At 59.8% G+C, this 56,171-nt stretch carries 51 protein-coding genes, 4 tRNA genes and 1 pseudogene; 28 read left to right on the top strand and 28 right to left on the bottom strand.

The genetic code is table 11. The annotated features are described in order from the left end of the window. The first annotated feature begins 47 nt into the window (after nt 1-47). The 3 genes from FBY01_RS22235 to FBY01_RS22225 all read left to right on the top strand — a co-directional run bounded on the left by FBY01_RS22235 (nt 48) and on the right by FBY01_RS22225 (nt 4,548). Entirely contained in the window at nt 48-1,652 is a 1,605-nt protein-coding gene (locus FBY01_RS22235) for a carboxyl transferase domain-containing protein (RefSeq protein ID WP_010458780.1), read from the top strand. A gap of 125 nt (nt 1,653-1,777) precedes the next feature. Then, nucleotides 1,778-2,593 (top strand): gamma-carboxygeranoyl-CoA hydratase, encoded by an 816-nt coding sequence (locus tag FBY01_RS22230; RefSeq protein WP_145309569.1) that lies wholly within the window; start codon nt 1,778-1,780, stop codon nt 2,591-2,593. After that, a complete protein-coding gene (locus FBY01_RS22225; RefSeq protein ID WP_145309566.1) occupies nt 2,593-4,548 on the top strand; it encodes an acetyl/propionyl/methylcrotonyl-CoA carboxylase subunit alpha in 1,956 nt (651 codons plus the stop codon). Before FBY01_RS22230 ends, FBY01_RS22225 begins: the two co-directional genes overlap by 1 nt. 39 nt (nt 4,549-4,587) lie before the next feature. On the opposite strand, the gene FBY01_RS22220 is transcribed toward FBY01_RS22225, so the two are convergent. After that, nucleotides 4,588-5,235 (bottom strand): LexA family transcriptional regulator, encoded by a 648-nt coding sequence (locus FBY01_RS22220; RefSeq protein ID WP_077749758.1) that lies wholly within the window; start codon nt 5,233-5,235, stop codon nt 4,588-4,590. A gap of 129 nt (nt 5,236-5,364) precedes the next feature. Between FBY01_RS22220 and FBY01_RS22215 the strand changes: the two genes are divergently transcribed. Together FBY01_RS22215 and FBY01_RS22210 are read left to right on the top strand one after the other, a co-directional pair. Next, nucleotides 5,365-5,703 carry a DUF6124 family protein gene (locus FBY01_RS22215; protein WP_010458773.1) on the top strand — a complete coding sequence of 113 codons (339 nt, stop codon included), beginning with the start codon at nt 5,365-5,367 and terminating at the stop codon, nt 5,701-5,703. Nucleotides 5,704-6,186: 483 nt separating this feature from the next. Continuing rightward, complete coding sequence (locus tag FBY01_RS22210) at nt 6,187-7,338, top strand: M14-type cytosolic carboxypeptidase (protein ID WP_010458771.1); 1,152 nt, start codon at nt 6,187-6,189, stop codon at nt 7,336-7,338. Nucleotides 7,339-7,381: 43 nt separating this feature from the next. On the opposite strand, the gene FBY01_RS22205 is transcribed toward FBY01_RS22210, so the two are convergent. Both FBY01_RS22205 and FBY01_RS22200 read right to left on the bottom strand, forming a co-directional pair. Beyond that, on the bottom strand, nt 7,382-7,927 hold the full coding sequence (locus FBY01_RS22205; protein WP_010458769.1) for a cytochrome b: 546 nt from the start codon (nt 7,925-7,927) through the stop codon (nt 7,382-7,384). Then, the gene (locus FBY01_RS22200; RefSeq protein ID WP_077749755.1) at nt 7,924-9,015 is read right to left on the bottom strand and encodes a catalase family peroxidase; all 1,092 of its coding nucleotides are present in this window, start codon (nt 9,013-9,015) and stop codon (nt 7,924-7,926) included. The genes FBY01_RS22205 and FBY01_RS22200 overlap by 4 nt, the downstream gene beginning before the upstream one ends. A gap of 158 nt (nt 9,016-9,173) precedes the next feature. On the opposite strand from FBY01_RS22200, the gene FBY01_RS22195 reads away from it, so the two are divergent. Together FBY01_RS22195 and FBY01_RS22190 are read left to right on the top strand one after the other, a co-directional pair. Continuing rightward, the gene (locus tag FBY01_RS22195; RefSeq protein WP_010458766.1) at nt 9,174-9,680 is read left to right on the top strand and encodes an RNA polymerase sigma factor; all 507 of its coding nucleotides are present in this window, start codon (nt 9,174-9,176) and stop codon (nt 9,678-9,680) included. Next, on the top strand, nt 9,677-10,429 hold the full coding sequence (locus FBY01_RS22190) for an anti-sigma factor (protein ID WP_010458764.1): 753 nt from the start codon (nt 9,677-9,679) through the stop codon (nt 10,427-10,429). Before FBY01_RS22195 ends, FBY01_RS22190 begins: the two co-directional genes overlap by 4 nt. A gap of 65 nt (nt 10,430-10,494) precedes the next feature. Here the strand turns inward: FBY01_RS22190 and FBY01_RS22185 are convergent, their stop codons facing one another. Next, nucleotides 10,495-11,331 (bottom strand): IclR family transcriptional regulator, encoded by an 837-nt coding sequence (locus FBY01_RS22185; RefSeq protein WP_077749754.1) that lies wholly within the window; start codon nt 11,329-11,331, stop codon nt 10,495-10,497. Nucleotides 11,332-11,575: 244 nt separating this feature from the next. Here FBY01_RS22185 and FBY01_RS22180 point away from each other — a divergent pair, with 244 nt between their 5' ends. The 8 genes from FBY01_RS22180 (at nt 11,576) to FBY01_RS22145 (ending at nt 19,787) form a co-directional block, all read left to right on the top strand. Further along, the gene (locus FBY01_RS22180; RefSeq protein WP_010458760.1) at nt 11,576-12,595 is read left to right on the top strand and encodes an ABC transporter ATP-binding protein; all 1,020 of its coding nucleotides are present in this window, start codon (nt 11,576-11,578) and stop codon (nt 12,593-12,595) included. After that, nucleotides 12,592-13,461: an ABC transporter permease gene (locus FBY01_RS22175; protein ID WP_010458758.1), complete on the top strand. Its 870-nt coding sequence runs from the start codon at nt 12,592-12,594 to the stop codon at nt 13,459-13,461. Before FBY01_RS22180 ends, FBY01_RS22175 begins: the two co-directional genes overlap by 4 nt. Before the next feature lie 6 nt (nt 13,462-13,467). Continuing rightward, a complete protein-coding gene (locus FBY01_RS22170) occupies nt 13,468-14,262 on the top strand; it encodes an ABC transporter permease (RefSeq protein ID WP_077749753.1) in 795 nt (264 codons plus the stop codon). 7 nt (nt 14,263-14,269) lie between these two features. Then, nucleotides 14,270-14,560, top strand: a complete 291-nt coding sequence (locus FBY01_RS22165) for a (2Fe-2S)-binding protein (RefSeq protein WP_010458754.1) — start codon at nt 14,270-14,272, stop codon at nt 14,558-14,560. Nucleotides 14,561-14,714: 154 nt separating this feature from the next. Then, complete coding sequence (locus FBY01_RS22160) at nt 14,715-16,070, top strand: NAD(P)/FAD-dependent oxidoreductase (protein ID WP_145309564.1); 1,356 nt, start codon at nt 14,715-14,717, stop codon at nt 16,068-16,070. After that, entirely contained in the window at nt 16,067-17,182 is a 1,116-nt protein-coding gene (locus tag FBY01_RS22155) for an FAD-binding oxidoreductase (protein WP_145309562.1), read from the top strand. The genes FBY01_RS22160 and FBY01_RS22155 overlap by 4 nt, the downstream gene beginning before the upstream one ends. Nucleotides 17,183-17,200: 18 nt before the next feature. Then, complete coding sequence (locus FBY01_RS22150) at nt 17,201-18,247, top strand: ABC transporter substrate-binding protein (RefSeq protein WP_010458748.1); 1,047 nt, start codon at nt 17,201-17,203, stop codon at nt 18,245-18,247. Between the two features lie 223 nt (nt 18,248-18,470). Next, a complete protein-coding gene (locus FBY01_RS22145; protein ID WP_145309560.1) occupies nt 18,471-19,787 on the top strand; it encodes a leucine-rich repeat-containing protein kinase family protein in 1,317 nt (438 codons plus the stop codon). 137 nt (nt 19,788-19,924) lie between these two features. Here the strand turns inward: FBY01_RS22145 and FBY01_RS22140 are convergent, their stop codons facing one another. Beyond that, nucleotides 19,925-20,632, bottom strand: a complete 708-nt coding sequence (locus tag FBY01_RS22140; RefSeq protein WP_010458744.1) for a YebC/PmpR family DNA-binding transcriptional regulator — start codon at nt 20,630-20,632, stop codon at nt 19,925-19,927. A gap of 232 nt (nt 20,633-20,864) precedes the next feature. On the opposite strand from FBY01_RS22140, the gene FBY01_RS22135 reads away from it, so the two are divergent. After that, nucleotides 20,865-22,175: a type VI secretion system Vgr family protein gene (locus FBY01_RS22135; protein WP_145309558.1), complete on the top strand. Its 1,311-nt coding sequence runs from the start codon at nt 20,865-20,867 to the stop codon at nt 22,173-22,175. 165 nt (nt 22,176-22,340) lie between these two features. On the opposite strand, the gene FBY01_RS22130 is transcribed toward FBY01_RS22135, so the two are convergent. Continuing rightward, nucleotides 22,341-23,660, bottom strand: coding sequence for an MFS transporter (locus FBY01_RS22130; RefSeq protein ID WP_077749748.1), 1,320 nt, complete (start codon nt 23,658-23,660; stop codon nt 22,341-22,343). Between the two features lie 269 nt (nt 23,661-23,929). On the opposite strand from FBY01_RS22130, the gene FBY01_RS22125 reads away from it, so the two are divergent. Further along, nucleotides 23,930-24,802 (top strand): LysR family transcriptional regulator, encoded by an 873-nt coding sequence (locus FBY01_RS22125; protein ID WP_145309556.1) that lies wholly within the window; start codon nt 23,930-23,932, stop codon nt 24,800-24,802. Between the two features lie 120 nt (nt 24,803-24,922). Here the strand turns inward: FBY01_RS22125 and FBY01_RS22120 are convergent, their stop codons facing one another. Continuing rightward, nucleotides 24,923-25,786: a LysR substrate-binding domain-containing protein gene (locus FBY01_RS22120; RefSeq protein WP_010458735.1), complete on the bottom strand. Its 864-nt coding sequence runs from the start codon at nt 25,784-25,786 to the stop codon at nt 24,923-24,925. Between the two features lie 115 nt (nt 25,787-25,901). Between FBY01_RS22120 and FBY01_RS22115 the strand changes: the two genes are divergently transcribed. The 3 genes from FBY01_RS22115 to FBY01_RS22105 all read left to right on the top strand — a co-directional run bounded on the left by FBY01_RS22115 (nt 25,902) and on the right by FBY01_RS22105 (nt 28,701). Then, nucleotides 25,902-27,011 carry a 2-aminoethylphosphonate--pyruvate transaminase gene (locus tag FBY01_RS22115; RefSeq protein WP_145309554.1) on the top strand — a complete coding sequence of 370 codons (1,110 nt, stop codon included), beginning with the start codon at nt 25,902-25,904 and terminating at the stop codon, nt 27,009-27,011. Nucleotides 27,012-27,136: 125 nt separating this feature from the next. After that, entirely contained in the window at nt 27,137-27,964 is an 828-nt protein-coding gene (phnX, locus tag FBY01_RS22110) for a phosphonoacetaldehyde hydrolase (RefSeq protein WP_145309552.1), read from the top strand. Nucleotides 27,965-28,152: 188 nt separating this feature from the next. Further along, on the top strand, nt 28,153-28,701 hold the full coding sequence (locus tag FBY01_RS22105; RefSeq protein ID WP_010458728.1) for a cytochrome b: 549 nt from the start codon (nt 28,153-28,155) through the stop codon (nt 28,699-28,701). 29 nt (nt 28,702-28,730) lie between these two features. On the opposite strand, the gene FBY01_RS22100 is transcribed toward FBY01_RS22105, so the two are convergent. After that, nucleotides 28,731-29,657, bottom strand: coding sequence for a 1-aminocyclopropane-1-carboxylate deaminase/D-cysteine desulfhydrase (locus tag FBY01_RS22100; RefSeq protein WP_010458726.1), 927 nt, complete (start codon nt 29,655-29,657; stop codon nt 28,731-28,733). A 190-nt stretch (nt 29,658-29,847) separates the two neighbouring features. Then, a complete protein-coding gene (locus FBY01_RS22095) occupies nt 29,848-31,887 on the bottom strand; it encodes an FAD-dependent oxidoreductase (RefSeq protein ID WP_077749744.1) in 2,040 nt (679 codons plus the stop codon). A gap of 208 nt (nt 31,888-32,095) precedes the next feature. Here FBY01_RS22095 and FBY01_RS22090 point away from each other — a divergent pair, with 208 nt between their 5' ends. Next, nucleotides 32,096-33,226, top strand: coding sequence for a carbon-nitrogen hydrolase family protein (locus FBY01_RS22090; RefSeq protein WP_083377195.1), 1,131 nt, complete (start codon nt 32,096-32,098; stop codon nt 33,224-33,226). Between the two features lie 3 nt (nt 33,227-33,229). Continuing rightward, nucleotides 33,230-34,270, top strand: a complete 1,041-nt coding sequence (locus FBY01_RS22085; protein ID WP_010458719.1) for an AraC family transcriptional regulator — start codon at nt 33,230-33,232, stop codon at nt 34,268-34,270. Between the two features lie 345 nt (nt 34,271-34,615). On the opposite strand, the gene FBY01_RS22080 is transcribed toward FBY01_RS22085, so the two are convergent. The 11 genes from FBY01_RS22080 to FBY01_RS22030 form a co-directional block, all read right to left on the bottom strand. Further along, nucleotides 34,616-35,452 (bottom strand): DUF2242 domain-containing protein, encoded by an 837-nt coding sequence (locus FBY01_RS22080; RefSeq protein WP_145309551.1) that lies wholly within the window; start codon nt 35,450-35,452, stop codon nt 34,616-34,618. Between the two features lie 229 nt (nt 35,453-35,681). After that, a complete protein-coding gene (locus tag FBY01_RS22075; RefSeq protein WP_083377196.1) occupies nt 35,682-37,553 on the bottom strand; it encodes a SurA N-terminal domain-containing protein in 1,872 nt (623 codons plus the stop codon). Between the two features lie 233 nt (nt 37,554-37,786). Next, nucleotides 37,787-38,059: an HU family DNA-binding protein gene (locus FBY01_RS22070; protein ID WP_002552737.1), complete on the bottom strand. Its 273-nt coding sequence runs from the start codon at nt 38,057-38,059 to the stop codon at nt 37,787-37,789. Between the two features lie 147 nt (nt 38,060-38,206). Next, a complete protein-coding gene (lon, locus tag FBY01_RS22065) occupies nt 38,207-40,603 on the bottom strand; it encodes an endopeptidase La (protein WP_010458711.1) in 2,397 nt (798 codons plus the stop codon). Nucleotides 40,604-40,765: 162 nt separating this feature from the next. Beyond that, nucleotides 40,766-42,049, bottom strand: coding sequence for an ATP-dependent Clp protease ATP-binding subunit ClpX (gene clpX / locus FBY01_RS22060; protein WP_007946893.1), 1,284 nt, complete (start codon nt 42,047-42,049; stop codon nt 40,766-40,768). A 112-nt stretch (nt 42,050-42,161) separates the two neighbouring features. Continuing rightward, complete coding sequence (clpP, locus tag FBY01_RS22055) at nt 42,162-42,797, bottom strand: ATP-dependent Clp endopeptidase proteolytic subunit ClpP (protein ID WP_010458706.1); 636 nt, start codon at nt 42,795-42,797, stop codon at nt 42,162-42,164. Nucleotides 42,798-42,890: 93 nt separating this feature from the next. Next, nucleotides 42,891-44,201 carry a trigger factor gene (gene tig, locus FBY01_RS22050; RefSeq protein WP_010458704.1) on the bottom strand — a complete coding sequence of 437 codons (1,311 nt, stop codon included), beginning with the start codon at nt 44,199-44,201 and terminating at the stop codon, nt 42,891-42,893. 400 nt (nt 44,202-44,601) lie between these two features. Further along, nucleotides 44,602-44,677 (bottom strand) — tRNA-His (locus tag FBY01_RS22045). A 78-nt stretch (nt 44,678-44,755) separates the two neighbouring features. Further along, nucleotides 44,756-44,840, bottom strand: a tRNA-Leu gene (locus FBY01_RS22040). 56 nt (nt 44,841-44,896) lie between these two features. Next, nucleotides 44,897-44,972: transfer RNA gene (locus FBY01_RS22035), tRNA-His, on the bottom strand. A gap of 32 nt (nt 44,973-45,004) precedes the next feature. Further along, a tRNA-Arg gene (locus tag FBY01_RS22030) sits at nt 45,005-45,081 on the bottom strand. A 275-nt stretch (nt 45,082-45,356) separates the two neighbouring features. Here FBY01_RS22030 and folD point away from each other — a divergent pair. Both folD and pbpG read left to right on the top strand, forming a co-directional pair. Continuing rightward, nucleotides 45,357-46,211 carry a bifunctional methylenetetrahydrofolate dehydrogenase/methenyltetrahydrofolate cyclohydrolase FolD gene (gene folD, locus FBY01_RS22025; protein ID WP_145309549.1) on the top strand — a complete coding sequence of 285 codons (855 nt, stop codon included), beginning with the start codon at nt 45,357-45,359 and terminating at the stop codon, nt 46,209-46,211. A 237-nt stretch (nt 46,212-46,448) separates the two neighbouring features. Then, nucleotides 46,449-47,387, top strand: a complete 939-nt coding sequence (gene pbpG, locus FBY01_RS22020) for a D-alanyl-D-alanine endopeptidase (protein ID WP_010458699.1) — start codon at nt 46,449-46,451, stop codon at nt 47,385-47,387. A gap of 55 nt (nt 47,388-47,442) precedes the next feature. Here the strand turns inward: pbpG and FBY01_RS22015 are convergent, their stop codons facing one another. The 3 genes and pseudogenes from FBY01_RS22015 to FBY01_RS22005 form a co-directional block, all read right to left on the bottom strand. Beyond that, nucleotides 47,443-47,658 (bottom strand): hypothetical protein, encoded by a 216-nt coding sequence (locus FBY01_RS22015; RefSeq protein WP_010458697.1) that lies wholly within the window; start codon nt 47,656-47,658, stop codon nt 47,443-47,445. 17 nt (nt 47,659-47,675) lie between these two features. After that, nucleotides 47,676-47,882, bottom strand: a complete 207-nt coding sequence (locus FBY01_RS22010) for a DUF6021 family protein (RefSeq protein ID WP_010458694.1) — start codon at nt 47,880-47,882, stop codon at nt 47,676-47,678. Nucleotides 47,883-47,976: 94 nt separating this feature from the next. Further along, a pseudogene (locus FBY01_RS22005) lies at nt 47,977-48,704 on the bottom strand (peptidase C39 family protein). 167 nt (nt 48,705-48,871) lie between these two features. Between FBY01_RS22005 and FBY01_RS22000 the strand changes: the two are divergent. Next, on the top strand, nt 48,872-49,042 hold the full coding sequence (locus tag FBY01_RS22000; protein WP_178082292.1) for a hypothetical protein: 171 nt from the start codon (nt 48,872-48,874) through the stop codon (nt 49,040-49,042). 74 nt (nt 49,043-49,116) lie between these two features. Here the strand turns inward: FBY01_RS22000 and FBY01_RS21995 are convergent, their stop codons facing one another. Beyond that, complete coding sequence (locus FBY01_RS21995) at nt 49,117-49,866, bottom strand: TerC family protein (protein ID WP_010458689.1); 750 nt, start codon at nt 49,864-49,866, stop codon at nt 49,117-49,119. 28 nt (nt 49,867-49,894) lie between these two features. After that, nucleotides 49,895-50,137: a hypothetical protein gene (locus FBY01_RS21990; protein WP_102593405.1), complete on the bottom strand. Its 243-nt coding sequence runs from the start codon at nt 50,135-50,137 to the stop codon at nt 49,895-49,897. 135 nt (nt 50,138-50,272) lie between these two features. Between FBY01_RS21990 and nhaR the strand changes: the two genes are divergently transcribed. After that, complete coding sequence (gene nhaR / locus FBY01_RS21985) at nt 50,273-51,172, top strand: transcriptional activator NhaR (protein ID WP_010458685.1); 900 nt, start codon at nt 50,273-50,275, stop codon at nt 51,170-51,172. Between the two features lie 3 nt (nt 51,173-51,175). Here the strand turns inward: nhaR and FBY01_RS21980 are convergent, their stop codons facing one another. Then, nucleotides 51,176-52,330: an MFS transporter gene (locus FBY01_RS21980; RefSeq protein WP_145309545.1), complete on the bottom strand. Its 1,155-nt coding sequence runs from the start codon at nt 52,328-52,330 to the stop codon at nt 51,176-51,178. 279 nt (nt 52,331-52,609) lie between these two features. Here FBY01_RS21980 and sstT point away from each other — a divergent pair, with 279 nt between their 5' ends. Further along, nucleotides 52,610-53,842 (top strand): serine/threonine transporter SstT, encoded by a 1,233-nt coding sequence (gene sstT, locus FBY01_RS21975; RefSeq protein ID WP_145309543.1) that lies wholly within the window; start codon nt 52,610-52,612, stop codon nt 53,840-53,842. A 154-nt stretch (nt 53,843-53,996) separates the two neighbouring features. Here the strand turns inward: sstT and FBY01_RS21970 are convergent, their stop codons facing one another. Next, complete coding sequence (locus FBY01_RS21970) at nt 53,997-54,506, bottom strand: DUF1993 family protein (RefSeq protein ID WP_010458678.1); 510 nt, start codon at nt 54,504-54,506, stop codon at nt 53,997-53,999. A gap of 139 nt (nt 54,507-54,645) precedes the next feature. On the opposite strand from FBY01_RS21970, the gene FBY01_RS21965 reads away from it, so the two are divergent. Then, nucleotides 54,646-55,293, top strand: a complete 648-nt coding sequence (locus tag FBY01_RS21965; protein ID WP_010458677.1) for a YceH family protein — start codon at nt 54,646-54,648, stop codon at nt 55,291-55,293. A gap of 104 nt (nt 55,294-55,397) precedes the next feature. On the opposite strand, the gene FBY01_RS21960 is transcribed toward FBY01_RS21965, so the two are convergent. Then, nucleotides 55,398-55,916: a cupin domain-containing protein gene (locus FBY01_RS21960; RefSeq protein ID WP_145309541.1), complete on the bottom strand. Its 519-nt coding sequence runs from the start codon at nt 55,914-55,916 to the stop codon at nt 55,398-55,400. Nucleotides 55,917-56,171: the final 255 nt, after the last annotated feature.

The following is a 56,171-nucleotide window of genomic DNA, read 5'->3' as shown; positions in this document are numbered from 1 at the left end:
ACTTGTAGCTTGTCGCTTGCAACTCGAAGCTGCTACGGAGTAGCCCCATGATTCTGCATACCCAGCTCAACCCCCGTTCGGCGGAGTTCGCGGCCAACAGCGCGGCGATGCTCAAACAGGTCGACGCCCTGCACACCCTGCTCGCCCAAGTGCAGCAAGGTGGCGGTCCGAAGGCGCAAGAACGTCACACCTCGCGGGGCAAATTGCTGCCGCGTGAACGGATCAATCGCCTGCTCGATCCGGGCTCACCGTTTTTAGAGATCAGCCAACTGGCGGCCTACGCGGTCTACGGCGAAGACGTTCCGGCGGCGGGCGTGATTGCCGGGATCGGCCGTGTCGAAGGCGTCGAGTGCATGATCGTCGCCAACGACGCCACAGTGAAAGGTGGCTCGTATTACCCGCTGACGGTGAAAAAACACCTGCGTGCCCAGACCATCGCCCAGCAGAATCGCCTGCCGTGCATCTATCTGGTGGATTCGGGCGGTGCCAACCTGCCCCGTCAGGATGAAGTGTTTCCAGACCGCGAGCACTTCGGACGGATCTTCTTCAACCAGGCCAACATGAGCGCCATGGGCATCCCGCAAATTGCCGTGGTCATGGGCTCTTGCACGGCGGGTGGTGCTTATGTGCCAGCGATGGCTGACGAAGCGATCATGGTGCGCCAGCAGGCCACCATTTTCCTCGCCGGTCCGCCGTTGGTGAAAGCCGCGACCGGCGAAGTGGTCAGCGCCGAAGACCTCGGCGGGGCTGATGTGCATTGCAAGATTTCCGGTGTCGCCGACCACTACGCCGAGAGCGATGAACACGCGCTGGCCATTGCGCGGCGCAGCGTCGCCAACCTCAACTGGCGCAAGCTCGGCGAACTGCAGCAGCGCACACCCATCGCCCCGCTCTACGCCAGCGATGAGCTGTACGGCGTGGTGTCGGCCGACGCCAAGCAACCGTTCGATGTGCGCGAGGTGATCTCGCGACTGGTCGACGGTTCGGTGTTCGACGAATTCAAGGCGCTGTTCGGGACCACGCTGGTGTGCGGCTTCGCGCATCTGCACGGTTACCCTATCGCGATCCTCGCCAACAACGGCATCCTGTTCGCCGAAGCCGCGCAGAAAGGCGCGCACTTTATCGAACTGGCTTGCCAGCGCGGCATTCCTTTGCTGTTCCTGCAAAACATCACCGGCTTCATGGTTGGCCAGAAATACGAGGCCGGCGGCATCGCCAAGCACGGCGCAAAACTGGTGACCGCCGTGGCGTGTGCCAAGGTGCCGAAATTCACCGTGATCATCGGCGGCAGTTTTGGCGCCGGTAACTACGGCATGTGCGGACGCGCCTACGATCCGCGCTTCCTGTGGATGTGGCCGAACGCGCGCATCGGCGTGATGGGCGCCGAGCAAGCGGCTGGCGTATTGGTGCAGGTCAAGCGCGAGCAAGCCGAGCGCAGTGGCCAGGGTTTCAGCGCCGAGCAGGAAGCCGAGATCAAGCAACCGATCCTCGATCAATACGAAGAACAGGGCCACCCTTATTACTCCAGCGCACGGCTGTGGGACGACGGCGTCATCGACCCGGCGCAGACCCGCGACGTGCTGGCCCTGGCCTTGTCCGCGTCGCTGAACGCGCCAATCGAACCGAGCCGCTTCGGCGTGTTCCGGATGTGATCCGACCCTGTAGGGGCGAGGCTTTTCCGCGAAGGCATTGGCACATCCAGCATCGATGTGACTGACAAACCACCTTCGCGGGCAAGCCTCGCTCCCACAGAATAGAGTTGTGGAGACGGACAAACATGAGCGACTTCAACACCCTCGAACTGCTGACCGACCCACGAGGTTTCGCGACCCTGTGGCTCAGCCGTGAAGAAAAGAACAACGCATTCAACGCCGAGATGATCCGCGAACTGATCCTCGCACTGGACAAAGTATCAACCGATGCCAGCCTGCGGTTTCTGCTGGTGCGCGGTCGCGGCAAGCATTTCAGCGCCGGTGCCGACCTGGCCTGGATGCAGCAATCGGCCGAGCTCGATTACCACACCAACCTCGACGACGCCCGGGAACTGGCGGAATTGATGTACAACCTTGCCAAGCTGAAAATCCCGACCCTGTCCGTGGTGCAAGGCGCGGCCTACGGCGGCGCGCTGGGCCTGATCAGTTGCTGCGACATGGCGATTGGCACCGATGACGCGCAGTTCTGTCTGTCAGAAGTGCGCATCGGCCTGGCGCCGGCGGTGATCAGCCCGTTCGTGGTGCAAGCCATCGGCGAGCGCGCAGCACGCCGTTATGCCCTGACGGCTGAACGTTTCGGCGGGCAACGGGCGCGGGAAATCGGCCTGTTGTCGGAGAGCTATCCGGTCGCTGAGCTGGAGCAGAACGTGGAGAAGTGGATCGACAACCTGCTGCTCAACAGCCCGGCCGCCATGCGCGTCAGCAAGGACTTGCTGCGTGAAGTCGGCAACGGCGCGCTGACCCCGGCGCTGCGCCGTTACACCGAGAATGCCATCGCCCGCATCCGCGTCAGCCCCGAAGGCCAGGAAGGTCTTCGGGCTTTTCTGCAAAAACGTCCGCCGAGCTGGCAAGCACCGACCACCCCCAAGGAGCCGCGTTGATGAGCGCACCTGTGATTACCTCTCTGCTGGTGGCCAACCGTGGCGAAATCGCCTGCCGGGTGATGCGCACCGCCAAGGCGTTGGGCCTGACCACCGTGGCCGTGCACAGCGCCACTGACCGCGACGCCCGGCACAGCCGCGAAGCGGATATCCGCGTCGACCTCGGCGGCAGCAAAGCCGCTGACAGCTATCTGCAAATCGATAAAATGATCGCTGCGGCCAAGGCCAGCGGCGCTCAGGCGATTCACCCCGGTTATGGCTTTTTGTCCGAGAACGCCGGGTTCGCCCGCGCCATTGAAGACGCTGGCCTGATCTTCCTCGGCCCGCCCGCCTCGGCCATTGACGCGATGGGCAGCAAGTCGGCCGCCAAAGCCTTGATGGAAACCGCCGGTGTGCCCCTGGTGCCCGGCTACCACGGCGAAGCCCAGGACTTCGATACCTTCCGCGATGCCTGCGAACGCATCGGTTATCCGGTGTTGCTCAAGGCGACAGCGGGTGGCGGCGGCAAAGGCATGAAAGTGGTTGAGGACGTCAGCCAGCTGGCCGAAGCCCTCGCCTCGGCGCAGCGTGAAGCAAAATCCTCGTTTGGCGATTCGCGGATGCTGGTGGAGAAATACCTGCTCAAGCCGCGTCATGTGGAAATCCAGGTGTTCGCCGATCAGCACGGTAACTGCCTGTACCTCAATGAACGTGACTGCTCGATTCAGCGTCGCCATCAGAAAGTCGTCGAAGAAGCGCCTGCTCCTGGCTTGAGTCCGGAACTGCGTCGCGCCATGGGCGAAGCTGCCGTGCGTTCGGCACAGGCCATCGGCTATGTCGGCGCCGGCACCGTGGAGTTTTTGCTGGATTCGCGCGGCGAGTTTTTCTTCATGGAGATGAACACGCGTCTGCAGGTCGAGCACCCGGTCACCGAAGCGATCACCGGCCTCGACCTGGTGGCGTGGCAGATTCGTGTGGCGCGCGGTGAAGCGTTGCCGATGACTCAAGAGCAGGTTCCGTTGATCGGCCATGCGATTGAAGTGCGGTTGTACGCCGAAGACCCGAGCCATGATTTCCTGCCGGCCACCGGGCGCCTGGCGTTGTATCGCGAATCGGCCGAAGGTCCGGGACGTCGGGTCGACAGCGGTGTGGAAGAAGGCGACGAGATCTCGCCGTTCTACGACCCGATGCTCGGCAAGCTGATTGCCTGGGGCGAGGACCGTGAGCAGGCGCGGCTGCGATTGTTGAGCATGCTCGATGAGTTTGCGATCGGCGGGCTGAAGACCAACATCAACTTCCTGCGCCGGATCATCGCTCACCCGGCATTCGCTGCGGCAGAACTGGATACGGGGTTTATTCCGCGTTATCAGGAGCAATTGTTGCCAGAGCCTGCGGACCTCAGTGATGCGTTCTGGCAAGCCGCCGCTCAGGCGTTTGCCCAGAGCCAGCCAGGTTCTCCGCGCGCTGATGACCCGAGCTCGCCTTGGGCTGTGGGCAATGGTTTTCGTGCTGGACTGCCGAGGGAAATCACCCTCCACCTCAGTTGTGAAGGACAAGACCGGGCGCTGACGCTGGGTAACGTTGATGCCCACACCGCACAGCTCAAGGGCGAACAGCTGCTGACCGAGCACAACGGCGTGCGCCGCCAGCACCGGGTCATTCGCCGTGGCGAGGTTGTGTATCTGCAGTGGGAAGGGGAATTGCGCCGCATCGAGGCTTACGACCCGATCAGCGCCGTTGAAGCCAGTCACAGTCATCAGGGTGGGCTCACCGCGCCCATGAACGGCAGCATCGTGCGCGTGCTGGTCGAGGCTGGGCAAACGGTTGAGGCCGGTGCGCAACTGGTGGTGCTGGAAGCGATGAAGATGGAGCACAGCATTCGCGCGCCCCATGCCGGGGTGATCAAGGCGCTGTACTGCCAGGAAGGCGAGATGGTCAGCGAAGGCAGTGCGTTGGTCGAACTGGAAGAAGCGTGAAATGAAGATCGGTCCTACGCATTGCGAGGACCGATCTGATTAGAATTTGGCCGTTGCCTGAACTACCACGCCGAGGATTCGACACTCTTCGGTGAAAAGGGCTTTCGGATATGTCGGATTGAGCGGGACCAGGTAACGCTGCCCGCCCTCTTCGATCAGCTTGCGAAAGATCGCTTCAACACTGCCCGCCCATTGCGCGATCACCAGCTTTCCGGGTTCCGGCACAATGGCCGGGTCCACCAGGATCATCATGCCTTCGGCAATGCTGATTCCGCTGGGCGCGGTCATCGCGTCGCCGACCACCTCGAGCCAGAAGGCCGCGCCCTGAGCGTGGTAATCGGTCAGTTCGAAACGCGGCTTGCCGTAGACCGATAGCTCACCGTCACGCAGCTGCGCAGGCTCGCGCCAGTCACTGACCGGGTAACGGAAGTACGGGTTGTACTTTTGCGTCAGGGGCATCTCGTCGTCCGGTACGACCAAAGGCTCCCGAATGACCATCGCCACTTCCAGAAAATCCATCCCGAGCGCCCGCAAGACACGATTCATGTCTTCGATGCTCGGCTGACGGCGCTTATTCAGCCAGTGACCCACACCGCCCTGGGACATCCCGAGGCGATCGGCGAGTACTTCCTGAGTGACTTTCAACTCACTCATCTTGGCTTTGACCAACTCAATCCATTTATCCATGGGCGGCACGATACGTGGCGGACTCCGGGCAACAAAACACAAATTGTAGTATTTAAATTCTCGTCACAAATACAGTTAGTACTAGGATTGGTTCACGGATCTGAATCTATCACGGAGCTTGCCATCGCCATGACGTTACCCCGCAATGACCTGTCGGATATGCAAATGGACACCACCCTCACCTCGCCCAAAGGCAACGCCGCCGCGCAAAAAGCCTTGGACTATTACTTGAAACCAACTGTGTCAGAAGCGGTGGTCGAGGAGCGATTTTTTGATGTGAACCCTGCGGTCAGCGGTGAAGAAGCGCTGGTGCATGCGTCGGATCTGTTGCGCTGTGCCGCAGCGACCGCCTACGAGTCGGCCAGCAACTTGCACGGCGCAAGTCGGGACCTGGCCTTTTCGACGGTGCATATGATCGATATGGCCAAGGCGATGATTGATCGTTCTTTACAGGGTCAGCGCGTTTGAGCCGGACGCACTTTTGAGGAAAGACGGGAAAGAATTTTCCAATCGAGCAGATAAAATCATTTGACTTGCAAACGAGAATGATTATTATTGCATGCAGCTGGTCGCGAGATCAGTCGATGGACCAAGAGACCTTAGGTCGGTCTCCTGGACTATCTCCTCATCAGGCTAATCACGGTTTTTGACCCGGCTTTTTGCCGGGTCTTTTTTTGCCAGTTATTCTGGCTTTGGCTTCAGGCTAATGAAGTCTTCAGGTGTTGCGAATTCGATTGGCGCGGATGATATCAAAAGAATATCCATTGGCAAGAGAAGCCCGGCATCATTGGACCAAACTAATGAAAAATAGCGCTTGAGAATCAATCACACAGTCTCTAAGCTGCGTCTGCGTCAAGGAAGACGCCCCCCTTTTACCCCGCAATTTCCCCCGGTTTTTCCCTTCCCAGCGTGTAAAGTAGCAGCCATAAAAATCATATTCAGGAATCGACTATGACCGTGGCTAAATCCTCTTTCGACATCAGCGCAAATTTCGACAGCGGCAACATTGAAGTGCTGGACATCAGCAATCCACTTCAAGCCCTGCTGGCCATCAAACCGGACACCCGCAGCCAGCATTTCCAGTGGTTTCATTTCAAGGCCAGTGGTCTGCATGTCGGTCAGGAGCACTGGTTTCGTCTGAACAATGCCAGCAAATCCTCGTACAACAAGGCTTGGGACGGTTATCAGGCGGTGGCGTCCTACGACCACGTCAACTGGTTCCGCGTACCGACCATCTTCGAAGGCGACTGCCTGCGCTTCAGCCTCGAAGCCACGGCCACCCACGCCTGGTTTGCCTACTTCGAACCCTACAGCCGTGGCCGTCACGACTGGTTGATCGAACAGGCGCTGACCAAGGCTGGCACCGAACTGCTCGCCACCGGCAAAAGCGTGGAAGGTCGTGACATCCAGTTACTGCGTAAAGGCAGCGGCGCCGAAGGTCAGCGCAAAGTCTGGATGATTGCCCAGCAACACCCCGGCGAACACATGGCCGAATGGTTTATGGAAGGCGTGATCGAACGCCTGGAAAAGCACGACGACCCGGTACTGAACAAACTGCTGGCCAGCGCCGACCTGTACCTGGTGCCGAACATGAACCCAGACGGCGCCTTTCACGGTCACTTGCGCACCAACGCCATGGGCCAGGACCTCAATCGCGCCTGGCAGAGCGCCAGCCAGGACATCAGCCCGGAAGTGCTGTTCGTTCAGCAGCAGATGGAAAAGTACGGCGTCGACTTGTTCCTCGACATCCATGGCGATGAAGAAATTCCCTACGTATTCACCGCCGGTTGCGAAGGCAACCCGGGCTACACGCCGCGGATCGAAAAACTCGAAGAGCATTTCCGCAGCCATCTGAAACATCTGACCAAGGACTTCCAGACCAAGCACGGCTATACCCGTGACGAACCGGGCAAAGCCAACATGACGCTGGCCTGTAACAGTGTCGGTCAGAAATTCGACTGCCTGTCGCTGACCCTGGAGATGCCCTTCAAGGACAACAACGATGCGCCGAACGCCTTGACCGGCTGGTCGGGCAAGCGCTCCAAGCAGTTGGGCAAGGACGTGCTGACGACCGTTGCCGATATGATCGATACCCTGCGCTGATCACCCTCGATGGCTGCATGCCCGGCATGCAGCCATGATGCCTTCAGCCGCGATCCTTCCCGCGCAACATGCTGTCCAGCACATCATCACGCCGCACCCAACCGTGAAACAACGCTGCCGCCAGATGCAGCAACACGGTCAGAAACAGCAAGTACGCCAGATACCCGTGAGCCTTGCGCAAAAACGCAAACATCTGCGCATTGGCGGGCAGGATCGACGGCAACTGGAACGAATTGCTGAGCATCACCGGATCCCCGGCCGCTGAAATCATCGCCCAGCCCAGCAGCGGCAAAATGAACATCAACGCGTACAACAAGACATGCGAAGCCTTCGCCGCCAGTGCCTGCCATCCGGGCAAATCCGCCGGCAACGGTGGTTGCCGAGTGGAAAAACGAACGACCAGGCGCACGATCACCAGCAGCAGAATCGCAATCCCCAACGGTTTGTGCAGATGGATCAGCCACTCATGCCGCTCGGACACCGAGGCCACCATGCCCGCGCCGATAAACAGCATTGCAATGACCATCAGCGCCATCAGCCAATGCAGCAGCCGCGCCAACGGCGCGAAATGATTCGGTTGAGCACTCATTGATGAGCCTCCTGTTTAGCGTTGGCGGCAGGCAACTGTTTGACTTCACTGGTGCGGCGCAGATAGGAACTGGCGTACCCCGCCGAGCGAGCGGCGAGCAATGGGTCGTCGGAGCCTTCGATACCGGCCGGCAATACGAGCGGGTCATAGTTGATGTCGCGGCATTCGCCATCGAGTTGCGGCTGGGTGCGTTCCAGCACCAAGGTGCCGGCATTCACCACTTTGCGACCGTCAGGCCAGGCCTTGCTGGCGTCGTTGACCGGATCACCGGGGTTAGCCAGGGTGATGTTCAACTGCCAACGCAGCGGCCCGGCGGATAAACGCTGAACCAGGTCTTTTTCAAGAAAGTCAGCCCCTTCAGGCGCCGTGGCACCCGCAGCATCCTGGGCAACCGGCGTCATGCTCCAGCGCACCGCTTGGCGCTGGCCGGCCGCGTTCACCAGGTAAAACGCGTTAACGCTGTTGTACGTCTCCGTCGCATAGCTGGCCGAAGGCTTGGCCGTCTTGATCCAGGCCAGGAATGGCGCGGCTTCCGGGTGAGCTCCAAAGAACGCCGGAACCGCCGCAGGATTGGGCTTGCCGGTGGCCGGATCCGGCGATTGCGCTTGCTGCAATTGATAGAACGCTTCAGGCGTACCCACCGGGAACACCGGCATGCTGTTCATCCCGGTGCGCCATTGCTGGCCGTTGGCCTGGGTAAAACGTAGCGCCATGCTGCGGATCGGCACGCTGCTGTCCGGCGCGTAGGGATTACCCGCAGGCAAGGCAAAACGCCCGACCACAGGGGTCTGCGCCTCGTTGAAGACCTGGGCGCTGGAATAGCTGCGCGCCTCGCCACTGCTTTCGAAATGCCCGATCACGCATACCCCTTTTGAGTGGTTACGGCGAAATCCGGGGTGCACACCGTTGTTGGTTTCCAGCACATTGATCAGCTTTTTCGGCGTCAGGCGGTGTGGGTCGAGCGTGCCGTTGACGTAGGCAAAAGCACCGGCCAGCGCCGCGACTACCACGGCAATGCCGCCCAGGCGTAACGTCAGGCTTGCAGCACTCAGCGGTGGCCGGGTGGGCGGTGATGAACGATCTACCATGAATGACTCCAGGGCCATCGGCCACAAGTGAGAAGAACCAAGCAGACGTACGCCACAGCGCTTTATTCCATCGCCCGGTATTTATTTTTCCGGACGTGGAATAACCTCCAATGCCGGGCGTCTTCCTAGTCCACAGCGTAGTGACTAGTCAGAACTTCATGAACGATATCGACGAACAACTCAGAGAAATCATTCCCAGGTTGCGACGGTTTGCCGTGTCGCTGACCCGCAATCCCAGCAGCGCCGACGATCTGGTGCAGTCGAGCCTGGAGCGCGCCCTGTCGAGCTGGGGCGACAAACGCCCAGAGGGCGACTTGCGCGCGTGGTTGTTTTCGATCCTTTATCGGCAGTTTCTCGACGCCCACCGGCGCTCCCGGCGTTATGCGCGGATGCTCGAATTCTTTACCGGTCGTGACGATGCGCAACCGTCGGTAGAACGTACCGTGCTCGCCCAATCGACGCTGCAAGCCTTCGACCAACTCACCACCGAACAGCGTGCGCTGCTGCTCTGGGTGTCGGTGGAAGGTTTGAGTTATAAAGAGGTCGCCGAGATTCTCGACGTCCCCACCGGCACCGTGATGTCCCGCCTGTCCCGCGCCCGTCAGGCCCTGCGCCAACTCAGCGACGGCGAAATCACCAGCCCTTCTCTGCGGATACTCAAATGATCAGCATGCCCCCGAGCGAACGCGACCTGCACGCCTACGTCGATCATCAACTCAATGACGCCGACCGACGCCTGGTCGAGACTTACCTGGCCAGCAACCCTCAAACCGCCGCGCAAGTGCGCGCCTGGCAGCAGGACGCCCAGCACCTGCGCGCGGCCATGAGCGGCGCGTTGCACCATACGGCCAACCCGGACCTCGACCCGGCGCTGATTCGCCAGCGGATCAAACGCCAGTCGCGCCGTCATCTGGCCAGCGCCGCGGTGCTCTTGATCGCCGTCAGCGTCGGTGGACTGAGCGGCTGGCAGGCGCGGGAAATGACACTGGTCAGCGCGCAACCGCCGATGACCGATGCCCTGCAGGCTTACCGCTTGATCGCCCAGCAAGGCATTCTGCCGGCCGACTTCAAGGTCAGCGACGACGGTGACATGCAGGCCTGGCTCGACCGTTATTTCACCCGCGCCAACCGACTGCCGGACCTGACGGATTCGGGGTACAAGCCGGTCAGTGGTCGCTTGCTCAGCACCGAGCAAGGGCCGGCAGCGATGGTGGTTTACGAAGACCAGGGCGGTCACAAGATCAGCTTCTACGTGCGACCACCAGGACCGAAAAACAACCTGCTGCCTCGGGGCAGTCGCAGCGATGGCGAGTTGCAGGCCGAGTATTGGTCCGGCGCCGGCTACAACTATGCGATGGTCAGCCCGAGCGATACGCCAGCGGCGCAGAGGCTCAAGCAAACCACCCAATTCTGACCACCACCGCATTCCCCTGCAGGCTCACTCCTAAAGGGGGAGCGGCGGTTATTTGGAGAATGCGCTCAGCCCTGCCCGAACACCTGCGAAGGCCTACGCAGCAGCGGATCAAACGGATTGATCCGCGGCCCGATCAGCGCCGCTTCGCGCTTGAGCATCTCCACCACCGTCGGCAAACGATCCGGCCCCAGGCGATCACTCACCGTGGCCACGCTCAACGCCGCCACGGCCCGTCCTTCCCGATCGAGAATCGGCACCGCCACGCCGGCCATGCCTTGCAGTACGCCAGTGTTGCGCCCGGCGTAACCCAGCGTGCGCACGCTCTCGACTTCCGAACGCAGGAACACCTCGTCGTACAGGTGAAAATCCTTGAGCCGCGGCAAGTTGTAATGGATCACCGTATCGCGCTCTTCTTCCGGCAGAAACGCCAGAATCGCCAGACTGCCCTGGCCGACGCCCAGCGCCACCCGCCCGCCGATATCGCCGGTAAAGGTGCGGATCGGAAACGGCCCTTCACTGCGGTCCAGGCAGATTGCATCAAACCCGCTGCGCGCCAGTAAAAACAACGAATCCCCCAACGAAGCCGACAGTCGCAGCAACGACGGTCGCACCAGTTCGCGCAAATTCCCGGTGTTGCCGGCCCGCGCCGCCAACGCAAAAAAATCCAGGCTCAAGCGATAGCGTTTGCTGCGAGCGTCCTGTTCGACCATGCCTTCGTCCATCAGGCTGCGCAACAAACGGTGCGTGGTCGGTTGCGACAGGCCGATACGCTGGGCCAGTTGGGTCACACGCTCCCCGCCCTCGACGGCGTCACCCAGACTGCGCAACACGGCAAACAGTCTGGACACGGCCCCGACACCGACTTCATTTTTGTTTTCATTCCGCTCAGTGGAATCAGGCATGTGATTACTCGACAAAAAATTTACTCACCGAATGAAACTGAAAATAGTCATCGCTTCAGTGAAATAGGCCATTGAGCCCATCCTATTCTTCGTCCTACTCTGCGTCCAGACAGGGGCGATTCGAACAACAGCGGCAGCCGACTGAAGTCGAGCGCCAACGCACCCCGCAACATCTTTTCGTATCTGCCCATACAAAAAAGCGCGCCTTCGGGCGACGCATAACAATCTCAGGTGGAGCGCAGTCATGGCTTTTGTGCAACTTGAAGGACTCGGCAAACGTTACGGCGAGATCGACGCCGTCGTCGCCACCAACCTCTCGGTCGAGAAAGGCGAGTTCGTGTCCCTGCTCGGCCCCTCCGGCTGCGGCAAAACCACCACCCTGCAAATGATCGCCGGCTTCGTCGAAGTCAGCAGCGGACGCATCCTGCTCGACGGTCGCGACATCACCCACGCCAAACCCGCCAGCCGTGGCTTGGGCGTGGTGTTCCAGAGTTACGCGCTGTTCCCGCACATGACTGTCAAAGACAACGTCGCCTTCGGCCTGCGGATGCGCAAAGTGCCAGGCGCCGAGTTGCAGCAACGAGTGGATCGGGTGTTGAAACTGGTGCGCCTGAATCAGCACGCCGAGCGTTACCCACGGGAACTCTCCGGTGGCCAGCGTCAGCGTGTCGCGCTGGCCCGGGCGCTGGTGATCGAACCTCCCGTGCTGCTGCTCGATGAGCCGCTGTCCAACCTCGACGCCAACCTGCGCGAAGAGATGCAGTTCGAGATCCGCCGCATCCAGCGTGAAGTCGGGATCACCACGTTGATGGTCACCCACGATCAGTCCGAAGCACTGTCCATCAGCGACCGCGTGGTGGTGATGCAGGCCGGGCGCATCACCCAGATCGACGCGCCCTACACCCTTTATGAACACCCACGCACCGAGTTCATTTCCGGGTTCGTCGGCAAAGCCAATTTGCTGCCCGGCGAGCGTGATGGCGCGGGCGTGGTCCAGGTGCAAAGGGGCGGTGAACTGACCCTGAGTCTGCGCCCGGAAAAAATCGATCTGCGGGAGCACGGCCAAGGTCGGCTGCAAGGCCAGATCGTCAGCCGTTTCTTCCTTGGCAGCCAATGGTTGTACGGCGTCTCGACGAACTTGGGCGAACTCAGCGTGGTGCGCCGCAACGACGGCTCGGCACCCTTGACCGAAGGCACAGCAGTCGGACTCGATTGGGACGCGACCTTGCTGCGGGTACTGAGCGTGGATGAGGTGCCGGCATGAGTACGCTTGCTGCCATCCGCCAGGGACGCCAGGGGTATTGGCTGTCGGCACCGGCCCTGGCGTTGTACCTCGGCCTGCTGATCATCCCGCTGCTGCTGACTCTGGTGCTGTCGTTCAACGTCTTCGATTACAGCTCGGGGATCAACGGCGACGCCTTCACCCTCGACCACTACAGCAGCTTGCTGGGCGATCCGTACTTCTACGAGATCTTCCTGCGCACGATGTGGATCAGCGCCCTGACCACCCTGCTCTGCGTGGTGATCGGCGTACCCGAGGCCTACATCCTCAGCCGTATGGGCGCACCCTGGCGCTCGATCTTCCTGATTCTGATCCTCACGCCGCTGCTGATTTCGGTGGTGGTACGTGCCTTCGGCTGGAGCCTGCTGCTGGGTGCCGACGGGCTGGTCAATCAGACCCTGCAAGCCTTTGGTGGCTCACCGATGAAGTTGCTGTACACGCCGTTCGCGGTGGTGATTGCGCTGGTGCACGTGATGCTGCCGTTCATGATCATTCCGGTGTGGACCTCGCTGCAAAAACTCGACCCCGCCGCCGAGCAGGCCGCGCTGTCGCTGGGGGCCAGCCACTTCACGGTGATGCGCCAGGTGGTGTTGCCGCAGATCATGCCCGGCGTGCTCTCGGGCACCTTGATTGTGTTTGGTCTGGCCGCCAGTTCGTTCGCCATTCCCGGTCTGCTCGGCGGACGTCGCTTGAAGATGGTCGCCACGTTGATCTACGACCAATACCTGTCGGAGCTCAACTGGCCGATGGGCGCGGCCATCGCGGTCGCGCTGCTGTTGCTCAACCTGCTGATCATGCTGTCGTGGAACCGGATGATCGAAGGCCGCTACAAGAAGTCATTGGGATAACTCGTCATGTCCAAGAACGGTCCTTTCGCCCTGCTGTTCCATGCCCTGGTGGTGCTGTTCATGCTCGCGCCGCTGGTGGTGGTGTGCCTCGTGGCCTTCACCCCGGAAAACACCCTGAGCCTGCCGACCACCGAGTTTTCGTTGCGATGGTTTCGTGCGGTGTTCGAGCGTGCCGACTTTGTCGATGCGTTCTACAACAGCCTGATCCTGGCGTTCTGCGCGGCCAGTATTGCCACGCTGATTGCGGTGCCGGCGGCGCTGGCGATCACGCGTTTCGAGTTCCCCGGACGGGACTTTCTCAACGGCCTGTTTCTGTCACCGATCATCATTCCGCACCTGGTATTGGGCGTGGCGTTGTTGCGTCTGTTTGCGCTGATGGGCGTCAACGGCAGTTTTGCCTGGCTGATCTTCGCTCATGTGCTGGTGATCACGCCGTATGTGCTGCGCCTGGTGTTGGCGTCGGCCATTGGCCTGGACCGTAGCGCCGAACACGCCGCGCAGTCGCTGGGTGCCGGACGCTTCACGCTGTTCCGGGAAATTACCTTGCCGATGATTCTGCCGGGGGTTGCCGGGGGCTGGCTGCTGGCGTTCATCAACAGTTTTGACGAGGTCACGCTGTCGATCTTCGTCACCTCGCCGGCCACGCAAACCCTGCCGGTGCGCATGTATGTCTACGCCACCGAGTCCATCGACCCGATGATGGCGGCGGTGTCGGCATTGGTGATCGGCCTGACCGCGCTGACCATGATTCTGCTCGATCGGGTGTACGGCCTGGATCGGGTTCTGGTGGGTAAACAATGAGGGCGCCATGGCTCTGCTGAAACGACTGGCCGAAGGCGATCGCCCGGCTGTGGAATTTACCCTGGACGGCGAACCGGCCAGCGGCCTGCTCGGCGATACCTTGCTGACCGCAGTGCTGACTTGCAGCGAACACCTGCGCGGCAGCGACTTCAGCGCCGAACCCCGCGCCGGTTTCTGCCTGATGGGCGCCTGTCAGGACTGCTGGGTCCGCCTGGGCGACGGCCGCCGCGTGCGGGCCTGCTCGACGCTGCTCGAAGCTGGCCAACAAATAAGCCGCGAACCGGGACGCACCCTATGAATACATTGACTACCCGCAGAACCGGAATCCCCTTTGGGAGCGAGCCTGCTCGCGAAAGCGGTTTGTCTGCCAACACATCTGTTGAATGTGCCGCCACCATCGCGAGCAGGCTCGCTCCCACAGGGGATTTGCAGTGCTCATGGATGAGGTGGGTATGAAGGCTGTGGTCATCATTGGCGCAGGCCCGGCCGGGATTCGTGCGGCGCAGACGTTGGTGGCGCATGGTGTTCGTCCGGTGCTGCTGGACGAAGCGGCGCGCGGTGGCGGGCAGATTTATCGACGCCAGCCGGAGAATTTCAAGCGCTCGGCGGTCAAGCTGTACGGCTTTGAAGCGCGCAAGGCCAGTGCCTTGCATCAAACGATCGACACGCTACGCGGGCAACTCGACTACCGCCCCGAGACGCTGGTGTGGAACGCCGAAGACGGTGCGCTGGACACGGTGCATGAGGGCCGAGCCTCACGACTGGAATTCTCCCGAGTGATCGTCGCCACGGGGGCCACCGACCGGATTCTGCCGGTGTCAGGCTGGACGCTGCCGGGTGTCTACAGCCTTGGCGCAGCGCAGATCGCGCTCAAGTTTCAGGGCTGCGCCATCGGTGAGCGGGTGGTGTTCGCTGGCAGCGGCCCGTTGCTGTACCTGGTGGCGTATCAATACGCCAAGGCCGGTGCGAAAGTGCTCGCGGTGCTCGACAGCTCACCCTTCAGCGCTCAGGCCCGCGCCCTGCCCGGCCTGCTGTCGCAACCGGCCACACTCGCCAAAGGCATTTATTACCGCAGCTGGCTGACCGCCCACGGCATCCCGGTGCATCAGGGCGCAACCCTCAAACGCATCAAAGGCGAACAGCGCGTGCAATCAGTGGATTGGTCCAACGCCAAAGGCGAACATCTGCTCGATTGCGACGCCGTTGCTTTCGCCCACGGCCTGCGCAGTGAAACCCAGCTCGCCGATTTGCTCGGCTGTGAATTCGCCTGGAACCCACTCAACCGCGCCTGGCTACCGCAACGTGACCCCGCCGGTCGCAGCAGTGTCGCCGAGGTTTATCTGGCCGGTGATGGCGCCGGCATCATGGGCGCCGACGCCGCTGAAATGGCGGGCGAACGGGCGGCGCTGGCGTTGCTCGAAGACATCGGTTACCTGATTCCGCCAAAACATCCCGACCACCTTGAACGCGCCCTGCAGCGCATCGGCGAATTCCGCAACGGACTGGAGCGCGCCTTCGCCTTCCCCGAGCACTGGGCCAGCGAAACCGCCGATGAGGTGATCGTCTGCCGTTGCGAAGAAGTGCTGGCCGGCGACATCCGCCAGGTGGTGCGCGAAGGTCACTGGGAAATCAATCGGGTCAAGGCGCATTGCCGCATTGGCATGGGCCGTTGTCAGGGGCGCATGTGCGGCGCCGCAGCGGCGGAAATCATTGCCTGCGAAAGCCGGCGCCCGGTCTCGGACATCGGTCGCTTGCGGGCGCAGGCGCCGATCAAACCACTGCCGTTTGGCCTGGAGGTCGAGGCATGATCGAAGTCGATGCAGTGATCATTGGCGGCGGCATTGTCGGGGCCTCGGCCGCGCTGTTCCTGAGCAAGGCCAGCCGGCGTGTTGCACTGCTGGAGCGTGACTTTTGCGGCTCGCATTCCAGCGGCGTGAACTACGGCGGTGTTCGGCGTCAGGGGCGCCCACTGTCGCAATTGCCGCTGTCGCAACGGGCTCACGAGCTCTGGGGACAGTTGCCGCAACTGATCGGCATCGACGGCGAATATCAACGCAGCGGTCACTTGAAACTGGCCCGCAGCCTCAACGACCTGCACGCCTTGCAGCACTATGCCGTCAGCAGCCAGGGCTTCGGCCTCGATTTGCAGCTACTCGACCGCCATCAATTGCGCGCGCGGTTTCCGTGGGTCGGCGACGTCGCGGCCGGCGCATCGTTTTGCCCGGACGACGGCCACGCCAACCCGCGCCTGGTGTCCCCCGCCTTTGCTCAAACGGCCCGTCGGCACGGCGCGCAAGTCCATGAACAATGCGCCGTCACAGCGGTAGAACACGACGGTCAGCGCTTTCGCGTCCGCACGCAAACCGGCCTCGAATTGCACGCGCCCTGGTTGCTGAACTGCGCCGGGGCCTGGGCCGGACGCCTGGCTGAACAATTCGGCGAAGCGGTGCCGATGCACGCCGGCCACCCGGCGATGCTGGTCACCGAGCCGTTGCCATGGGTGATGAATGCCAGCACCGGCGTCGAGGGTGGCGGCATCTATGCGCGTCAGGTGGCACGTGGCAATTGCGTGCTCGGTGGCGGCCAGGGTTTTGCCCTCGATGACGCGCGCGCACGCCCCGGCCAACACGCCGTGATCGAGATCCTGCGCCAGGCCGTCGAACTCTACCCGTTTCTTCAAGGCGCCCAGGCGATTCGCACCTGGAGCGGTACCGAAGGCTACTTGCCTGATCGCCAACCGGTGATCGGTCATAGCAGCACTCAACCCGGTCTGTTGCACGCCTTCGGCTTTGCCGGTGCGGGTTTCCAGATCGGTCCTGCGGTGGGCCAGGCGCTCACCGAGATCATCTGCAGTGGCGCCTCCAAGACGCCACTGGATGCGTTTTCCATCACCCGGTTTCACTCCATCTCCGTTGCTTGATAGAGGAAGGTCGCGCCAATGAATAACGTCAAACGCACTGCACTGCTCGGTTTCTCCTGTCTGACTGCCCTGCTCACGGTCACCCAGGCACAGGCTGAACCCACGCTTTATCTCGGCATGAACGGCGGGACCATGGAGCGGCTCTACGCCGACAAGGTGCTGCCGGCGTTCGAGAAAGCCAACAACGTCAAAGTGGTGATCGTACCGGGGACTTCCGCCGATATCCTGGCCAAGGTCCAGGCCAGCAAAGGCAACCCGCAGATGCACGTGATGTTCCTCGACGACGGCATCATGTACCGCGCCATCGCCATGGGCTTGTGCGACAAACTCGAAGACAGCGCACCGCTGGCGCAGATTCCGGCCAAGGGTCGCATCAAGGATCAAGCGGTGGCGGTCAGCCTCGGCGTGACCGGGCTGGCGTACAACACGCGTCTGTTCAAGGAAAAAGGCTGGGCGGCGCCGACCTCGTGGATGGACATGGCCGACCCGCGCTTCAAGGACAAGCTGGTGTTCCAGTCGATGGCCTCCTCGACCTTCGGCCTGCATGGCTTCCTGATGTTCAACCGGATTCAGGGCGGCAGCGAAACCGACGTCGAGCCGGGCTTCAAGGCCTGGCCGAACACCGTCGGCCGCAACGTGCTGGAATACATTCCGAGCTCGGCGAAGATTTCCGAAATGCTCCAGACCGACGAAGCCGCGCTGTTCCCGCTGACCCCGACCCAAGTCACCGCGCTGAAACTCAAAGGCATGCCGGTGGAATACGCGCAGCCCAAGGAAGGCGCCGTGGTGCTCAACGTGGCCGAGTGCGCCATCGCCAACAACACGCAGCCGGAACTGGCACAGAAACTCGCTGCGTTTTTGCTGACGCCGCAAGCCCAGGCCACGGCGCTGGAGGATGGCGACCAGATCCCGTCCAACCCGAATACGCCGACCACCGATAAAACCCGGGGTCAGGTCGAGGCGATGAAGCAGTACCTGACCACCGCGATTGCCGTTGACTGGGACCAGGTCAATGAGCAGCGCCCGGCGTGGAATGCACGGTGGAATCGCAGTATCGAGCGGTAGTGACTGACACGCCGCATCACCCCGTTGGACTGCGAAGCAGCCCAACGGGGCATTGTGCTGAGGGCGAGCGCCCATTATCCGTCGGAAGGTTTGTTGCACACGGTTGGTGGAAGTCGGGCCGACGTAAATTGTGTGTCGCAGCACCGGCTGCACACTTTGCCGCTATCATGTCGCCCATTTCCAAGCCCCCGCGCCCTCCCCTCGATCAATAGCGAACCCGCCCATGGATACCCTTGCCCAACTGCGCGCCGGTCAACTGACAGGTATCACCCGCCTGGACCTGGCCTGCGGCCTGACTGAATTTCCGCGAGAAATCTTCGACCTGGCGGACTCGCTCGAAGTGCTCAACCTCAGCGGCAACGCCTTGAGCCGGCTGCCAGATGATCTGCACCGCCTGACCCGCTTGCGCGTGCTGTTTTGCTCGGACAACCTGTTCACCGAACTGCCCGCGTGCCTCGGCCAATGCACCGCATTGACGATGATCGGCTTCAAGGCCAATGCCATCGAGACGGTGCCCGCCGCTGCGCTGCCGCCATTGCTGCGTTGGCTGATCCTGACCGATAACCGCCTCAATGAATTGCCCACCGAGTTGGGTCAGCGCCCACACCTGCAAAAACTCATGCTCGCCGGCAATCGCTTGCAGCGCCTGCCCGAAAGCCTGAGCCAATGCCATCGACTCGAACTGATCCGCATCGCCGCCAACCAACTGACTGAGCTGCCCGAGTGGCTGCTGACCCTGCCAAGCCTGACCTGGCTGGCCTATGCCGGTAACCCGCTGGAAACCGAAGCCGATGCCGCAGCCCTCGATGCCACGGCGAGTATTGCGTGGTCCGAGCTGCGCCTGGAGCAACAGCTGGGCGAAGGTGCTTCGGGAGTGATTCATCGGGCGACGTGGGAGCAACCGGGTCAACCGGCCACCCAGGTTGCGGTCAAACTCTACAAAGGCGAAATGACCAGCGACGGTTCACCGCTGCACGAAATGAACGCCTGCATTACCGCCGGTCTTCACCCCAATCTGATCCGGGTCGAAGGCCGAATCGTCGGGCATCCCGAAGAGCAGGCCGGGCTGTTGATGCAACTGATTGATCCGAGTTATCGCAACCTGGCCGGGCTGCCGAGCCTGGCGTCCTGTACCCGTGACGTCTATGCCGATGACACCCGTTTCAGTGCGCACGTCGCACTGCGCATGGCCCGCGCAATCGCCTCGGTGGCCGAGCATCTGCATCACCAGGGCATCACCCATGGCGATCTCTATGGCCACAATATTTTGTGCAACGAGCACGGTAATTGCCTGTTGGGGGACTTTGGCGCGGCGTCTTTCCATGCGACGTGCGACAGCCTTGAAAGCCGTGCGCTGCAACGGATCGAAGTGCGGGCATTCGGGGTGTTGCTGGGGGAATTGCTGGAGCGGATCGACTCGGGGTTGAGTGATGAAAGGCGTTTGCAGCTGGAGGCGTTGCAGCAGCGCTGCTGCCAGCCGCAGGTGCTGGCGCGGCCGGGGTTCAGTGAGATAGGACAGGCGTTAGCCGCGTTCAACTGAGCTAAAGGCAAGTACAAAACCTGTGGCGAGGGAGCTTGCTCCCGCTGGACGGCGCAGCCGTCCCAAAAACGACGGCTGCTGCGCACCCGAGCGGGAGCAAGCTCCCTCGCCACAAATAGAATTACAACCGGTTCGGCTTAACCCGCCAAACCCACAAACATATCCTGCACATCATCATGGTTATCGAGGCCTTCCAGGAACGCCTCGACTTCAGCCATCTGCTCATCGCTCAAACCGCTTACCGGGTTTTTTGGCTGATACCCCAACTTGGCCGACAACACGGTAAAACCTTGCTCAGGCAGCGCTTTCTGAACGGCGTCCAGGTCCGCAGGGTCGGTCAGGAACAGGGTCGTGCCCTCTTCGTCTCCTGGCTCGAAATCCTGGGCTCCCGCTTCAATCGCAGCCATTTCCGGATCGGCGTCAGGGCTGTCCGGAGACGCTTCGATCATGCCCACATGGTTGAAGTCCCACGATACCGAACCGGAAGCGCCCAACTGGCCCTTGCGGAAAGCCACGCGGATTTCCGCGACGGTGCGGTTGATGTTGTCGGTGACGCATTCAACGATCAGCGGCACCTGATGCGGAGCGAAACCTTCATACGTCACGCGATGGTATTGCACGGTTTCGCCCAACAGACCCGCGCCTTTCTTGATCGCACGATCCAGGGTTTCCTTGGGCATCGAGGCTTTTTTCGCCTGCTCGACCACCAGACGCAGGTGTGCGTTGGTGGCGGTATCGGCACCGTTGCGGGCAGCAATAGTGATTTCTTTCACCAGTTTGCCGAAGATCTTGCCCTTGGCGTTAGATGCCGCTTCTTTGTGTTTAACCTTCCACTGTGCGCCCATTACTCACTCTCTTATCTGTGGCGCCGAGACATCTATTGGCCGACGCTTTGCGCAAGTTTATACGGCCTAAAGTTGGCAATCGACCAAAAAATCCACCCCGGCTCACCGGCATGACCAATCGACTTCTTCACCGGCGGTTGTAGGGCGATTCTGAAATGTTCACTTGCGGTGACCATAAAGGTCCGTGGTTTCGTACCCTCTGCGCCCATATTCCATGGCAGAAGCGCGTTCGATGCACAACGACAAGGAAAGTCCCTACACCCTGACCCTCCTGGACAGTGGATTGACTCTGCAGGTGTTGCAGTTCAGTGGCCGAGAAAGTCTCAACCAGCCCTATCGTTTCGAGATCGAAGTAATCGGCCTGGCACCCGCCATGAACCTCGAGCAGTTGCTGCAGCAACCGGCGTTCCTGAGCCTGAGGGGTGACAGCGGCATTCACGGCATCTTGCACAGCGCCAGTCGCGAGCACCGTGGCCCGCACCGAATCGGCTACCATCTGGTGCTGGTGCCCTGGCTGCAGCAACTGGACCGACACCCTTGCCGGCGGGTTTTTCATCAACTCGACGCGCCCGCCATCCTGCGCCAGTTGCTCAGCGAAAACGCGATCACCGAAGACAGCTTCCGTTTTGAACTGCCCAACGGACGCTATGCGGTGCGACCGTTCTGCATTCAGTTTGATGAGACCGACCTGGCGTTCCTGCAACGGCTCTGCGAAGAAGAAGGCATCCACTATCACTTCGAACATCAGCACGACGGCCATGTGCTGGTGTTGGCGGATGACAGCCTGAGCTTCCCCCAGGAACCGCTGCTGATGCCCTTTCACGGCGAGACGGCCGACCCCGCCAGCGTGCCGGTGATCACTGAGTTGTTCCAGCGCCATGCCTCGCCTGCACCGCAACAGCTCCAGCGCGAGCAATCGAGCCGTCGATCACTGGAACGGCTGCGCTGCCGGCATCGGCAGATTCAGGGGCAAAGCAATCACAGTGATTTGCGCGGCGGATGCATCGTGCAAGTGTCGGAACATCCCATCGCGAACTTCAACGACCAATGGCTGCTGACCGAGATCCGGCATCAGGGCCGACAGCCGTCGATTCTCGCCGAGGACACCGCCGACAAGCTCCGGCGTTACAGCAATCAGTTCAGCGCGATTCCGTGGTCCACGGTGTTCCGGCCAGCGCTCACACAGGCCAGACCGAGCATTCCGGGCTATCAGAAGGCGCGAGTGCTGGGCGCTGTCGGGCAACCCGCGGTGCTGGATGCTCAAGGGCGGATTGAGGTCCGGTTGTGGCCCACCGCGCAAGCCGACGACAAGGAATCAACCGGTCTCTGGCTACCCGTGGCCCTCGCCGCGCCGGACGGTCGGATCGATCCGTCCAGGCTGCCGCTCGCCGGCACCGACGTGCTCATCAGTTTTCTCGACAGCGACCCGGATCGTCCTGTGTTGTGTGCGGCGGCGAGCAACCCGCCAGCGCCTCGACCCACTCGCCAGCCACGCAGCGATGGCCTTCTGTTGCTCGATTGGCTGGTCAACCGTCGGGACTGATCAGCCCTTGTCAGCCTTGCCAGCCGCCGCGAACCTGGTCAGGCGCACATCCACAGCGCTTTCGCGAACAAGCTTCGCTCCTGCAGGTTCCTGTATGTTTTTACGGCACGCAGGACCAGGCCTCCAGCACCTGTTCCAGCCAGAAAGGTCTCATCGGTTTTTTCCTCAGGTACGCAGGGGTTTTACGGTCATCGCCTGGTTAGGCACGGAAGCGCTTTCGACGCGCAGGCCAGCCGGACGGCTGTTCCAGTGGGGGATCAGCACCAGGGCGGAGAACAATGCGCAGCCGGCGAAGACGATGAACACGGTGACCGAGTCGAAATAACCCGGCAGCAATCCGCCGAGAATCGCCCCGACCGAGCCGCAACCGTTGACGAACCCGGCGGCCGTGGCGCCCGCCTTGGCGGTGCCGAAATCAATCGCTGCCGCCCCGCTGATCATCGAATCCGGCCCGTACAAGGTCAGGCCCATGACAAACAGCAGCGCCACCACCCACAGCACGCTGCCGGTGTGCAGAGCGCCCATGAAGAGCGCCAGGGAAACGGTCAATGCCAACAGACTGATCACGCAGGCCGGCATGCGCCGGGCGCCGAACAGTTTGTCCGAGGCCAGCCCGAGCAGGATCGGCCCCAGCAGCCCGGCCAGTTCAAACGCGGTAGGAATGATTGCCGCGCCCACTTTGCCCACCGAGGGCATCTGCTCGAAGACGATCACCGGCCCCCAGAGCAGAATCGCGTAGCGCGCCGGTTTCAACAGGAAATACGCCAGGCCCAATACCAGCACCGTGCGGTTGCGCAGGATTTCCTTTAACGGTTCAAGCACGCTGGTCTTGCTTTGCGCGCAGGCCTCTTTCGTTGTCAGTTCCGGCTCCACTGCGGGCAAGCCGACGTCTTGCGGTTTATTGCGTTGGAAAATAAAAAACAGCACGGCGACCAGTCCAACCACTGCCGCACTGGAAATGAACGCCGCGTGCCAGCTGCCGATGAGCGTATACGCCCACCAGCCGGCAAACGGCGAGGCCACCAGACCGCCAAAGGCGTAGCAGGAACTCCACAGCCCCAGCACCCTTCCGCGCTGCCGGGCAGGGAAAAAACTGCCCATGTTCTTGCACAGTCCCGACCATCCGGTGGACTGCGCCAGGCCTTGAATCAGCATGCAGGTGGCAAAGATCGGTAACGTCGCGAAACTGCCCATCACCAGGGCGGCCGCTGCAGAAATGAGCAATCCGCCAAGCACCACGACCCGAGGGCCAAAGCGGTCGGCGAGGATGCCCCAGGTGAATTGACCGAAGGCGTAGGCGGTCAGGTAGAGGGCGTCGAGGTTGGCCATGGCCATTTTGTCGAGCATGAAGGTGGGGTCTTCGGCGATCCCCAGTTTGGCCACGGAAAAGGCTTTGCGGGTGAAGTAGAAAGCGGCGTAGGCGAGCCAGGTGATCGCGAAGATCTGCACGCGCCACCGCTTGATGGTGCCGATGGAGTTGTTCATTGTGATTTCTGACCTCAGGGTGTGAGTGTGCCGGCAGAAATTGAGAAATAACGCCTGTTTTTTTATTGTTGAGCACTTCGATACCGCTGCTTCCCTGAGGCGATACCGGTCAGATGAGGCCTGTAACTGCACGCGCAGGCTCATGGCCACCGACGCTGTTCGACTGACCAGTCACCGGGGCTCAGTTCGATAAAAACAATTACTGATTAATAAGTGAAATCGATTTATCGTATTTCCAATATAGGCTCGGCTTGTTACTGGAGGTTTCGATGTCGGTTTCCCACGCCCAACTCAAAGCCTTCCACGCCGTGGCCGTCCACGGAAGCTTTACCAAAGCCGCCGAGCGGCTTTTTCTTACGCAACCGGCGATTTCCGACCAAGTGCGCAAGCTCGAAGAGCGCTTCGGGGTGTTGCTGTTTCACCGCAACAAACGCTCGGTGCGCCTGACGGATCTGGGCGAGCGCTTGTTGAGCATTACCCAGCGCCTGTTCGTCATCGAGGACGAGGCGCAGGAGCTCTTGCATGACTCCCGGGCCTTGCAGACCGGCAGCCTGATTCTCGCGGTGGATGCGCCGGTGCACGTACTGCCGCAGATTGCGCGTTTCTGTGAACGCTACCCCGGCATCAGCGTAAAAATCGAAACCGGCAACACCGACGAGTCGCTGTTTCGCCTGTTCAACTATCAGGCCGACCTGGCGTTGCTCGGCCGGGATGTGAGTGACGAGCGGCTGATCTCGCTGCCGCTGCGCAATGACCCGATGGTGGCCTTCGTTTCACACAATCATCCGTGGGCGAATCGCGAATCGATTTGCCTGGCGGATTTACACGACACGCCCCTGGTGCTGCGGGAAATCGGTTCGGTGACGCGTCAGACACTGGAAGAGGAAATGGCCCAGGCCGGGTTTTCCATCCGCCCGGCGATCCAGGTTGAAGGCCGGGAAGCGGCGCGTGAAGCGGTGGTCGTGGGGATCGGGGTGGGCGTGGTGTCCGCCGCCGAGTTTGGCGCGGATTCGCGGGTGTGTGCGTTGCCGATTACCGATTGCACACGGCGATTGACCGAAACGCTGGTGTGCCTGCGCGAGCAGAGTTCGCGGCGGGTGGTGGCGACGTTTCTGGAGATGGTGCGCGAGAGTCTGGTGTAGGCAGGTCTGGCCTCTTCGCGGGCAAGCCTCGCTCCCACAGGTTATGCGTCGTATACAAGACCTGCGGCCAGCATAACCCCCTGTGGGAGCGAGGCTTGCCCGCGAAGGCCGCGCCTCGCTTTATCGGATAGGCGCCAATTCAAAAAACGCCCGAATCAAACGCAAATCCCGCCGCCGTTCCATGCACCCGATCATGTGCCGGTTAACCAGCCCTTCACCCAAAATCGGCACTGCCGCCACCCGCGGGTCATGACTGACCTCAACCGAAGACACCACGCCAACCCCCAACTCGGCGGCCACGGCCTCGGTCACCGCCTCGCGACTGTCCAGCTCCAGCAACACCCTCGGGTTGACCGATGCCGACGCGCAAGCTTCATCGAATGTCCGCCGGGTAATCGAACTCGGCTCACGCAACACCATGATCACCTGATCCAGCTCCTTGAGCTTCACGCCCTTGGACGCCTTGGCCCAGGGATGACTGTCAGGCACCAGCGCGCAAATCCGTGATTCGCTCAACGCTTGCAGATGCAGGCCTTTGCGCGGCTCGACTTCAGTCAACACCGCCACGTCGGCATGCTCGGACAACAACGCTGCCAGGGTTTCCTGAGCATTGCCCAAGCGCAGATTCACGGTAATTCCGGGGTATCGCGCGCGCAGACTGGCGAGCATCGGCATCACCATGTGCGGCCCGTCCGCTGCGACTTCCAGGCGCCCGGTCAGCAACTGTCGATTCGCTTCCAGCAGCACTTGCGCTTCTTCGGCCAGGCCAAACATCGCCCGGGTGATCGCCGCCAGCTTGGTGCCCTCCTCCGTCAGCTCCACGCGTCGCGCGGTGCGGCGCAGCAAGGTGATTTGATAATGCTCCTCCAACGCCTTGATGTGCCCGGTGACCGCCGGTTGGCTGATGAACAGCCGCTCGGCCGCACGGGTGAAGCTGCCTTCGCGGGCCACGGCGTCGAAGGCTCGAAGCTGGAACAGGTTCATGAATAACTCTCACTGATGGCTGGCATAACAACAAACAATTTGATTGATAGCACCCGAAATTGCAATTTATGCCCCGTAGCTTCATCCCACAGAGAGCTTTTGCGAGGACACAAGAATGAGCACTGCCGAGCCAATCCTGCTCACCCCCGGCCCACTGACCACGTCGGCCCGCACCCGTCAGGCGATGATGGTCGACTGGGGTTCATGGGATGACCGCTTCAATCAACTGACCGCCAGCCTGTGCGAGCAATTGCTGGCAATCATCAACGGCGGCGACAGCCACCACTGCGTGCCCTTGCAAGGCAGCGGTACGTTCGCGGTCGAAGCGGCCATCGGCACGCTGGTGCCTCGCGACGGCAAAGTGCTGGTGCTGATCAACGGCGCCTACGGCAAACGCCTGGCGAAAATCTGCGAAGTGCTCGGGCGCTCCTTCAGCACCTTCGAAACCGCCGAAGACGAACCGACCACCGCCGCCGACGTCGACCGTCTGCTGCACGCCGATGCCAGCATTACCCACGTTGCGCTGATTCACTGCGAAACCAGCACCGGCATCCTCAATCCGCTGCCGGAGATTGCCCACGTCATTGCGCAACACGGCAAACGCCTGATCATCGACGCCATGAGCTCCTTTGGCGCGCTGCCAATCGATGCGCAACAGGTGCCGTTCGACGCGCTGATCGCCGCCTCGGGCAAATGCCTGGAAGGCGTGCCGGGCATGGGTTTCGTCTTTGCCCGCAAAGACGCACTGGCCAACGCGGCTGGCAATTCGCACTCACTGGCGATGGATTTGTTCGACCAGCACACCTACATGGCCAAGACCGGCCAATGGCGCTTTACGCCGCCCACCCATGTGGTCGCCGCGCTGCACGAAGCCTTGCTGCAATACAACGAAGAAGGTGGTTTGCCGGCGCGGCATCAGCGCTATGCCAACAACTGCCAGGTGCTGCTCGATGACATGGCCAAACTCGGCTTGCGCAGCTTCCTGCCCGCCGCGATCCAGGCCCCGATCATTGTCACGTTCCACGCGCCGAAAGACCCGCGCTATCAGTTCAAGGAGTTCTACGAACGCGTCAAGGCCAAGGGTTTCATCCTCTACCCCGGCAAATTGACCCAGGTCGAAACCTTCCGCGTCGGCTGCATCGGACACGTCAACCAGGCCGAGATGCACGCAGCGGTAGCGGCGGTCGCCGACGTACTGCGCGAGATGGAAGTCCTCGAAATCTGAATGAGCAGGCACCGCTGATCCTGTAGGAGCGAGGCTTGCCCGCGAATGCAGACGACGCGGTTCTTCGAACACACCGAATTATCGTTCTTCGCGGGCAAGCCTCGCTCCTACAAGGGACACAACACATGAACTACAACAACCCAACCAAACTCCAGGCCGCCATCCTTGACTGGGCCGGCACCGTGGTCGACTTCGGCTCGTTCGCGCCGACGCAGATTTTTGTCGAAGCCTTCGCCGAGTTCGACGTCCAGGTCTCCATCGAAGAAGCCCGCGGGCCGATGGGCATGGGCAAGTGGGACCACATTCGCACCCTGTGTGATCAGCCGGAAGTTGCCGAGCGTTATCGCACCGTGTTCGGCCGCACCCCGACCGACGATGATGTCACCGCCATCTACAAGCGTTTCATGCCGCTGCAGATCGAGAAAATCGCCGAGCACTCGGCGCTGATTCCGGGTGCACTCGACACCATCGCCAACCTGCGTCAGCAAGGGATCAAGATCGGCTCCTGCTCCGGCTACCCGAAACAGGTCATGGACAAGGTGGTCGAACTGGCCGCCACCAACGGTTACGTGGCCGATCACGTGGTCGCCACCGACGAAGTGCCTAACGGCCGTCCATGGCCGGCACAGGCCTTGGCCAACGTGATTGCGCTGGGCATCGACGACGTCGCGGCCTGCGTGAAGATCGATGACACTGTGCCGGGTATTCTCGAAGGACGTCGCGCCGGCATGTGGACCGTGGCGCTGATCTGCTCCGGTAACGCGCTGGGGCTGGATTACAAAGGTTTCCGCGCCTTGGGCAGCGAGCAACTCGACAGTGAACGCAAACGCATCCACGCGATGTTCGAAGGTTCGCGGCCGCACTACATGATCGATACCATCACCGACTTGCCGCAAGTGATCGCCGACATCAACAAGCGTCTGGCCAAGGGTGAGATGCCACAAAGCAGTTGATAACGTTTACTGATTCATAAAAAAGCGCCAGCTCCGTTTCGGAACTGGCGCTTTTTTTGGGCGATCACTTGAGCCAGAGCATTGAATGCCCAAACAGCCACAGGCAAATCGACCAAAGCGGTTTACAGTTAAAAAACACCGTCGAACAAGAACGGTGGGCTTTTTGACCAGACTGTGAGGAACACCGTATGCCCTGGAAGAACTCCGAATCACGCTACAGCACTGTATCGATCACGCTGCATTGGTTGATGCTGGTCCTGCTGGCGCTGGTTTACGCCTGTATCGAATTTCGCGGGATCTTTCCCAAAGGCAGCGGTGGCCGGACGCTGATCACCGAATCGCACTTCATGCTCGGCTTGACGGTGTTCGTATTGGTTTGGCTGCGGTTGTTCGCGCGCAGCCTGGGCCCGGCACCACAGATCTTCCCGGCCTCGCCCCGCTGGCAGACCGTGCTGGCCAGACTGATGCACTGGGCGCTGTACATTTTCATGATCGCGATGCCGGTACTCGGTTGGCTGGTGACCAGCGCCAAGGGGCATCAGGTGATGTTCTATGGCGTTGACCTACCGCTGCTGATCCCGGAGGACAAGACGCTGGCCAAGCAAATCGAGGAATGGCATGAACTCGGCGGCACCATCGGCTATTGGCTGATCGGCCTGCACGCGGCGGCGGGGATTTATCACCACTACGTGGTGCGCGATAACACGCTGCTGCGGATGATGCCCAAGCGCGGGTGAAAAACACTGATCCCTGTGGCGAGGGGGTTTCAGGTTTTCAAGCTGCCCCCCCGGCAGCCCTGCAATCCGCCCGTGTGGACGAAGATCAGCCGTGTGCCCTTTTCAAATGTTCCAGCCTCGACTTGCTGCTTGAGCATCAGCAGCGCCTTGCCGGTGTACAGCGGTTCGAGGGGAACTCCCGAAGCCTGTTCCGCCTGGTCGATGAAACTGAGCAGCAGAGGATCGACTTTGGCAAAGCCACCACGGCTGGCATCGAACAGTTCGTAAGCCACGTCATGACTACCCGCCTCTCGGACAATCGATTCAACCTGCTGTGCCACACCATGATCGTCGGGCACCGCGAGCGCGCCATACACCGGGTGTTCGCCCGCCTCCGCCAGCGTCAGGCCGGCCAGGGTCGTGCCGGTTCCGCAAGCCAGCCACCAACCGTCGTAATCGCTCCAGCCCAGGTCGCCGAGTTGATCGAGGACCATCGCCTTCAACTGCCTGCAACCCCGCGCCCCCCGAAGACCGCCGCCCCCTTCAGGCACCGGATACAGGTCGGGATATTGCACTTGCCAGGGCAGCCAGAAACCCGCTTCATGCCGCGCTCGATAACCGCCATAACCCAACCAGTGCAACTGCATGCCGAACGCTTGCAAGTCTTTCACCGTCGGTGTTTCCAGCGGATGACCGCGCAGCAGGCCGACCGTTTTGAAATCGAAACGTTTGCCGGCAGCTGCCAGTGCATGCAGATGATTGGAGTGGGCACCGCCGAGGCTGATGATGCCTTGGGCGCCGATCCGGTCAGCGGCGTTGAGGTGTTCGATGAGTTTGAACCACTTGTTGCCGCTGATCAGTGGGTCGATCCGGTCGAGACGCAGGATGGCGACTTCGATGCTGGCCGTGGTGAGCCAGTCGAGGTCAAGGGGCTGGAGCGGGGCTTGGGGTAGCCAGTCGTTGGGAGGGAGAAGCATCAAGGCCAGCTCTGGGTGAAGAGTCGGCATCTTAGCAGCCAATGTGTGGCGAGGGAGCTTGCTCCCGCTCGGCTGCGCAGCGGCCGCAAAACTGGCGACAGTGATTAACCTGACACACCACGATCGCTGATAGAGGGAGTCCTTCGGACTCCAACGGGAGCAAGCTCCCTCGCCACAGGGATTGAGTTGCTTACAACTCAGCAGCCAACCGCGAACCCTGATTGATCGCGCGCTTGGCATCCAACTCCGCCGCCACGTCCGCGCCACCAATCAAATGCACGTTCTGCCCGGCAGCCACCAGCCCCTCCTGCAATTCACGCAGCGGATCCTGCCCGGCGCAGATCACGATGTTGTCCACCGGCAGCACCTGCGGCTCACCGGTTTCGCCGATGCGGATGTGCAGGCCTTCATCATCAATCTTCAAGTATTCGACGCTGTTGAGCATCTGCACCTGCTTGTTCTTCAGACCGGTGCGATGAATCCAGCCAGTGGTTTTGCCCAGGCCGTCGCCGACCTTGGATTTCTTGCGTTGCAGCAGGAACACCTCGCGAGCCGGCGCATGGGGTTCAGCCTTGATGCCGGCAACACCGCCGCGCGCTTCAAGATGCGTGTCGATGCCCCACTCCTTCCAGAACGCATCGCGGTCCAGACTGGTGGAAACGCCTTGGTGAACCAGGAATTCCGACACGTCGAAACCGATACCGCCTGCGCCAATTACCGCGACACGCTTGCCCACCGGTTTACGCTCGAGAATCACGTCCAGGTAGCTCAGCACCTTGGCGTTTTCAACGCCGGGAATCGCCGGGGTTCTTGGGGCGATGCCGGTGGCCAGGATAATTTCGTCGTAACCGCCCTCAACCAGTTTCGCCACGTCGACACGGGTGTTCAGGCACACCTCGACGTTGGTAGTTTGCAGTTTGCGGTTGAAATAGCGCAGGGTTTCGACGAACTCTTCCTTGCCCGGCACACGCTTGGCAATGTTGAACTGACCGCCAATCTCGCTTGCCGAATCAAACAGCGTCACCGAGTGCCCACGCTCGGCCGCCACAGTGGCCGCGGACAGGCCAGCAGGACCGGCACCCACCACGGCGATTTTCTTGATCTGCTGCACCGGCAGGTAGTTAAGCTCGGTTTCATGGCAAGCACGGGGGTTCACCAGACAGCTGGTCAACTTGCCGCCGAAGGTATGATCCAGGCATGCCTGGTTGCAACCGATGCAGGTGTTGATTTCGTCGCCACGGCCAGCGGCCGCCTTGTTGACGAAGTCCGGGTCGGCGAGGAACGGCCGCGCCATGGACACCATGTCGGCATCGCCTTCGGCCAGAATCTGCTCGGCCACTTCTGGCGTATTGATGCGGTTGGTGGTGATCAACGGAATGCTCACCGAACCACGCAGCTTGGCCGTGACTTTGCTGAACGCCGCACGCGGCACTTTGGTGGCGATGGTCGGAATCCGCGCTTCGTGCCAGCCGATGCCGGTGTTGATGATGGTCGCGCCGGCCTGCTCGATGGCTTTGGCCAGGGTCACGATCTCTTCCCAGCTGCTGCCGCCTTCCACCAGGTCGAGCATCGACAGGCGGAAGATGATGATGAAGTTCGGGCCGACCGCTTCGCGTACACGGCGGACGATTTCCACCGGCAGGCGCATACGGTTTTCGTAGCTGCCCCCCCAACGGTCGGTGCGGTGGTTGGTGTGGGCGGCGAGGAACTGGTTAATGAAATAACCTTCCGAACCCATGATCTCGACGCCGTCGTACTCGGCTTTTTGCGCCAGGGTCGAGCACGTGACGAAATCGCTGATCTGCTTCTCGATACCTTCCTCGTCCAGCTCTTTAGGCTTGAACGGGTTGATCGGCGCCTGAATGGCACTCGGCGCGACCTGTTTCGGGCTGTAGGCATAACGACCGGCGTGGAGGATCTGCATGCAGATCTTGCCGCCCGCCTCGTGCACTGCACGGGTCACGATCTGGTGCTTGAGCGCTTCTTCCTCGGTGGTCAGTTTGGCCGCGCCGGAATACACCCCGCCCTCATCGTTCGGACCAATGCCGCCGGTGACCATCAGGCCGACACCGCCGCGAGCACGCTCGGCGAAGTACGCCGCCATGCGTTCGAAACCACCAGGCTTTTCCTCAAGACCGGTGTGCATCGAACCCATCAGGGTGCGGTTGCGCAGCGTGGTGAAACCCAGGTCCAGCGGGGCCAACAGGTGCGGGTAATGAGCGGCGGCCATTTGTAACTCCACATCGAGCGATCACGGAAAAAATGCAGGAGCTCTTCGGCCCCCGTCAGTCATGTTGGACAGACTAAGAGTCGCGCCCCCGTCACTCAATGACCGAAACTGACAACTTATTGATCCAAATGTGCAGCGCCCCTTGGCAAGCGTCGGCATGGGCCCTACCCTAGTCGCGAACCCTGCACACGGCTGTCGACTGTTTTCCATGCGCAAACTTCTGTACCTGACTTTCTCCATGGCATTGATAGCCGCCCTCACGACCTACGCCATGTGGGCCGCCGACCGTCCGGTGGGTCATTACCTGTCGGACCTGCGCATCCAACTCGCGGTCGATCAAGGCACACCCGCCGATCGCGGCAATCTGCTGGGTATCCAGCCCGAGCTGTTTCCCACCGACTATCAAAGCCCCGAACGCCTGCACCGCAAGCTCGCCGCCTATTTGCAGCAGGCCCAGGACCAAGGCTTGCTCAATGAAAAGACCATCGTCGTGCTGCCCGAACATATCGGCACCTGGCTGATGGTCAGCGGCGAGAAAGATGAGCTGTACCAGGCGACCACACTTGAGGAAGCCATGAACTGGCTGGCGGTGAGCAATCCTGTGCAGTTCGTCCGTGCGTTGATCAGCGCCAAGGGCGACAGTCGTCTCGATGACGCTCACTTGCGAATGAAGGCCAAAAGCATGGCCAAGGATTATCAGGCACTGTTCGGGGGGCTGGCGAAGGCCTTCAACGTGACCCTGGTGGCCGGCACTATCGTGCTGCCCGAACCGAGCATCATCGACGGAACACTGAAAGTCGGCCGCGGTGCGTTGTACAACAGCAGCGTGGTGTTCGGTCGCGACGGTGTGCCGATCGGCCAGCCGCAACGCCAGATGCATCCGGTCTTTGCTGACCATGACGTCATCCAGGCCAATGGCGAGCATACGCTCAACGTTGTCGACACACCGGCTGGACGCTTGGGCGTACTGATCGGCAGCGACAGCTGGTACCCGGATAACTACCGCAAACTCGACGCTCAGGGCGCCCATTTGGTGGCTGTTCCGGCGTATGTCGTTGGCCGCGACACCTGGGACAAACCGTGGCGGGGTTACAAGGGGCTGTCGACGCCCAGCTCGGTCAGCCTCAAGGCCGGTGAACTCAGTGAAGGCCAGGCCTGGCATCGTCTGACATTGACCGGCCAGCCGCCCAGCAGCCGGGCCATTGCCGGCATGAGCGTGTTCCTGCGCGGTCAATTCTGGGACAAGGGCAGCGCGGGTCAAAGTTTTCTCAGCAACAACGGGCAGCAGTTCGCCGACGGCAACGCCCGTGGCGCGCGTTTGCTGAACCTCTGGTTGTAACCCATGAAACCGCTGCCGATGCGCCTTGGGGATCTGTCGGTGGGCTTTGTTCACAGCCTGGCCGACGCCGTGCGCAGTCACGGTGTGGACCCGCAACCGTTGCTTGAGCAATACGGCCTCGATGCCGCGCGCCTGGCCGAAGCGGGGGCCCGGCTGTCGATCCCGCGCTACATGCGCCTGGGCCACGGAGCCATTCAACTGACCGATAACCCGGCGCTGGGTTTGCGCATGGGCCAGCTCAGTCGTCTGAGTCAGGCCGGCCTGGCCGGAGTCACCGCCGCCCAGGCGCCGACGGTTCGCGAAGCGGCGCGCTGCCTGATTCGTTTTGAAGCCCTGTATGGCTCCAACTACCGTGGTCAATCGAGCTTTCATGAAGACGCTCAGGGCGCGTGGCTGCGGTTCTATTCCATCAGTCCCTACAACGCCTACAACCGCTTCGTGGTGGATTCGATCATCGCCGGGTGGTTGCAGCAATTGTCCAGCGTGAGCCCTGCCCCGCTTCGCGCCGAACGGATCGAGATTGAGTTTGCCGAACCGGATTATCGTGAAGCATATGCCGCGCTGGGCGATTGTCCGATTCAGTTCGGCGCCGAACAGAATCAACTGCGCCTGAGCCTGGCCAGCCTCGCCCAGCGCAACCCGGAGCACTGCCCGAGTACCTGGCGACACTTGCTGCAACTCTGTGAGCGGGAACTGGAGCAACTGACACGCACCCGCAGCCTGCGTGAACGCATCACTCAGTTGCTGGGGCCATTGCTCAATGGTGGCCGGGAACCCGACCTGGAAGAAGTGGCGGCACGTCTGAAGCTGCCGACCTGGACCTTGCGTCGCAAACTCGCCGAGGAAGGCACGCAATTTCGCGCCATTCTCAATGACACGCGCCGCGACCTGGCCATGACCTACATTCGCGACACGGAACTGGCGTTCGGTGAAATCGCCTACCTGCTGGGTTTTGCCTCAGCCGAAGCTTTCCAACGCGCCTTCAAACGCTGGAACGGCCAGACACCCGGCGAGTTTCGCCGCAGCCATCGCCAATCCGCGTGATGCTTAAAGCTCTGTAGCGTCTTCCGCTGGCTCCAATGGGTCCAGTTCAAATGCCTGATACTCGAGCAGCTCTTCTTGATAATCGTCCATTGTGAAATCCCCCTACCGCTCGTTTAAAAATGCCTGAATAAATGACCAACGCCCCGAGCATAAAGTGCCCGCGTGAAAGAAAAATGACGCGGGCGCACCGCTCAGCGGCTACTTATAAAACGTAGCAGGCGGTCAGGAATTTATCACAGGATTTTTTCGATAAAGGCTGTAGGACTGCAGCCTGGTTGACGCGGATCAAACTAACAGCCATTTCGGGAACGGTGCCATCTGACACGATCCCGAAATGTACATCGATTACTGGCTGGCAGCCGGCATGGCCGAAATAGGCTCGCTCGGTGGCGGCAGGCTGGATTGCGGCGGTGGCGTAACGGTTTCCGGGGACGGAACCGGCTCCGGGTTTTCAACCGGGGTGATCGGCGCTGTTTCAGGCGGTGGTGCGACGGGTTCCGAGGCCGCGGGGGCTGGAGCAGGTTCAACTGCAGGCGCTGGCGCAGGCTCCGCAGCAGGGGCCGGCGTTGGGGCCAAAGGCGCCGGAGCAGCCTTGGCTTCCGGCATGCCCAGGTCGGTCTTGGGTTTCTCGGGGATGTGTGCAGCCTTTTTCGCTTCCGGCGGCAGGAACAACTCCACCAGCGCAAAGAAACGCTCGTAGAACTTGGCCGACGAGACGGTTTCGCTGGCAACCTTGACCATCGAATCGTCGGAGGAACCGATCGGCATCGACACCGAACCCAACACACCCACGCCCACACTGGCCGAGTTATTGGTTTTCTTCAGCGCATAACGGTCCTGCAGGGCGTTGGCGAACATGGTCGCATGATGGCCCTCACTGCCATCATCGGCACACACCACACTGAAGCTGATCTCCATGTGGGTCTCGCCGGTCTGCTGGAAGCTTTTGTGTCCGCTGACCAGCTTCGGGTCGGCGCTGGTGATGATATAGCCCTGGCTCAGCAACGCCCGACGGGCGGCTTCGCAGGTCTGCGCATCCGTCACCGGGTAATTGCGCGAAAACGTCCCGGAGTCATCGAAGTTCTCATGCTCGTAGATGGGGGCTTTCTTCGACGAGCAGCCGGCAGCGGCGGCCAGCAACAACGCCAGCCCGGCAACACGCATGGGAATTGATTTAAACATTGAACATCCTGAGGGAAACGGTCCGGGGCGTATTGTGCAACAGATCGATGCTTAGCGGAGCATCGATTAGTGTCTTAAAACATTTACAAGGCTACTGACTGTCAGCTATGGGAAAAAGTCCCGTCTGAGTGACCGAAGGGCCCCTCGGAAGTCGCGGCCTGGATCGCACACATAAAAAACCCCGGCCTTTCGGCCGGGGTCTTTATGGAACGGGCAACTCAGTCAAGCATCAGAAACGCTTGATCTCGGCCTGGCTTTCCAGCTGTTTGCGGTAGGCCGCAAAGTCCTGCTGGCCAATGCGCGAGGCGAGGAAGCGACGGTATTGGGCCTTCTCTTCTTCGGTCGGCGCGGCGGCTTCGTTCACGCCGTTCAGGCGCACGATCACGAGACTACCATCCGTCAGGGTCACGCTGCTGTAGGTCGGCTTGTCCTTGGCGACAGGTTTTGGCATGCGGAACAGCGCTTGCAGCACGGTTGGGTCAATCCCTTCCTGAGCGCGAGTTGCCGCTTCAGTCACTTTCCAGTTCTGACCGTCAATCGCCTTGTCCAGCGGAGTCTTGCCATCGCGCAGGCTGGCGATCAACTCATCAGCCTTGGTCTTGGCGGCAGCACTGGCGTGCTCCTTGGCCAACTGCGCACGAATGCTGGCATTGACGCTTTCCAGCGGCAGTTGCGCAGGCTTCAAGTGTTCCTTGGCGCGCAGCACGATCACGGTTTCCGGGTCCAGCTCGATGGCGGTGCTGTTGGCACCTTCATCCAGCACTTCAGGACTGAACGCCGCGGTGATCACGGCACGGTTAGCCGCCACACCTTCGCCACCCTCGCGGCCAAACGGCTTGGAGGTGTGGACAGTCAGCTTCAGGTCTTGCGCCGGCTGGGCCAGATCGGAGGACTCGAACGAAGAGTCTTCCAGTTGCTTGGTCGCCTCGACAAAACGCTGCTCGACCTGCTGGGTTTTCAGCTCACGGGTCAGCTTGTCTTTCAGGCTGGCCAGCGTCGGCACTTCCGGTGCTTCAACGCCCAACAGTTTGATCAGGTGGAAACCGAAGTCAGTGCGAATCGGTGCCGACACTTGATCCTTGGCCAACGCATACAGCGCGGTTTCAAATGCAGGGTCGTATACACCAGGGCCTGCGTAGCCCAGGTCACCGCCGTTGTTCGCCGAACCCGGGTCCTGGGAGAATTCCTTGGCCAGCGCCTCGAATTTCTCGCCTTTGGCCAGACGCGCCTGAATGTCTTCGATCTTGGCCTTGGCTTGCGCCTCGGTCACTTTATCGTTCACTTCGATCAGAATGTGCGCAGCCCGGCGTTGCTCGGACAGGTTCGCGATTTCTTTCTGATACGCCGCTTGCAGGTCTTCGTCCTTGACGCTGACCTGATCGAAGAAGGAAGACTTCTTCAATTCCAGGTAATCGATGACAACCTGATCCGGCGTCATGAATTCCTTGGCATGTTCGTCGTAGTAGGCCTTGACCTCATCGTCGGTCAGCTTCACCGCTGCCGGGTCAACCTTGACGTTCAGGGAAGCGAAATCGCGGGTCTGTTTTTCCAGACGGGCGAAGGCCAGAACCTGTGCGTCGGTGACGAAACCGCTACCCGCCAGGCCAGCGCGCAGCTGACCGATCAGCATTTCCTGAGCCAGCATCTGGCGGAATTGCATGCGGCTGTAGCCCAGTTGACGAATCACCTGATCGAAGCGCTCAGCACTGAACTTGCCATCCACCTGGAACTCAGGTGTTTGCAGGATCACTTGGTCCAAGGCCGCTTCGGAGAAAGCGAATTTCGATTCTTCTGCGCCTTGCAGCAGCAGTTTGCGGTCGATCAAGCCTTTGAGAGCCGATTCGCGCAGCATTTTTTCGTCGAGCAAGGAAGCGTCGAAATCCTTGCCCAGCTGTTGCATCAGCTGACGGCGTTGCATATCGACCGCCTGGCTCAGCTCGTTCTGGCTGATTTCTTCGCCGTTAACCTTGGCCGCATCATTACGACTGGTGGTGGCCTGAAAAATGGCGTCGAAACCGGTCAAAGCCATCAGTGCAACGATGACCCCGATAATGGTCTTGGCAATCCAGCCTTGTGAATTGTCCCTGATATTCTGCAGCATGCGTCCCCCAGAAACGGTTGAACTTCAAAATTAGGCAACCGTGGAGCGTGGGTAGAATCCGGATAGAAGAAAGGCGCATCCGAGGATGCGCCTTCTCGTAACTGGCGGAGCGGACCAAGGGTTCGAACTTGCGACCCTCGGCGTCTCGGACCGGCAACTTGCCGACTGGACTACCGCTCCGCTGCCAGGTCAGGCATGACCCCGACCCGGATAGGCAAAAACCTGAAACGAACTTAGTTGACAGCTTCTTTCAGTGCTTTACCGGCTTTGAAACCTGGTTTTTTGGCTGCTGCGATTTCCAGCGTCTTACCGGTCTGTGGGTTACGACCAATGCGAGCTGGACGATCGGTAACGGAGAAGGTACCGAAACCAACCAGAACAACAGAGTCGCCAGCCTTGAGAGCGCCAGTGACGGATTCGATTACAGCGTCCAGCGCACGGCCAGCAGCAGCTTTCGGGATATCAGCGGATGCAGCGATAGCATCAATCAGTTCCGACTTGTTCACTCTAAGTCCCCTTATATCTATTTGAGTATGATTCTAAGTTTTTTGGTGAAAGCAAAAACGAGTGCTGAATGGCCTACAGACACTTAAGAGCCGCTTTATAACAAGGGCTCTAAAAAGCTGTCAACAAGCCACTCAGGCAAATGCGTACTAATGCGTGCTAATTCTTTCCTTAGAGTCAGACTCGCGTTTTTCATCCTTTGCAACTATCTCTGGAACCACATCTGGCAGCGGCTCCGGCGCGTATTGCAGCGCAATTTGCAGGACCTCGTCAATCCATTTAACCGGTTTAATCTGCAGATCTTGCTTGATATTGTCAGGAATTTCCTTCAGATCGCGCACGTTCTCTTCAGGAATGATCACGGTCTTGATCCCGCCACGGTGAGCAGCCAGCAGCTTTTCCTTCAATCCGCCAATCGCCAACACCTGGCCACGCAAGGTGATTTCGCCTGTCATGGCAACATCCGCACGTACTGGAATCCCGGTCAATGCCGACACCAGGGCCGTGCACATGCCTACGCCGGCGCTAGGGCCGTCTTTCGGGGTCGCCCCTTCCGGCATGTGGATGTGCGTGTCGCGCTTCTCGTGGAAGTCCAGGGGAATCCCCAGGCTCTTCGCACGGCTGCGCACAACGGTCAGCGCGGCCGTGATCGATTCGACCATCACATCGCCCAGCGAACCGGTCTTGATCAGCTGGCCTTTACCCGGCACGACAGCAGCTTCGATGGTCAGCAATTCACCACCGACCTGAGTCCATGCCAGACCGGTGACCTGACCGATCTGATCCTGCGACTCAGCCAGACCGTAGCGGAATTTGCGCACACCCAGGAAGTGTTCCAGCATCTCGGCAGTGACCTTCACCGAGAAGCGTTTTTCCAGTGCGTGCTCTTTGACCGCCTTGCGGCAAACCTTCGCAATCTGGCGTTCCAGCCCACGCACACCGGCTTCGCGGGTGTAGTAGCGGATGATGTCGCGGATCGCTTCGGCGTCGAATTCCAGCTCGCCTTTCTTCAAGCCGTTGGCAGTAATCTGCTTGGGCGAGAGGTATTTGACGGCGATGTTGATCTTTTCGTCTTCGGTGTAGCCAGGCAGACGAATCACTTCCATCCGGTCGAGCAGCGCCGGCGGAATATTCATGGAATTCGAGGTGCACAGGAACATCACATCGGACAAGTCGTAGTCGACTTCCAGATAGTGATCGTTGAAGTTGTGGTTCTGCTCCGGATCGAGCACTTCCAGCAACGCCGACGCCGGATCGCCACGCATGTCGCTGCCCATTTTATCGATTTCATCGAGCAGGAACAGCGGGTTGCGGACGCCCACCTTCGTCATCTTTTGAATCAATCTTCCTGGCATCGAACCGATGTAAGTCCGGCGATGACCACGAATTTCCGCTTCGTCACGCACGCCACCGAGGGCCATACGGACAAATTTGCGGTTGGTGGCGTGAGCGATCGACTCTGCCAGAGAGGTTTTACCCACCCCTGGAGGACCGACCAGGCACAACACCGGACCACGAATTTTCTTCACGCGCTTTTGCACGGCGAGGTATTCGAGGATCCGCTCTTTGACTTCTTCCAGACCGTAGTGGTCTGCATCAAGAATGTCTTCTGCGCGCGCAAGGTCCAGGCGCACTTTGCTCTGGGCCTTCCACGGCACCTGAACCAGCCAGTCGATGTACGAACGCACCACGGTCGCTTCCGCGGACATTGGCGACATTTGTTTCAACTTGTTCAGTTCACCCTGGGCCTTGGCCAAGGCATCTTTGGGCAGGCCCGCGGCATCGATGCGCTTTTTCAGCTCTTCGATTTCGTTGTGGCCTTCGTCGCTGTCGCCGAGCTCTTTCTGAATGGCCTTCATCTGCTCATTCAGGTAGTACTCGCGCTGGCTGCGCTCCATTTGTTTCTTGACGCGACCGCGAATGCGTTTTTCGACTTGCAGCAGGTCGATCTCAGCATCCAGCAACGCCAGAACGTGCTCGACCCGGGCCGACAAATCGATGATTTCGAGGATTTCCTGCTTCTGCTCGATCTTCAGGGCCATGTGAGCGGCCATGGTGTCGACCAGGCGACCTGGCTCGTCGATGCTGTTGAGCGACGAGAGGACTTCAGCCGGGACTTTCTTGCCCAACTGCACATATTGTTCGAACTGAGCCAAAAGGCTGCGGACGAACACTTCCGACTCGCGCTCAGGCGCGTCGACTTCGTCGATCAGCGAGACTTCGGCACGGCAGTGGCCGTCCACTTCGCTGAAGCGCTCCACGGCGCCCCGCTGCTCGCCTTCGACCAGAACCTTGACCGTGCCGTCAGGCAGCTTGAGCAGCTGCAGAACGGTCGCAATGGTGCCTACGCGATAAAGTGCATCTTCACCGGGATCGTCGTCAGCAGGGTTTCTCTGAGCCAGCAGAAGAATCTGCTTGTCGCCCGTCATCGCAGCCTCGAGGGCTTCGATGGATTTCTCGCGCCCCACGAACAGCGGGATAACCATGTGCGGATAAACCACAACATCACGCAATGGCAGGAGAGGCAATTCGATGGTTGTCTTCATGATTTCGCCTCTACGGCGGCCATATGGCCGTAAACAGATGGAAGTAAGCTTGAAACCAAGATGGGGGCTGCTTTGAAAAAAAACAAGCGCAAAGAGGGTGTTAAAAACGCTTTAAAAGAAAAGGGGCCCGAAGGCCCCTTCTTTGTTCCAGCTGCCGGACGCTTAAGCGTCTGGCGCAGCCTTGGCAGCCGGCTCACTGTTTTCGTAGATATACAGTGGCTTGGACTTGCCTTCTATAACGCTTTCGTCGATCACTACTTTACTTACCTCGGACTGCGAGGGGATTTCATACATCGTGTCGAGCAATACACCTTCGAGAATCGAACGCAGTCCACGGGCACCGGTCTTGCGTTCCAGAGCACGTTTGGCGACCGATTTCAGTGCGTCGGCCCGGAATTCCAGGTCTACACCTTCCATCTCGAACAGCTTGGCATACTGCTTGGTCAAAGCATTTTTCGGCTCGGTGAGAATCTGCATTAACGCAGCTTCATCAAGCTCGTCCAGCGTGGCAAGGACCGGCAGACGACCGACGAACTCCGGGATCAGACCGAACTTGACCAGATCGTCAGGCTCGACTTCACGCAGGGATTCACCCACCTTCTTGCCTTCTTCCTTGCTGCGAACTTCCGCGTTGAAACCGATGCCGCCCTTGGTGGAACGGTTTTGAATAACCTTTTCCAGACCGGAGAACGCACCACCGCAGATGAACAGGATGTTACGGGTGTCGACCTGAAGGAATTCCTGCTGCGGATGCTTGCGACCACCTTGCGGCGGAACGGAAGCGACCGTGCCTTCGATCAACTTGAGCAGGGCCTGCTGCACGCCTTCACCGGAAACGTCCCGGGTGATCGACGGGTTGTCAGACTTGCGCGAGATCTTGTCGATCTCGTCGATGTAGACAATGCCCATCTGGGCTTTTTCCACGTCGTAATCGCACTTCTGCAACAGCTTCTGAATGATGTTCTCGACATCTTCACCCACGTAACCCGCCTCGGTGAGGGTGGTTGCATCGGCGATGGTGAACGGAACGTTCAGCAAGCGGGCCAGTGTTTCGGCAAGCAGGGTTTTACCCGAGCCTGTCGGGCCGATCAGCAAGATGTTGCTTTTGCCAAGTTCGACGTCGTCATTCTTTTTGTCGCGCTGGTTCAGACGCTTGTAGTGGTTGTACACCGCTACGGCCAGAACCTTTTTCGCACGCTCCTGACCAATCACGTACTGATCAAGGATGCCGCTGATTTCTTTAGGCGAAGGCAATTTATGCGCGCTGCTTTCGGCCTGGGCTTCCTGCACCTCCTCTCGGATGATGTCATTGCACAGGTCGACGCACTCGTCGCAGATAAAGACCGAGGGGCCGGCAATCAATTTGCGTACTTCATGCTGGCTTTTGCCACAGAAGGAGCAATAGAGCAGCTTGCCGTTGTCCTCGCCGTTGCGGGTGTCAGTCATTCGTTCGATCCAAATCCGATAGGCTTGCAACACAAGATGAAGGCTATTGCGGGCTTTTTCAAGCCCGCCGGTGATCGGACCAGCCGACCCACCCTATTTTGAGCTGCTTAATTTAAGCGGGGCGCTGGTTGATCACTTCATCGATCAACCCGTACTCACGCGCGGCTTCTGCACTCATGAAGTTATCGCGGTTGGTATCGCGCTCGATTTCTTCAAGTGTGTGGCCGCTGTGCTTGGCCATCAGCGTGTTGAGACGCTCACGAATGAAGAGAATTTCCTTGGCATGGATTTCGATATCCGAAGCCTGGCCTTGGAAACCGCCCAGTGGCTGGTGAATCATCACGCGCGAATTCGGCAGGCAATAACGCTTGCCGGCGGCACCGGCCGTCAAAAGGAAGGCGCCCATGCTGCAGGCCTGACCAATACAGGTGGTCGATACATTGGGTTTGATGAACTGCATGGTGTCATAGATCGACATGCCCGCTGTCACCGAACCGCCCGGGGAGTTGATATAGAGATGGATGTCCTTGTCCGGGTTTTCCGCTTCAAGGAACAGCAATTGCGCACAAATCAGGTTGGCCATGTAGTCCTCTACCGGGCCAACCAGAAAAATCACTCGTTCCTTGAGAAGGCGCGAGTAGATGTCATAGGCGCGCTCGCCACGAGCAGACTGCTCGACAACCATCGGGACCAGGCCGCCAGCGGCCTGGATATCAGAGTTCTGCTGAATATACGAATTACGGAACATGCTCTGCAGTCACTCCCAAATAGTTATGTCTTGAATACGCATAAGCCAGCACGAAGGCTGGCTTATGGTGTGTGCTTCTTACCGCAAAAACGATCAGTCGGCTTGTGGAGCTTCTACCGGCTTGACTGCTTCTTCGTAAGAGACCGATTTGTCGGTCACGCTAGCTTTCTGCAGAACAGTATCCACAACTTGTTCTTCCAGCACAACCGAACGAACTTCGTTCAGTTGCTGGTCGTTCTTGTAGTACCAGGACACAACCTGCTCAGGCTCTTGGTAGGCCGAAGCCATTTCCTGAATCATTTCACGAACGCGGGCTTCGTCAGGCTTGAGGTCGAATTGCTTGACCACTTCAGCCACGATCAGACCCAGAACAACACGGCGCTTGGCTTGTTCTTCGAACAGCTCGGCCGGCAGTTGGTCAGGCTTGATGTTGCCGCCGAACTGCTGAACAGCCTGCACGCGCAGACGGTCAACTTCGTTGGACAGCAGCGCCTTAGGCACTTCGATCGGGTTGGTGGCCAGCAGACCGTCCATTACCTGATTCTTGACCTTGGATTTGATCGCCTGACGCAGTTCACGCTCCATGTTCTTGCGAACTTCGGTGCGGAAGCCTTCCAGGCCCGTTTCCTTGATGCCGAATTGAGCGAAGAATTCTTCGTTCAGTTCTGGCAGTTTCGGCTCGGAAACAGTGTTCACGGTCACGGTGAACTCAGCGGTTTTACCAGCCAGGTCGAGGTTCTGATAGTCCTCTGGGAAGGTCAGGTTCAGCACGCGCTCTTCGCCGGCTTTAGCGCCGACCAGGCCGTCTTCGAAACCAGGGATCATGCGGCCGGAACCCAGCACCAGCTGAGTACCCTTGGCAGAACCGCCAGCGAACACTTCACCGTCAACCTTGCCAACGAAATCGATGTTCAGTTGGTCTTCGTTCTGAGCGGCGCGCTCAGCCACTTCGAAACGGGTGTTCTGCTTGCGCAGCACGTCCAGCATCTTGTCCAGATCGGCGTCAGCCACGTCAGCGCTCAGGCGCTCTACGGTGATGCCGTCGAAGCCAGCAACGGTGAACTCAGGGAACACTTCGAAAACTGCAACGTATTCCAGATCTTTGCCAGCTTCCATCGATTTAGGCTCGATCGAAGGAGCGCCAGCCGGGTTCAGCTTTTGCTCGACAACAGCTTCGTAGAACGAAGACTGGATCACGTCGCCTACAGCTTCCTGACGCGCATCAGCACCGAAACGGCGCTTGATTTCGCTCATTGGCACTTTGCCTGGACGGAAGCCAGCAATCTTGGCCTTTTGGGCAGTCTGCTGCAGACGCTTGTTGACCTGAGTCTCGATGCGCTCAGCCGGCACGGTGATGCTCATGCGGCGCTCAAGAGCAGAAGTATTTTCAACAGAAACTTGCATGGATATTCCTCGTTGCACAGACGTTAGCCGGCCGTTTCCGACCCCAGAATCAAGGGCATGCATTCTAGTGGGTCAAACTCAAGAAGTCACCCTACTGAAAACGGGTAAAAAAGCAGCAGGCAATTTATAGGCGGGGACAAACGGTTGTGCCTCGCCCTGTTAGCAAATACAGCCAGTCACGCCAGGGCTCTGCACCAATCCTTCTATATATAGAAGAAGTTGCCAATCATCTCCCTGACAGCCGGTCTTGCGAGCAAGCCGGCGGGCGGCGCGGCATCATCGAGAAACATAAATACGACGAAACACCCCACCCCTGCGACCCAGGACATGCAGCCGCTTGACACTCGAACCGCTAAAACAAAAAAGGCGCCAGACTGTTAATCTGGCGCCTTTTGAAATATGGGGTGGACGAAGGGGATCGAACCCTCGACAACGGGAGTCACAATCCCGTGCTCTACCAACTGAGCTACGCCCACCATATTGCCTTGCAAAGAAGCCAATCAACTCCCTTGCTGCGCCCCAACCAGGCCAACCGGCTTGAGTGAAGCTTTATTTGGTGCGGATGAAGAGACTCGAACTCTTACACCTTGCGGCGCTGGAACCTAAATCCAGTGTGTCTACCAATTCCACCACATCCGCGTTTGAAGCTGTTAAAGCAAAGGCGCCAGACTGTTAATCTGGCGCCTTTTGAAATATGGGGTGGACGAAGGGGATCGAACCCTCGACAACGGGAGTCACAATCCCGTGCTCTACCAACTGAGCTACGCCCACCATATCGCGCTACTTGTGCCAAAGCTGCCTAATGGCGCACCCGGCAGGACTCGAACCTGCGACCATCCGCTTAGAAGGCGGATGCTCTATCCAGCTGAGCTACGGGCGCCTTATTAATCTGTACTCTTGGAGGACTACAAACTAAGAGCTTTCCAGTCTCGCAGAACCGTAATTCCGCTTGACCTTCTCATCCAGTGCTAGGCTGTGCCCGACAAGTGCGACGAATAGTATAGAGCGCCCCGAAGGCCGTCAAATGCTTTTTATAAAAAATTCATTTAATTAAAGGGCTTAGAGGAATTTGCAGACCAAGCGCCTTTGCCCTCACCTCATGACATGCGAGAATGCGTTCTCTTTTTTTCCCCTCTCGATGGTTAATCACGCGCAATGACTGCACAACTAATCGACGGCAAATCGATCGCCGCCAGCCTGCGCCAGCAGATCGCCAAACGAGTCACCGAGCGTCGCGAGCAAGGCCTGCGCACCCCGGGCCTCGCGGTGATCCTGGTCGGCAGCGATCCCGCCTCTCAGGTTTATGTCTCGCACAAGCGTAAAGACTGTGAAGAGGTCGGCTTCATTTCCCAAGCCTACGACCTGCCTTCCGAAACCACTCAAGAAGCACTGACCGACCTGATCAATCGCCTGAACGACGATCCGGCAATTGACGGCGTTCTGCTTCAGCTTCCTTTGCCTGAGCACCTGGATGCCTCCAAATTGCTGGAGCGCATTCGTCCAGATAAAGACGTCGACGGCTTCCATCCTTATAACGTCGGCCGCCTGGCCCAGCGCATCCCGTTGCTGCGTCCGTGCACCCCCAAAGGCATCATGACCTTGCTGGAAAGCACCGGTGTCGACCTTTACGGGATGGACGCGGTGGTCGTCGGAGCCTCCAACATCGTTGGCCGTCCGATGGCGATGGAATTGCTGCTCGCCGGTTGCACCGTGACCGTCACCCACCGCTTCACCAAGGATCTGGCCGGCCACGTCGGCCGTGCCGACCTGGTTGTCGTCGCCGCCGGCAAACCGGGCCTGGTCAAAGGTGAGTGGATCAAGGAAGGCGCGATCGTGATCGACGTCGGCATCAACCGCCAGGAAGACGGCAAACTGGTCGGTGACGTCATCTACGAAACCGCCCTGCCCCGCGCTGGCTGGATCACGCCGGTACCGGGCGGTGTCGGCCCGATGACGCGTGCCTGCCTGCTGGAAAACACGCTGTACGCGGCAGAAACACTGCACAGCTGAGTGCGCGCTTCGACATAAGCGATGAACAAAAGAACCCCGCCAATGGCGGGGTTCTTTTTGCCTGGGGTGAAAGATCGACCATCCGCCGGAAAATGACTTTTTTTTCACGTTTCCAAGGACTTTCACCTCCTCCTTGAACAACCATCGACAGTTATTCAGCCATACTCCAGAATGTCGCGCTTTTTACGAAATAACCCGTTACATAACGGCTTATCAACACCTTATGAGTCCGCCAGCGTGAAAATCCGTCTTTCCATCCTGAGCCTATTTTTTGTATTTACAGGGACGTTCATCACGCCAATCGCCAGCGCCGCGGAGACCACCGCAGCCCCCCGAGACACGAAACAACTCAAGCTCGCTTCCGGCAGCTCTTTGCTGCTGGATATGCAGACCAACAAAGTCATCTATGCCAGCAACCCCGATGTGGTTGTCCCTATCGCCTCGGTCAGCAAATTGATGACCGGTCTGGTTGTGGTCGAAGCCAGGCAGAACATGGACGAGTACATCAATATCAACATCAGCGACACGCCAGAAATGAAAGGCGTGTTTTCCCGGGTCAAACTCAAAAGCGAATTGCCGCGCAGGGAAATGCTGCTGATCGCCCTGATGTCCTCGGAAAACCGTGCAGCGGCGAGCCTGGCTCATCACTATCCGGGTGGCTACGTCGCATTCATTGCCGCGATGAACGCCAAGGCAAAGGCGCTGGGCATGACCAGCACCCACTTCGTCGAGCCGACGGGCCTCTCCCCGCGTAACGTCTCTACTGCCCGCGACCTGAGCAAATTGCTGATCGCCGCACACAAATACCCGTTATTGACCGAGTTGAGCACCACCAAGGAAAAAACCGTCACGTTCCGCAAACCCAACTACAGCCTGGGTTTCCGTAACACCGACCATTTGGTCCGCAAGCCAAACTGGGACATCAAACTGACCAAAACCGGGTTCACCAACGAAGCCGGTCACTGCCTGGTGTTGGTGACCAGCATGGGCAATCGCCAGGTGGCGCTGGTGATTCTCGACGCCTTCGGCAAGTACACGCATTTTGCCGATGCCGCCCGCATCCGCAGCTGGGTGGAAACCGGCAAAGGCGCAGACGTGCCGTCGGTAGCCTTGCAGTACAAGTCGGACAAGAACCTCAAGCACCGCCAGAGCGGTGTGGTTGAAGCCTCGAAATAAGTCAGCGACAGAAAAAACAAAGCCCCGATCATTCGGGGCTTTTTTTCGTCTGGCGTTAATCGTTGGGCAGCGGCATCTGATCGTCATCCGGAATGCCATCCCCGGCGCTTGGATCTTTCATGCCATGGGGATGCTCCGTCGGGACCACCATCGGACGGGCCAACGGATCCCTTAAGGGATCGTTCGGATCCATCACCGGATCAACACCCTCTTCAGGGGTCGTTGGAACACTGTCCGGACGTTTGTCGTTGAAACTCGAATCAGTAGACATACGCACCTCACCAAGGGTTAGGGTTTCAGATCAGCGAGTGGGTCGTAAGGCTTCGCCGGAGCCTTGGGATTGTCGCCCGGCTTTACATCCCTCGGCGCCTTGGCGGGGCCGATGGGATCGACCTGAGGATCGGCGAGGTCCGGCGAATCGGGGTCGAATCCCAATTCGTCACCCGAAGAATGTTCGGATGAATGCGGGCCGTCGGGGGTATTGGAATGTGCCATGGGGCGCCTCCTAGGATCTGGCCCGGAGAAACCGGGTCTTGTCCTTTAGAGGCCAGGCATGCCCGACAGTGCCGGGCACATGACGAACGGAAACTTATTGTGCGGTCAACGCCTTCTTCGCGCGGGCAGCGGCCTGTTCCTGACCGGCCTGGCCAAGATCGCTCGCCGCCTTCAGCCAGCGCTGTTGATCAACGTTGGCAGGGATCTGATTGGGTTTCTGAATCAATACGGCCCAGCCGCCGGCATCCTTGAAAGAGGACTCAAACGAACTGAAGCTCATCAAATTCCGGCGATTCATCCCGGCACGCAGCAACACCGTCTGCTTCTGGCGATTGTATCCGGCGAGAATGGCGTAACGCGGCTCAGCCCAGAGCGCCGAGCCTTCAGTGAAGCGCACCATCACCGGATAACCGGCCGCGACCTGGGTCAACAGCGCCGGCAAATGGGCGTCGAGGGGATACACCACCATCCCGTACTCACGCGCCAGGTTTTGCATATTCTGTTGCAGTTGTGCTTCGGCGCCGGGCAAGTGCAGGGGTTTTTGCAGCAACCCGGGCGTAATCACGATGCCCTGCTGTGCCAGCATGCTGGCCAATACCTGTGGTCCGCTCTGATAGTCCTGGCCACGGTAGAACGTGCCGCTGAGTTCTACCCGCTCGGGCAACCGCTTGATCTCCGGCGCCACAGTCCCCGCGCATCCGGCCAAACCTGCAACGCAGCCGACAATCAGCGCCGCCGCTCGAATTCGAGAAAATACCCGCACGATCATCACTCTCTTGTTCAGACGCCAGTTAATACGCTCCCGGCTTGGCCGTCGATCATAGGACGCCACGCGGTGGCGGTATAGCCTTAACCTACAGTTGAGTGCATTCGATAGAGCGAACTGGTTGATGACAGCCGACCTTTGGTCAATAGCCTGAAACACAGCAGCGACTAGACTGTCATTTGCAAAGAGTGTGTGCCCGATGCAGGGCAAAGAGGAGGCACTGATGAGCCTGACAATGACAATCGTGATGTTGATTTCCGGCTGGCTGGCCGTGGCCGCCGCCATGCTGTGGGGCGTTTTGCGGATTACCCGTCGGCACCATCACCACCCCGTTCAATCGGCGCCTTTGGCGAAGACCGATAAACCACCGGTCCACCACGCGACCGCGCACTGATCCTTCGGATTCGCCAACAAAAACGGCCGCCTGGGCTCTTTCGAGCGCAGGCGGCCGTTTCGTTTTTCCGCGGGTTAAGCTTCAGCCGCTATTTTCTTCTGCTTGGCCCGACGCGACATCATGTTCAAGCCCTCGATGGTCGCCGAGAAAGCCATGGCCGCATAGACGTAGCCTTTAGGCACGTGAGCCCCGAAACCTTCAGCGATCAGCGTCATACCGATCATGATCAGGAAGCCCAGCGCCAGCATCACCACGGTCGGGTTGTCGTTGATGAACTTAGCCAGAGGATCAGCCGCCAGCAACATCACCAGCACCGACACCACTACGGCGATGATCATGATCGGCAAATGCTCGGTCATGCCCACAGCGGTAATGATGCTGTCGATGGAAAACACCATGTCCAGCATCAGGATCTGACCGATCGCGGCAGCAAAGCCCAGGGTCACGGTCGAGGTCGCCGACATCGGATCATCCGGGGCCGGGTCCATGCTGTGATGGATCTCGGTAGTCGCCTTCCACAACAGGAACAGGCCACCGGCGATCAGGATCATGTCCTTCCAGGAGAACGCATGGCCGAGAATATCGATCACAGGCTCGGTCAACTGGACGATGAACGCGATAGTGCTCAGCAGGCCCAGTCGCAGAATCAGCGCCATGCCGATACCGATGCGGCGTGCTTTCTGCCGATGCTGCTCGGGCAGCTTGTTGGTCAGGATCGAGATGAAGATCAGGTTATCGATGCCGAGCACGATCTCCATGACGATCAACGTGGCCAGGGCGACCCAGGCGGTGGGGCTTGCAGCAAGTTCTAAAAGGTATTCCATGGGTCAGTCCTGACTCGTTGTAGACGGTTTAGATTTCCTGGGACGAAGATTCGGTTTTGCGCTGGTCTTCGGCCGATGGTTCTTTCTTGCTGATCAGGCCGCCGGTGGCATCACTGATCGCTTGTTCGGCGGCTTTGTGGGTGTCGTCGATCGCCTGTTTGGCGGTTTCGGCAGCCTTGCCCATCAATTGCTGCGCGCTTTTCTCGGCCTGGTCGCAACCGGCCAATACCAGTAAAGACGCAATCAACAGTGCCGTGGTTTTAAGCTTCATGATGCTTTCCTCGATAGAACAAAACGGGCCGAAACGATGGCCCGTTGATAGCGAGGCATTCTAGGGAGGCAAACACTTCAGGAAAATTCGTATTTTTAGCGGTTATACTTCGATTTTCACGAACTGTAGGCCGTCATGCTCAACTATCGGCAATTGCATTACTTCTGGGTGGTGGCCAAGACCGGCAGCATCGTGCGCGCCTGCGAGCAGCTGAACCTGACGCCCCAGACCATCAGCGGGCAGATTTCCCTGCTCGAACAAACCTATGGCATCGAGCTGTTCAGGCGGGTCGGTCGCCAGCTTGAGCTGACGGAGGCCGGGCGTCAGACCCTGCCCTACGCCGAGCAAATGTTTCAGCTGGGCGGCGAACTGGAGTTGATGCTGCGGGCGCAACCCAATGAACAGCAGATCCTGTTTCGGGTGGGCGTCGCCGATGTGGTGCCCAAATCCATCGTCTATCGCCTGATCGCACCGACCATGGAGTTGAGTGAACCGCTGCGCATCACCTGCCGCGAAGACAAACTGGAACGGCTGCTCGCCGACCTGGCGATCCAGCGGCTGGACCTGGTGATTTCCGACAGCCCGATGCCCTCGCACCTGGACATCAAGGGTTACAGCCAGAAACTCGGTGAATGCGGGATCAGCTTCTTCGCCACCGCCGAGCTGGCAGCACAGTACGGTCAGGATTTCCCACGCAGCCTGCACGGCGCACCACTGCTGATTCCCGGGCCGGAAACCGTGGTGCGCAGTCGCTTGCAGCGCTGGTTTGCCGAGCAGCAAATCCAGCCGCGCATTGTCGGCGAGTTCGATGACAGCGCGCTGATGCAGGCTTTCGGTCAATCGGGCAGCGGGATTTTCATCGGCCCGAGCGTGATTGCCGACGAAGTGAAACGCCAATACGGCGTGGAGTTGATTGGCCAGACCGACGCTGTGACGGAGTCGTTCTACGCCATTTCCGTGGAACGCAAGGTCAAGCACCCCGGCATCGTGGCGATTACCGAAGGTGCCCGACGCGAGCTGTTTACCGAGCTGTGAAGGTCAGGCGCAGATTTCCCGAGGTTTCATGGTCATCAGCGCCATGGCCAGGAGAATCGAAACCAGGATAAACGCGGCAGCCGCAAAACCCAGCCCGCCCAGGCCGACGCTGTCGATCACCCGTCCGCCGACCATCGCACCCAGGCCGATCCCGAGGTTGGCCCCGGCGATGTTCAGCGACGCGGCAAAGGCCGGTGCCTCGGGCGCGGCCTTCATCAATCGCACATGACTGACCAGGAACAACGCCGCCTGAGTCACGCCCCAGATGCCCATCGCCGCCGCCAGACCGAGCGGCGAATGAATGTTCGGTACCAACGCCACCATGCCGGCGATCATGAACGTGCAGAATATCATCGAAGCCATCAACGGATGACGATCCACCGCGCGACCACCCAACGAGTTGCCGATCAGACCGACCGCGCCGAAGCCCATCAGGCACCAGCCGACCACCGTACCGTTGAAACCGGCGAGGCGCTCAAGGATGTCTGCCAGGTAGGTGTAAGCGGTAAACATGCCGCTGAACACCAGGATCGACAGGAGCACATGGCCCAGCATCAACGGGCTGCGCAAGATCTTGAACTGCGAACGGAAGCTCACCTGATGCTGATGCAGGTCGGTTTTCGGCAGGTAGATAAACAGCAGCAACGCCTTGGCAAAGGCGATCACCGCCAGAATGCCGAAGGCACTGCGCCAGCCGAACGCATCGGAAATCAACGTGCCCACCGGAATGCCGAACACCGTGGCACAGACAATGCCGAAACCGATTTTGGCAATTGCCCGCCCGGCGTAATCCGGCCCGACGATGTCCACGGCGGTTTCACTGGCCAGCGCCCAGAACACCGGCAACCCCAACGCGGGGATCAAGCGGGCGATGGCCATCACCCAGATGTTCGGCGCAAACGCCGCGAGGGTGTTGGCCAGGCCGAACATGATCAGCACCGAGATGAACAGCTTGCGCCGCTCGAACCTGGCGAAATACGCGGTCAGGAACGGCCCGAACGCGGCGACGGTAAAGGCGAACAGGGTCACGAGCAAACCTGCTTGGGGGATGCTGACTTCAAGGTCTCGGGCAATCGCCGGCAACAGGCCGACGATGACGAATTCCGTGGTCAGCACGGTAAAACCGGCGGCCGACAACAGAAGGATGGGCAACAGCATGCAGAACTCCAGAAAACGACGACACCAGCGATAACCCGAAGGCCCACTGGCATGACTTGAAAATGAGGATGCGCAATCTTAACAGAGTGTTTCCGATCAGGGTTGCACGAACCTGCCGATCTCGTTGAACGTGCGGGCGGCAGATCGTCACAGGTCTGAAGGATCAAGACCACGCTGTGATAAAGTCCGCGCCCTGCGATACGTACACCTTGTTCATCGGCCATTCACTGGCATTGATGTCGCGACACCCCCGCACCTAATAATCAGAGATGCCGTTTTATGACTGCTTCATCCCCTTCGCTATTGCAACGCTTGAAACGCTTGAGCCTGGTCTCGCAAATCGTCATCGGCCTGATCGCCGGGATTGCCCTGGCGCTGATCGCGCCTGAGGTGGCGAAATCCACGGCATTCATCGGCAAGGTCTTCGTTTCGGCACTCAAAGCCGTCGCGCCGATTCTGGTGTTCGTGCTGGTGATGGCGTCGATCGCCAACCATAAGCACGGCCAGGAAACCCACATCCGGCCGATTCTGTTTTTGTACTTGCTGGGGACGTTTGCCGCCTCGGTTGTCGCGGTGGTTGCCAGCATGATGTTCCCGTCCAGTCTGGTGCTGTCCAGTCATGACGTCGCCGTGACTGCGCCGGGCGGCATCAGCGAAGTGCTGCAAAGTCTGCTGCTCAGTGTGGTCGACAACCCGGTCAGTGCGCTGATGAACGCCAACTTCATCGGCATTCTGGCCTGGGCGATCGGCATGGGCGTTGCGATTCGCCATGCCGGTGACACCACTCGCGAAGTGCTCGGCGACCTGTCCAATGGCGTGACCCTGATCGTGCGCCTGGTGATTCGTTTCGCACCGCTGGGGATCTTCGGCCTGGTCGCGTCGACCTTGGCCACGTCTGGCTTCGGGGCGTTGATCGGCTACGTGCATCTGCTGGCCGTGCTGCTGGGCTGCATGTTGTTTGTCGCGCTGGTGATGAATCCACTGATCGTGTTCTGGAAACTGCGCCGCAACCCGTATCCTCTGGTGCTGATGTGCTTGCGAGAAAGCGGCATCACCGCGTTCTTTACCCGCAGCTCGGCGGCGAACATTCCGGTCAACCTGGAATTGAGCAAGCGCCTGGGCCTGCATGAAGACACTTACTCGGTATCGATCCCGCTGGGTGCCACCATCAACATGGCCGGCGCGGCGATTACCATCACCGTGCTGACCCTGGCGGCCGTGCATACCCTGGGCATCGCCGTGGATATCCCGACAGCCATTCTGCTCAGTTTGGTGGCGGCGATCTGTGCGTGTGGTGCTTCGGGCGTGGCCGGTGGTTCGTTGTTGCTGATCCCGCTGGCGTGCAGCCTGTTTGGCATTCCGAGTGAAATCGCCATGCAGGTGGTAGCGGTGGGTTTCATTATTGGTGTGTTGCAGGATTCTGCGGAGACGGCGCTGAACTCCTCCACTGACGTGCTGTTCACCGCCGCGGCTTGCCTGGGTGAAGAAGCAAAAGCCGAACGCCTGGCCTGACACCGCCCCTTGTAGGAGCCAGGCTTGCCGGCGAAGGCGATCTCAATGACGCCTTCGCCTGGCCTGGCTCCTACAGGTTTGGCGTGAGCCGCCAAGCGCACAAAAAAGCCCGCCAAGGCTTGTACCTTGGCGGGCTTTTTTGTGCGCGGGTGGTTTAGAACGCGCCCATGTAATCGCGCTTGCCCACTTCCACACCGTTGTGACGCAGCAGTGCGTAAGCGGTGGTGACGTGGAAGAAGAACTGCGGCAGGCCGTAGGTCAGCAGGTAAGCCTGGCCACTGAAGCGCTTCTCTTTCGGCGTGCCTGGACGCGTCACGATCTCGATGCCTTCCTTGCCGTCGATCTGCTCTGGCTTGATCTCGCCGATGTAGGCCAGAACCTTGGTGATCAGGGCTTGCAGTTCAGCGAAGGTGGTTTCGGTGTCGTCGTACTTCGGCACTTCGATCTCGGCCAGGCGCGAGGACACGCCTTTGGCGAAATCAACGGCGATCTGCACCTGACGCACCAGCGGGAACATGTCCGGGTACAGGCGGGCTTGCAGGAATGCGTTCGGGTCGATGTTCTTGGCGGTGGCGTGGGCTTCGGCCTTGTTCAGAACGTCGCTCAGGGCGTTGAGCATTTGTTTGAAAACAGGAACGGAAGCGGCATACAGGGAAATAGTCATGACAGTCTCGTGTGGTGACAGGAGGAAAACGTGGGCCGATTATAGCCATGCCCGCCCCTCCTGCGGCTTGTCTTTTATCCAGCAAGGATTAGGCTAGACGGCTTCGACTGCATGCTTCGATTGCATAGGGAAAAGCGCGATGAGCACTGAGCAAGAAACTACCTTCGACGAGCCGCGCCTCAACAGCACGGAAATCCGCATCCTGGGCTCGTTGATCGAGAAGCAGGCCACCAGCCCGGAAACCTATCCGCTGACCCTCAATGCGCTGGTGATTGCCTGCAACCAGAAAACCAGTCGCGAACCGGTGATGAACCTCACTCAGGGTCAGGTCGGCCAGAGCCTGCGCGCCCTTGAAGGCCGCGGGTTTACCAAACTGGTGATGGGCAGCCGTGCCGATCGCTGGGAACATAAGGTCGACAAGGCGCTGGAACTGGTGCCGGCCCAGGTGATTCTGACGGGGCTGTTGTTTTTGCGCGGTCCGCAGACGGTCAATGAACTGCTGACCCGCAGCGCACGCATGCATGAGTTTGAAGATGCCGAGCAGGTTGTGCATCAACTGGAACGTCTGATTGCTCGCGGATTGGCACTGCTGATTCCGCGTCAGGCCGGCCAGCGGGAAGACCGCTATATGCATGCGCTGGGGGATCCGGCGGATATCGAAGTCATCCTCGCCGCCCGGCAAAACCCGGCCGAACGCAGTGCCGGTAGCGGTGTGTCGGTTGAACGAATCGAAGAGCTCGAAGCGCGGATTGCCGCACTCGAAGAGCGCCTGGCGCGCCTCGAATAACCAACGTTGTGATTTGTAGGAGCTTGCCCGCGAAAGCGATTCAACATTATCGTCGAACTGAAAATCGCCTTCGCGGGCAAGCCTCGCGCCTACTAAAGGGAGTGCTACTCGCCGTCCCAGTAATCCACGCCATCGCCCGGCCGGGCGATGGCGACGAAGCCTGAGGGATTACCTTCGGCGTCGACCTTGAAGTGGTCCATCACCACGTATTTGCCGGAATCCGGGTACTCGCAAATCTCCGGCGATTGCTGGGTGCTGACCGCCAGGTAGCGCAGTTCGCCCTTGCTGGTGTTGATGATCTGGTGCGCCGCTTCAAGACCGCCCGGCGGGCAGGCGATCACGTCGCCAGCGCGGATCGGAAACCGTTCGGCACCGAGGCGCACCTCCCCTTCCCCGGCCACGACGTAAAACATCTCCTCGTTGACCCGATGACTGTGAAACGGGCTGCCACGCATGCCTGGTTCCAACACGTATAACCGATAACCGAGCTTTTGCGACCCCAACTGCTGGCCGACACGGGCCATTCTTTGCTGGTAGCGGCCAGCGGTATCACCGGTGGGCGCCAGGGCTTCGGGCAACGGTTCGAGTTCGACCTGATTCAGGTTGAGAATGGGGGGATGCATGGGAACCTCGGGCACGGTTTGTTGGTTGGGGCGGCAAGTCTTTGCTGGCGGGGAGTATAGGCGGCAGATGCACTTGAGAGACCGAGTTGCGCCCATCGCGAGCAGGCTCGCTCCCACAGGGTTTTCTGTCGGACACAAAAAATGTGTACGACGCCAATCCACTGTGGGAGATTCTATGTTTGGGGGGAACACCCAAACATAGAATTTGGCTTGTATTCGGTTTGGTTTTTCATCAGGGCAAACATCACTCTGGCC

This window comes from Pseudomonas sp. SJZ077, assembly GCF_007993905.1.
Lineage (GTDB): Bacteria > Pseudomonadota > Gammaproteobacteria > Pseudomonadales > Pseudomonadaceae > Aquipseudomonas > Aquipseudomonas mandelii.
Note: the sequence above shows the minus strand (reverse complement) of the source record. Positions and strands in the feature narration are given on the sequence as shown.

What these genes read in the sequence shown, in the direction of transcription:
- FBY01_RS22235 (WP_010458780.1), top strand. Translation starts at nt 48, where the DNA reads ATGATTCTGCATACCCAGCTCAACCCCCGTTCGGCGGAGTTCGCGGCC.
- FBY01_RS22230 (WP_145309569.1), top strand. Translation starts at nt 1,778, where the DNA reads ATGAGCGACTTCAACACCCTCGAACTGCTGACCGACCCACGAGGTTTC.
- FBY01_RS22225 (WP_145309566.1), top strand. Translation starts at nt 2,593, where the DNA reads ATGAGCGCACCTGTGATTACCTCTCTGCTGGTGGCCAACCGTGGCGAA.
- FBY01_RS22220 (WP_077749758.1), bottom strand. Translation starts at nt 5,235, where the DNA reads ATGGATAAATGGATTGAGTTGGTCAAAGCCAAGATGAGTGAGTTGAAA.
- FBY01_RS22215 (WP_010458773.1), top strand. Translation starts at nt 5,365, where the DNA reads ATGACGTTACCCCGCAATGACCTGTCGGATATGCAAATGGACACCACC.
- FBY01_RS22210 (WP_010458771.1), top strand. Translation starts at nt 6,187, where the DNA reads ATGACCGTGGCTAAATCCTCTTTCGACATCAGCGCAAATTTCGACAGC.
- FBY01_RS22205 (WP_010458769.1), bottom strand. Translation starts at nt 7,927, where the DNA reads ATGAGTGCTCAACCGAATCATTTCGCGCCGTTGGCGCGGCTGCTGCAT.
- FBY01_RS22200 (WP_077749755.1), bottom strand. Translation starts at nt 9,015, where the DNA reads ATGGTAGATCGTTCATCACCGCCCACCCGGCCACCGCTGAGTGCTGCA.
- FBY01_RS22195 (WP_010458766.1), top strand. Translation starts at nt 9,174, where the DNA reads ATGAACGATATCGACGAACAACTCAGAGAAATCATTCCCAGGTTGCGA.
- FBY01_RS22190 (WP_010458764.1), top strand. Translation starts at nt 9,677, where the DNA reads ATGATCAGCATGCCCCCGAGCGAACGCGACCTGCACGCCTACGTCGAT.
- FBY01_RS22185 (WP_077749754.1), bottom strand. Translation starts at nt 11,331, where the DNA reads ATGCCTGATTCCACTGAGCGGAATGAAAACAAAAATGAAGTCGGTGTC.
- FBY01_RS22180 (WP_010458760.1), top strand. Translation starts at nt 11,576, where the DNA reads ATGGCTTTTGTGCAACTTGAAGGACTCGGCAAACGTTACGGCGAGATC.
- FBY01_RS22175 (WP_010458758.1), top strand. Translation starts at nt 12,592, where the DNA reads ATGAGTACGCTTGCTGCCATCCGCCAGGGACGCCAGGGGTATTGGCTG.
- FBY01_RS22170 (WP_077749753.1), top strand. Translation starts at nt 13,468, where the DNA reads ATGTCCAAGAACGGTCCTTTCGCCCTGCTGTTCCATGCCCTGGTGGTG.
- FBY01_RS22165 (WP_010458754.1), top strand. Translation starts at nt 14,270, where the DNA reads ATGGCTCTGCTGAAACGACTGGCCGAAGGCGATCGCCCGGCTGTGGAA.
- FBY01_RS22160 (WP_145309564.1), top strand. Translation starts at nt 14,715, where the DNA reads ATGAAGGCTGTGGTCATCATTGGCGCAGGCCCGGCCGGGATTCGTGCG.
- FBY01_RS22155 (WP_145309562.1), top strand. Translation starts at nt 16,067, where the DNA reads ATGATCGAAGTCGATGCAGTGATCATTGGCGGCGGCATTGTCGGGGCC.
- FBY01_RS22150 (WP_010458748.1), top strand. Translation starts at nt 17,201, where the DNA reads ATGAATAACGTCAAACGCACTGCACTGCTCGGTTTCTCCTGTCTGACT.
- FBY01_RS22145 (WP_145309560.1), top strand. Translation starts at nt 18,471, where the DNA reads ATGGATACCCTTGCCCAACTGCGCGCCGGTCAACTGACAGGTATCACC.
- FBY01_RS22140 (WP_010458744.1), bottom strand. Translation starts at nt 20,632, where the DNA reads ATGGGCGCACAGTGGAAGGTTAAACACAAAGAAGCGGCATCTAACGCC.
- FBY01_RS22135 (WP_145309558.1), top strand. Translation starts at nt 20,865, where the DNA reads ATGCACAACGACAAGGAAAGTCCCTACACCCTGACCCTCCTGGACAGT.
- FBY01_RS22130 (WP_077749748.1), bottom strand. Translation starts at nt 23,660, where the DNA reads ATGAACAACTCCATCGGCACCATCAAGCGGTGGCGCGTGCAGATCTTC.
- FBY01_RS22125 (WP_145309556.1), top strand. Translation starts at nt 23,930, where the DNA reads ATGTCGGTTTCCCACGCCCAACTCAAAGCCTTCCACGCCGTGGCCGTC.
- FBY01_RS22120 (WP_010458735.1), bottom strand. Translation starts at nt 25,786, where the DNA reads ATGAACCTGTTCCAGCTTCGAGCCTTCGACGCCGTGGCCCGCGAAGGC.
- FBY01_RS22115 (WP_145309554.1), top strand. Translation starts at nt 25,902, where the DNA reads ATGAGCACTGCCGAGCCAATCCTGCTCACCCCCGGCCCACTGACCACG.
- phnX (WP_145309552.1), top strand. Translation starts at nt 27,137, where the DNA reads ATGAACTACAACAACCCAACCAAACTCCAGGCCGCCATCCTTGACTGG.
- FBY01_RS22105 (WP_010458728.1), top strand. Translation starts at nt 28,153, where the DNA reads ATGCCCTGGAAGAACTCCGAATCACGCTACAGCACTGTATCGATCACG.
- FBY01_RS22100 (WP_010458726.1), bottom strand. Translation starts at nt 29,657, where the DNA reads ATGCTTCTCCCTCCCAACGACTGGCTACCCCAAGCCCCGCTCCAGCCC.
- FBY01_RS22095 (WP_077749744.1), bottom strand. Translation starts at nt 31,887, where the DNA reads ATGGCCGCCGCTCATTACCCGCACCTGTTGGCCCCGCTGGACCTGGGT.
- FBY01_RS22090 (WP_083377195.1), top strand. Translation starts at nt 32,096, where the DNA reads ATGCGCAAACTTCTGTACCTGACTTTCTCCATGGCATTGATAGCCGCC.
- FBY01_RS22085 (WP_010458719.1), top strand. Translation starts at nt 33,230, where the DNA reads ATGAAACCGCTGCCGATGCGCCTTGGGGATCTGTCGGTGGGCTTTGTT.
- FBY01_RS22080 (WP_145309551.1), bottom strand. Translation starts at nt 35,452, where the DNA reads ATGTTTAAATCAATTCCCATGCGTGTTGCCGGGCTGGCGTTGTTGCTG.
- FBY01_RS22075 (WP_083377196.1), bottom strand. Translation starts at nt 37,553, where the DNA reads ATGCTGCAGAATATCAGGGACAATTCACAAGGCTGGATTGCCAAGACC.
- lon (WP_010458711.1), bottom strand. Translation starts at nt 40,603, where the DNA reads ATGAAGACAACCATCGAATTGCCTCTCCTGCCATTGCGTGATGTTGTG.
- clpX (WP_007946893.1), bottom strand. Translation starts at nt 42,049, where the DNA reads ATGACTGACACCCGCAACGGCGAGGACAACGGCAAGCTGCTCTATTGC.
- clpP (WP_010458706.1), bottom strand. Translation starts at nt 42,797, where the DNA reads ATGTTCCGTAATTCGTATATTCAGCAGAACTCTGATATCCAGGCCGCT.
- tig (WP_010458704.1), bottom strand. Translation starts at nt 44,201, where the DNA reads ATGCAAGTTTCTGTTGAAAATACTTCTGCTCTTGAGCGCCGCATGAGC.
- folD (WP_145309549.1), top strand. Translation starts at nt 45,357, where the DNA reads ATGACTGCACAACTAATCGACGGCAAATCGATCGCCGCCAGCCTGCGC.
- FBY01_RS22015 (WP_010458697.1), bottom strand. Translation starts at nt 47,658, where the DNA reads ATGTCTACTGATTCGAGTTTCAACGACAAACGTCCGGACAGTGTTCCA.
- FBY01_RS22010 (WP_010458694.1), bottom strand. Translation starts at nt 47,882, where the DNA reads ATGGCACATTCCAATACCCCCGACGGCCCGCATTCATCCGAACATTCT.
- FBY01_RS22000 (WP_178082292.1), top strand. Translation starts at nt 48,872, where the DNA reads ATGAGCCTGACAATGACAATCGTGATGTTGATTTCCGGCTGGCTGGCC.
- FBY01_RS21995 (WP_010458689.1), bottom strand. Translation starts at nt 49,866, where the DNA reads ATGGAATACCTTTTAGAACTTGCTGCAAGCCCCACCGCCTGGGTCGCC.
- FBY01_RS21990 (WP_102593405.1), bottom strand. Translation starts at nt 50,137, where the DNA reads ATGAAGCTTAAAACCACGGCACTGTTGATTGCGTCTTTACTGGTATTG.
- nhaR (WP_010458685.1), top strand. Translation starts at nt 50,273, where the DNA reads ATGCTCAACTATCGGCAATTGCATTACTTCTGGGTGGTGGCCAAGACC.
- FBY01_RS21980 (WP_145309545.1), bottom strand. Translation starts at nt 52,330, where the DNA reads ATGCTGTTGCCCATCCTTCTGTTGTCGGCCGCCGGTTTTACCGTGCTG.
- sstT (WP_145309543.1), top strand. Translation starts at nt 52,610, where the DNA reads ATGACTGCTTCATCCCCTTCGCTATTGCAACGCTTGAAACGCTTGAGC.
- FBY01_RS21970 (WP_010458678.1), bottom strand. Translation starts at nt 54,506, where the DNA reads ATGACTATTTCCCTGTATGCCGCTTCCGTTCCTGTTTTCAAACAAATG.
- FBY01_RS21965 (WP_010458677.1), top strand. Translation starts at nt 54,646, where the DNA reads ATGAGCACTGAGCAAGAAACTACCTTCGACGAGCCGCGCCTCAACAGC.
- FBY01_RS21960 (WP_145309541.1), bottom strand. Translation starts at nt 55,916, where the DNA reads ATGCATCCCCCCATTCTCAACCTGAATCAGGTCGAACTCGAACCGTTG.